The 57671-nt window shown below is 61.1% G+C and carries 44 protein-coding genes, 2 pseudogenes and 1 riboswitch (1 of these 47 running past the window's edge); of the genes and pseudogenes, 20 read left to right on the top strand and 26 right to left on the bottom strand.

Annotated elements, in window-relative coordinates; all coding sequences use genetic code 11:
- A protein-coding gene (locus B5F98_RS12940) for a right-handed parallel beta-helix repeat-containing protein (protein WP_087370161.1) crosses the window boundary here: on the bottom strand, window positions 1-591 show its start. Its footprint begins 4287 nt before the window's first position; 591 of the gene's 4878 nt are visible here — the first part of the coding sequence; its start codon is at window positions 589-591; its stop codon lies off the left edge, out of view.
- Window positions 592-950: 359 nt separating this feature from the next.
- On the opposite strand from B5F98_RS12940, the gene B5F98_RS05370 reads away from it, so the two are divergent.
- From B5F98_RS05370 to B5F98_RS05355, 4 genes are all read left to right on the top strand, one after another.
- Complete coding sequence (locus B5F98_RS05370; protein ID WP_087370159.1) at window positions 951-2108, top strand: YibE/F family protein; 1158 nt, start codon at window positions 951-953, stop codon at window positions 2106-2108.
- A 31-nt stretch (window positions 2109-2139) separates the two neighbouring features.
- Window positions 2140-4338 carry an FN3 domain-containing metallophosphoesterase family protein gene (locus tag B5F98_RS05365; protein ID WP_158099790.1) on the top strand — a complete coding sequence of 733 codons (2199 nt, stop codon included), beginning with the start codon at window positions 2140-2142 and terminating at the stop codon, window positions 4336-4338.
- A gap of 803 nt (window positions 4339-5141) precedes the next feature.
- The gene (locus B5F98_RS05360) at window positions 5142-5615 is read left to right on the top strand and encodes an LPXTG cell wall anchor domain-containing protein (protein WP_143482740.1); all 474 of its coding nucleotides are present in this window, start codon (window positions 5142-5144) and stop codon (window positions 5613-5615) included.
- A 472-nt stretch (window positions 5616-6087) separates the two neighbouring features.
- Window positions 6088-10986, top strand: coding sequence for a discoidin domain-containing protein (locus B5F98_RS05355; protein ID WP_087370153.1), 4899 nt, complete (start codon window positions 6088-6090; stop codon window positions 10984-10986).
- 891 nt (window positions 10987-11877) lie between these two features.
- Here B5F98_RS05355 and B5F98_RS05350 read toward each other — a convergent pair.
- From B5F98_RS05350 to B5F98_RS05315, 8 genes are all read right to left on the bottom strand, one after another.
- Window positions 11878-15411 carry a choice-of-anchor I family protein gene (locus B5F98_RS05350; RefSeq protein WP_087370151.1) on the bottom strand — a complete coding sequence of 1178 codons (3534 nt, stop codon included), beginning with the start codon at window positions 15409-15411 and terminating at the stop codon, window positions 11878-11880.
- Window positions 15412-15560: 149 nt separating this feature from the next.
- Entirely contained in the window at window positions 15561-18185 is a 2625-nt protein-coding gene (gene mutS / locus B5F98_RS05345; RefSeq protein ID WP_087370149.1) for a DNA mismatch repair protein MutS, read from the bottom strand.
- Between the two features lie 818 nt (window positions 18186-19003).
- Window positions 19004-19834, bottom strand: a complete 831-nt coding sequence (gene mreC / locus B5F98_RS05340) for a rod shape-determining protein MreC (RefSeq protein ID WP_087370147.1) — start codon at window positions 19832-19834, stop codon at window positions 19004-19006.
- 14 nt (window positions 19835-19848) lie between these two features.
- Entirely contained in the window at window positions 19849-20436 is a 588-nt protein-coding gene (locus tag B5F98_RS05335) for a Maf family protein (protein ID WP_087370145.1), read from the bottom strand.
- A 79-nt stretch (window positions 20437-20515) separates the two neighbouring features.
- Window positions 20516-21031, bottom strand: coding sequence for a hypothetical protein (locus tag B5F98_RS05330; protein ID WP_087370143.1), 516 nt, complete (start codon window positions 21029-21031; stop codon window positions 20516-20518).
- 2 nt (window positions 21032-21033) lie between these two features.
- Window positions 21034-22062 carry an AAA family ATPase gene (locus B5F98_RS05325; protein ID WP_087370141.1) on the bottom strand — a complete coding sequence of 343 codons (1029 nt, stop codon included), beginning with the start codon at window positions 22060-22062 and terminating at the stop codon, window positions 21034-21036.
- 43 nt (window positions 22063-22105) lie between these two features.
- Entirely contained in the window at window positions 22106-24184 is a 2079-nt protein-coding gene (locus B5F98_RS05320) for a U32 family peptidase (protein WP_087370139.1), read from the bottom strand.
- 28 nt (window positions 24185-24212) lie between these two features.
- Entirely contained in the window at window positions 24213-24527 is a 315-nt protein-coding gene (locus B5F98_RS05315; protein WP_087370138.1) for a cell division protein ZapA, read from the bottom strand.
- Between the two features lie 426 nt (window positions 24528-24953).
- On the opposite strand from B5F98_RS05315, the gene B5F98_RS05310 reads away from it, so the two are divergent.
- From B5F98_RS05310 to B5F98_RS05270, 9 genes are all read left to right on the top strand, one after another.
- On the top strand, window positions 24954-25436 hold the full coding sequence (locus tag B5F98_RS05310; RefSeq protein ID WP_158099789.1) for a sigma-70 family RNA polymerase sigma factor: 483 nt from the start codon (window positions 24954-24956) through the stop codon (window positions 25434-25436).
- 54 nt (window positions 25437-25490) lie between these two features.
- Window positions 25491-26219, top strand: a complete 729-nt coding sequence (locus B5F98_RS05305; protein WP_087370135.1) for a DUF4367 domain-containing protein — start codon at window positions 25491-25493, stop codon at window positions 26217-26219.
- Window positions 26220-26228: 9 nt separating this feature from the next.
- Window positions 26229-26699 carry a hypothetical protein gene (locus B5F98_RS05300; RefSeq protein ID WP_087370133.1) on the top strand — a complete coding sequence of 157 codons (471 nt, stop codon included), beginning with the start codon at window positions 26229-26231 and terminating at the stop codon, window positions 26697-26699.
- 38 nt (window positions 26700-26737) lie between these two features.
- Window positions 26738-27295 carry a hypothetical protein gene (locus B5F98_RS05295; RefSeq protein ID WP_087370131.1) on the top strand — a complete coding sequence of 186 codons (558 nt, stop codon included), beginning with the start codon at window positions 26738-26740 and terminating at the stop codon, window positions 27293-27295.
- Between the two features lie 145 nt (window positions 27296-27440).
- On the top strand, window positions 27441-27875 hold the full coding sequence (dtd, locus tag B5F98_RS05290; RefSeq protein ID WP_087370129.1) for a D-aminoacyl-tRNA deacylase: 435 nt from the start codon (window positions 27441-27443) through the stop codon (window positions 27873-27875).
- 12 nt (window positions 27876-27887) lie between these two features.
- Window positions 27888-29936 carry a DNA mismatch repair endonuclease MutL gene (gene mutL / locus B5F98_RS05285; RefSeq protein WP_087370127.1) on the top strand — a complete coding sequence of 683 codons (2049 nt, stop codon included), beginning with the start codon at window positions 27888-27890 and terminating at the stop codon, window positions 29934-29936.
- Between the two features lie 17 nt (window positions 29937-29953).
- Window positions 29954-30871, top strand: coding sequence for a nucleoside kinase (locus tag B5F98_RS05280; protein ID WP_087370125.1), 918 nt, complete (start codon window positions 29954-29956; stop codon window positions 30869-30871).
- Between the two features lie 282 nt (window positions 30872-31153).
- Complete coding sequence (locus B5F98_RS05275) at window positions 31154-31978, top strand: Mrp/NBP35 family ATP-binding protein (RefSeq protein ID WP_087370123.1); 825 nt, start codon at window positions 31154-31156, stop codon at window positions 31976-31978.
- Window positions 31979-32159: 181 nt separating this feature from the next.
- Complete coding sequence (locus B5F98_RS05270; protein ID WP_143482738.1) at window positions 32160-32933, top strand: HAMP domain-containing sensor histidine kinase; 774 nt, start codon at window positions 32160-32162, stop codon at window positions 32931-32933.
- A gap of 653 nt (window positions 32934-33586) precedes the next feature.
- Here the strand turns inward: B5F98_RS05270 and B5F98_RS05260 are convergent.
- The 4 genes from B5F98_RS05260 to B5F98_RS05245 form a co-directional block, all read right to left on the bottom strand.
- Entirely contained in the window at window positions 33587-33997 is a 411-nt protein-coding gene (locus B5F98_RS05260; RefSeq protein WP_087370119.1) for a hypothetical protein, read from the bottom strand.
- Between the two features lie 12 nt (window positions 33998-34009).
- Window positions 34010-35143, bottom strand: coding sequence for a hypothetical protein (locus B5F98_RS05255; protein ID WP_087370117.1), 1134 nt, complete (start codon window positions 35141-35143; stop codon window positions 34010-34012).
- A 103-nt stretch (window positions 35144-35246) separates the two neighbouring features.
- Window positions 35247-36689, bottom strand: coding sequence for a proline--tRNA ligase (gene proS, locus B5F98_RS05250; protein ID WP_087370115.1), 1443 nt, complete (start codon window positions 36687-36689; stop codon window positions 35247-35249).
- 134 nt (window positions 36690-36823) lie between these two features.
- On the bottom strand, window positions 36824-37465 hold the full coding sequence (locus B5F98_RS05245) for a GntR family transcriptional regulator (RefSeq protein WP_087233144.1): 642 nt from the start codon (window positions 37463-37465) through the stop codon (window positions 36824-36826).
- 216 nt (window positions 37466-37681) lie between these two features.
- On the opposite strand from B5F98_RS05245, the gene B5F98_RS05240 reads away from it, so the two are divergent.
- Window positions 37682-38608, top strand: coding sequence for a carbohydrate kinase (locus B5F98_RS05240; protein ID WP_087370113.1), 927 nt, complete (start codon window positions 37682-37684; stop codon window positions 38606-38608).
- A 105-nt stretch (window positions 38609-38713) separates the two neighbouring features.
- On the opposite strand, the gene B5F98_RS05235 is transcribed toward B5F98_RS05240, so the two are convergent.
- Window positions 38714-39667 (bottom strand): AraC family transcriptional regulator, encoded by a 954-nt coding sequence (locus B5F98_RS05235; protein ID WP_143482737.1) that lies wholly within the window; start codon window positions 39665-39667, stop codon window positions 38714-38716.
- 299 nt (window positions 39668-39966) lie between these two features.
- On the opposite strand from B5F98_RS05235, the gene xylB reads away from it, so the two are divergent.
- Together xylB and B5F98_RS05225 are read left to right on the top strand one after the other, a co-directional pair.
- Window positions 39967-41448: a xylulokinase gene (gene xylB / locus B5F98_RS05230; protein WP_087370109.1), complete on the top strand. Its 1482-nt coding sequence runs from the start codon at window positions 39967-39969 to the stop codon at window positions 41446-41448.
- Window positions 41449-41483: 35 nt separating this feature from the next.
- Window positions 41484-42959, top strand: coding sequence for a fucose isomerase (locus B5F98_RS05225; RefSeq protein ID WP_087370107.1), 1476 nt, complete (start codon window positions 41484-41486; stop codon window positions 42957-42959).
- A 52-nt stretch (window positions 42960-43011) separates the two neighbouring features.
- Here the strand turns inward: B5F98_RS05225 and B5F98_RS05220 are convergent, their stop codons facing one another.
- The 4 genes from B5F98_RS05220 to B5F98_RS05205 all read right to left on the bottom strand — a co-directional run bounded on the left by B5F98_RS05220 (window position 43012) and on the right by B5F98_RS05205 (window position 46418).
- A complete protein-coding gene (locus B5F98_RS05220; protein ID WP_087370105.1) occupies window positions 43012-43797 on the bottom strand; it encodes an amino acid ABC transporter ATP-binding protein in 786 nt (261 codons plus the stop codon).
- Between the two features lie 17 nt (window positions 43798-43814).
- Window positions 43815-44486, bottom strand: a complete 672-nt coding sequence (locus tag B5F98_RS05215; RefSeq protein WP_087370103.1) for an amino acid ABC transporter permease — start codon at window positions 44484-44486, stop codon at window positions 43815-43817.
- Window positions 44487-44787: 301 nt separating this feature from the next.
- The gene (locus tag B5F98_RS05210) at window positions 44788-45588 is read right to left on the bottom strand and encodes a transporter substrate-binding domain-containing protein (protein WP_087370101.1); all 801 of its coding nucleotides are present in this window, start codon (window positions 45586-45588) and stop codon (window positions 44788-44790) included.
- Window positions 45589-45740: 152 nt separating this feature from the next.
- Entirely contained in the window at window positions 45741-46418 is a 678-nt protein-coding gene (locus tag B5F98_RS05205) for a TIGR00266 family protein (RefSeq protein ID WP_087370099.1), read from the bottom strand.
- A 106-nt stretch (window positions 46419-46524) separates the two neighbouring features.
- Window positions 46525-46597, top strand: a riboswitch (Fluoride riboswitch).
- A 53-nt stretch (window positions 46598-46650) separates the two neighbouring features.
- Between B5F98_RS05205 and B5F98_RS05200 the strand changes: the two genes are divergently transcribed.
- The 3 genes and pseudogenes from B5F98_RS05200 to B5F98_RS05185 form a co-directional block, all read left to right on the top strand.
- Window positions 46651-47859 (top strand): cation:proton antiporter, encoded by a 1209-nt coding sequence (locus B5F98_RS05200; RefSeq protein ID WP_087370097.1) that lies wholly within the window; start codon window positions 46651-46653, stop codon window positions 47857-47859.
- A 21-nt stretch (window positions 47860-47880) separates the two neighbouring features.
- The gene (tsaA, locus tag B5F98_RS05195; RefSeq protein ID WP_087370095.1) at window positions 47881-48549 is read left to right on the top strand and encodes a tRNA (N6-threonylcarbamoyladenosine(37)-N6)-methyltransferase TrmO; all 669 of its coding nucleotides are present in this window, start codon (window positions 47881-47883) and stop codon (window positions 48547-48549) included.
- Window positions 48550-48824: 275 nt separating this feature from the next.
- Window positions 48825-49064, top strand: a pseudogene (locus tag B5F98_RS05185) (ABC transporter permease); the annotation flags it as partial.
- A gap of 268 nt (window positions 49065-49332) precedes the next feature.
- On the opposite strand, the gene B5F98_RS05180 reads toward B5F98_RS05185, so the two are convergent.
- The 3 genes from B5F98_RS05180 to B5F98_RS05170 all read right to left on the bottom strand — a co-directional run bounded on the left by B5F98_RS05180 (window position 49333) and on the right by B5F98_RS05170 (window position 50486).
- Complete coding sequence (locus tag B5F98_RS05180) at window positions 49333-49641, bottom strand: helix-turn-helix transcriptional regulator (RefSeq protein ID WP_087233111.1); 309 nt, start codon at window positions 49639-49641, stop codon at window positions 49333-49335.
- A 38-nt stretch (window positions 49642-49679) separates the two neighbouring features.
- Complete coding sequence (locus B5F98_RS05175; protein ID WP_087233108.1) at window positions 49680-50018, bottom strand: helix-turn-helix transcriptional regulator; 339 nt, start codon at window positions 50016-50018, stop codon at window positions 49680-49682.
- 159 nt (window positions 50019-50177) lie between these two features.
- Window positions 50178-50486, bottom strand: a complete 309-nt coding sequence (locus tag B5F98_RS05170) for a helix-turn-helix transcriptional regulator (protein ID WP_087370091.1) — start codon at window positions 50484-50486, stop codon at window positions 50178-50180.
- A 137-nt stretch (window positions 50487-50623) separates the two neighbouring features.
- Between B5F98_RS05170 and B5F98_RS05165 the strand changes: the two genes are divergently transcribed.
- Entirely contained in the window at window positions 50624-51103 is a 480-nt protein-coding gene (locus tag B5F98_RS05165) for an SLOG family protein (RefSeq protein WP_087370089.1), read from the top strand.
- Window positions 51104-51138: 35 nt separating this feature from the next.
- Here B5F98_RS05165 and B5F98_RS05160 read toward each other — a convergent pair whose 3' ends face one another.
- The 5 genes and pseudogenes from B5F98_RS05160 to B5F98_RS13095 all read right to left on the bottom strand — a co-directional run.
- Window positions 51139-52533, bottom strand: coding sequence for a YfcC family protein (locus B5F98_RS05160; protein WP_087370087.1), 1395 nt, complete (start codon window positions 52531-52533; stop codon window positions 51139-51141).
- Window positions 52534-53343: 810 nt separating this feature from the next.
- Window positions 53344-54291 carry a carbamate kinase gene (gene arcC, locus B5F98_RS05155; RefSeq protein WP_087370085.1) on the bottom strand — a complete coding sequence of 316 codons (948 nt, stop codon included), beginning with the start codon at window positions 54289-54291 and terminating at the stop codon, window positions 53344-53346.
- Entirely contained in the window at window positions 54288-55280 is a 993-nt protein-coding gene (gene argF / locus B5F98_RS05150; protein WP_087370083.1) for an ornithine carbamoyltransferase, read from the bottom strand. Before argF ends, arcC begins: the two co-directional genes overlap by 4 nt.
- 26 nt (window positions 55281-55306) lie before the next feature.
- Entirely contained in the window at window positions 55307-56527 is a 1221-nt protein-coding gene (gene arcA, locus B5F98_RS05145; protein ID WP_087370082.1) for an arginine deiminase, read from the bottom strand.
- A gap of 132 nt (window positions 56528-56659) precedes the next feature.
- Window positions 56660-57671 (bottom strand): annotated as a pseudogene (locus B5F98_RS13095) (hypothetical protein); the annotation flags it as partial.

Genomic DNA, 57671 nt, shown 5'->3' with positions numbered 1-57671 from the left:
CACGTCGTGGACGTAGCAGTTGCGGATGTAGATGTGGTCAATGACCCCGTAGTCATAGCCCTCCACCCGGATGCCGCTGCGGTCCCGGTTGACGTTGTCCCCCTGGTTTTTTACTTCCAGGTTGTTGATCTCGATGTACTCCTGGTTGTACAGGTACACCGCAGCGCCGATCTGGTCCCCGGTCTCTCCGGTGAAGGGACCCTGCCAGTCCTTGACCTGGGGCATGAAGTAGGCGCCGTTGCCGTCGATGAGGGGCTTGTCCCCCTCGCCGTACATGTCGATGACAATGGGGTAGCCCTCGCAGCCGGAGCCCTTGGGCCACAGGGTGCCGGTGTACTGGGTACCGGCCTTGATGAGAATCTGGTCTCCGGGCTGGAAGGTCTTGGCGTTGATGTCCTCCAGGCTGTCAAAGGCATTGGCCGGGGTCAGGCCGTCCCCGTCGGTCTTGCCAATGGAGGCGTCCAGATAGTAGGTGGTGCCGTAGGAGGTGTCCTGTTTGGGTTGGGCCTGGGAGTTGCCCGCCACAGCGGGAACGGCCAGGGATACCGTCAGGGCGCCTGCCAGCAGCAGACTCAAGGATTTTTTCAGCATGGTATCATCCTTTCTCTTCTCTCCGCGAGGCCGTACCCCGGCCTCTGGGTGCTTATCTCTCATGATACCACGCCTGTGGGCGGGATGTATATACACTTTATATATAGAACTCGTTTTTTGTATAAATTGTCAGAATCCCCAACTCTGGCTTGGCGGTTCTGCCCAGTTCCATTCCCGAATTTTTGGATTTTGGTGGTGAAAACTGTCATTCCTGGATTTTTCAATTTATATCAATGAATTTAGGAACTATTTTTCTGAATTTGCAAGATCTTTACATTGGTTTTACCGACGCAAGATAGCGTTTGCCGCCTCCAGGCGAGTAGGATGATGTACAGCGAAGACAAGGAAGGAGTTTCTCCATGCAAATCATCCACAACCCCCGGTTTGGGCAGCGTATTCTGGCAATTTTCGTTTGTTTGGTCACCGCCGTGCTGGCGGTTATGCCCTCGGTGTCGGTGTCCTTTCAAAGCTTGGTGTCTGACACCGTCTCCTATATCTCCGGCACCGTGCTGGAGGTGGTGGAGGAGGACCTCACCCCCAGCGATTTGAAGGGCGGCCCCCAGCTGGGGGAGCAGACCCTCACCATTGAGCTCAAGGACGGCTCCCAGATCACCCTCACCAACTACCTCACCAATACCCACAACATCCTGGCCCGTGAGGGGATGCGGGTGGTGGTGTGTGTGGACGCCCCGGAAAACGTGGAGCCTTACTACACCCTCTACCAGTACGACCGCAGCGTGGGCCTGGGGGTGGCGGTGGCCATCTTCCTGCTGTTGATGTTGCTGGTGGGCGGGGAAAAGGGCTTTTACGCCACTCTGGCTCTGGCCTTCTCTCTGGTGTTCCTGCTGAAGATCACCGTGCCGGTCATCTACTCCGGCGGCTCCCCCATTCTGGCGGGGCTGGCCATGGTGCTGGTGTCCACGGCCGTCACCGTCTTTCTCATCTACGGCCTGTCCCCCCGAGGGGTGCTGGGCATCGGGGTGGTGCTGGCAGGCGAGTTTGTGTCCTGCGGGCTGTTTCTCCTCTTTTCCCTGCTGCTCCACCTGTCCGGATTTAAGAGCAGCGATGCAGAAAACCTGTTGGTGGCCGCCCAGAACACGGGCCTGAACATCTCCACGGTGCTCTTTGCCGCCACCATGATCGCCTCCCTGGGCGCTGTGATGGACGTGGCGGTGTCCCTGTTGTCCGCTCTGTGGGAGGTGCGCCTGGCCGACCCGGACATCACCGGGCGTGGACTGTGGCGGGCCGGGCTGCGCATGGGCCGGGACATGATCGGCACCATGAGCAACACCCTGATTTTTGCCTTTGCCGGCGGCTCCCTCACCACCCTGCTGGTGCTGATGACCTACGGCACCGACCCCGTGCAGCTGCTCCACTCCGACTACATCGCCCTGGAGATGGCCCACGGCCTGTGCGGCACCTGTGCCGTCATCCTCACCGTCCCCCTGGCCTCCCTGGTCTCTGCGGCGGTGTATCCCAAGTGGAGAACCCCTGAGTTGTCTCAGGTTTCTCAATAAAGTTGTAAGAATGTCAGTAAGGAGAGAAAGTATGTTACACAAAAACGCAAAGAAAGTGATCTCCGGCGTCCTCGGCACCTGCCTGGTGTTCCAGCTGGCCGCCCTGCCCTCTCTGGCTCAGACCTCCAACGTCCCCGACCAGACCCAGACCGCTGTCACCGCTCAGGAGAACAGCGGGGTCCAGACTCTGGCCAGCACCAGCTTCACCGACGTGCTGCTGAGCGTGGGCGCCAATAACACCCAGATGAATGCCACCTGGTATGCCGCCCAGGAGGGAGCCGGCTACGTGCTGGTGGCCAAGCAGAGCCAGCTGGTGAACGGCGCTATGCCCGAGAATGCCGCCAAGTTTGATGCCACCTCCACCCCCGCCAACGAGAGCGGCAAGTGGTCCAACCAGGCCACCATCACCGGCCTGGAGCCCGGCACCGTCTACGCCTATCAGCTGGTGAATGGGGAGGAGAAGTCCGACGTGGCCACCTTCACCACCGCCACCAACGGCGCGTTCTCCTTTGCCTTGGCCGGTGACCCCCAGATTGGCGCCAGCGGCAACGCCGACAGCGACACCCAGGGCTGGGACAAGACCCTGGGCATCATCGCCGACAGCACCCAGTTTGACGGGGTGGACTTCCTCCTCTCCGCCGGTGACCAGGTGAACACCGCCTCCAACGAGGACCAGTACAACGGCTACCTGGACCACGACGAGCTGCTGAGCCTGCCCGTGGCCACCGTCGTGGGCAACCACGACTCCTCCAGCAACGCCTATGACCAGCACTTCAACGTGCCCAACGAGTCCGAGCTGGGCGTCACCAACGCCGGCGGCGACTACTGGTTTGTGTACAACAATACCCTGTTTTTGGCTCTGAACAGCAACAGCATGTCCACCGCCGAGCACAAGGCCTTCATGGAGCAGGCCATCGCCGAGGCCGGTGACGTGGACTGGAAGGTGGTCACCTTCCACCACTCCGTCTACTCCGTGGCCAGCCACGCCGTGGATGGCGACATCCTCCAGCGCCGTGAGGCTCTGGTGCCCGTGTTCGAGGACCTGGACATCGACGTGGTGCTCATGGGCCACGACCACGTGTATGTGCGTACTTACATGATGGACGGCCTGACCCCCATCACCGAGTCTGACAAGTACACCGACCAGGACGGCGACGGCATCCCTGAGTCCGTCACCAACCCCGACGGCATCCTGTATGTCACCGCCAACTCCGCCTCTGGCTCCAAGTTCTACACCATCCAGAGCACCAAGTATGAGTACTCCGCCGTCCAGAACCAGGAGCGGGTGCCCAACGTGTCCCGTGTGGACGTGTCTGAGGACGCCTTCACCATCACCACCTACCGCACCAGCGACATGAGCGTGGTGGACACCTTCACCATCAACCGTGAGACCGCCAACACCAGCCTGCTGCAAAAGACCTATGACTACGCTGTGACCCTGTCCACCGAGGGCGTCACCGACTCCGCCAAGGCAGCCTTTGAGAAGGCTCTCACCGAGGCCAAGAACGTGCTGGACAACCCCAACGCCACCCAGGCTGAGGTGAACACCGCTTGGGACAACCTGCTGGAAGGCATCTGGGGCCTGGGCCTGACTCAGGGCAACAAGGACGTGCTGAATCTGGTCATCCAGCGTGCCGAGGCCATGATGGATGAGGCCGACAAGTACGTGGAGGCCAACTGGAAGACGCTGGTGGACGCTCTGGATGCCGCCAAGAAGGTGGCTGAGGACGGCGACGCCATGCAGGAGGACGTGGACAAGGCCGCTGGTGACCTGCTCAACGCCATTCTGGCCCAGCGCTACAAGGCCGACAAGTCCATCCTGGAGGACCTCATCGGTGAGGCTAAGGGCATCGACCTCACCGGCTACACCGCTGAGTCCGTGGCCACCTTCCGCACGGCTCTCCAGAACGCTCAGGCTGTCATGGCCGACGAGGCCCTCACCGAGGACGACCAGGCTACCGTGAACGCCGCTGTGGCTGCTTTGAGCGACGCCATGAACGGCCTCACCGCCGGTGGCGCTCCCGAGACCACCGACAAGCCCGAGGCCTCCCAGGCTCCTGAGGCCACCGACAAGCCTCAGAGCACCGACAAGCCCCAGACCACCCAGAAGCCTGAGAGCAACGTGCCTCAGACTGGTGACAACGCCCAGCTGGGCCTGATGTTCAGCATTCTGGTGCTGTCCGCCGCTGGCATGGGTGCTGTGGTGACCCTGCGCCGTCGCCGCGGCTAATTTCAAAACAAGTGAGAAAGTACGGTCAGAGAAATCTGGCCGTACTTTTTTGCATCAAAAGCCTCCCTTGTGTAAAGGGAGGTGGCCCGGCGTAAGCCGGGTCGGAGGGATTGACTTTCTCCGAGGACTCGGGTCTGGCTTGCCAGCCTGGCAGGGACGCTCCGCTGGGGTGACTTTCTGCCGCCAGAAAGTCACCAAAGACCGCCAAAGGCGGGGTCTTCCCCCGCCTTGTGGAATCCACCCCGCGGTACGGGGAGCCCCTGCGTCCTCCTCTTTTCGGCCCTTGGTCCGTCGGGGTCACATAGATAGCATGGCAATTCTTTTGTAAGTGTCAGCTTCTACGGCAAGTAAAACTTCTACCACCAGGGCCTTACCCTGGTGAGCCGCTGTTCCCAGCTATCGGCGGTATGGCTCCCGGCGGCGGAAACGCCGCTTTTCCTTAAGTAGGCCCGGACATGGAAACCGCCCAGCTGTAGGGCCAGTTGCCCAGGGGGCCTGGTGTGGTGGCAGGAACAGGAGCCACAGCAAGGGTGACGGGCCGAATCCAGGCTTGACGCAGTTCCAGCCTCGTACCCCAGGGAGGTCCTTAGGGGGGAACGCCCTAAGTGGCTTTTCGTCCATTTTGGCCAGTCAAAATGGACCCCAGCGGAGCGCGTCTCCCCTCGCCAGGGGAACAAGGCGATGCCTGAGAAATTAGAGAAGAACAGACTATAGATTGGATGAATATAACAGCGCGAGGAATTTGTGACCAAGAAAATATGTGCTCTTTGTACAAAATTGGGTGACTGAAATTTGGTGCGGATGTGGATAGACGTGCCCAGGCCAGCGGCGTGGCCTCCGTGGCCGGGGTGGACGTGCCCGCCGATCAGCTGACCCTGTCCAAGCTCACCGGCATCACCGTCCAGCAGAATGCCCCCTACACCGATGGCGGCAAGCTGGACCTCACCGTCACCGCCACCTATGACTCCGGCTACTCCCGGGATGTCACCACGCTGGCCACCGTCTCCGACTTTGAGGCCGCCGGCGACACCGTCACCGTCACCTACCAGGAGAACGGCGTCACCTGCACCGCCACCCTCACCGTCCAGGGCGAGCAGCCCCAGGTGACTCCCACACCCGCCCCCGAGGTCACCGACAAGCCTCAGGTCACCCAAAAGCCTGAGAACGTGCCTCAGACCGGCGACGACGCCACCGTCACCCTCTACGTGGTGACTCTGGCCGCCTCTCTGGCCCTGTTGGGGGGCGCCGTTGTGGTGCATCGCCGCCGTCAGCGCTAATTGGCCGCAGGTTAGTAATTTGCTCCAAAAACTGCTGAGAAGCGGGCTTTCGCTTCTCAGCAGTTCCTATTTTTAATAAAAATTGCCTATTTTGCCCCTGGGGATTGTGTGAAACACCGCAACGAGGCAGACCGCACAGGTGGAAAACTTGTGAAAAATGCATAGAATTTTCCCGATGGGTTTGGCTGTTCCGTCTGTGGACAGGTGAAAATTGGTCTGTTATCATTACTATAAAGGCAATAGATTCGGCACACAGCCGACGGTTTCCCCACTGGGGGTGGAACTGTCGGCCATTGGGATGTTACTGTTCAATCAGGCATAACCACATGTGTCACTGCTTCGGACGAGAGGAATGGGTGATGGGACCTTCAGATTGAGGCAGTGGGCGTGTGGTTATTCTTTTTTGGGCGGAACACATCCGGCGAAGCTTGCCCTAAGTACAAGAGAAGACAAGAAGGAAGAGGTGTAACGTATGAAGAAGTCCCTGAAGCGCGGACTGGCCGCACTGTTGGCAGCTGTGATGCTCACCAGCGGTCTGGCCGCATCGGCGGCAGCTCAGCCCAAGGCGGACAATGTGAATCTGGCCCGCCTGGACGGCGTGGTAGCCACTGCCTCCGACACCGAGACCGACAAGTTCCCCCCCTCTGCCACCATTGACGGCAACTATGAGGATACCTCCCGCTGGGGAACCAACAACGATGGCAAGGGCACCACCGAGCGCTGGCTCCAGCTGGACCTGGGCGCCCGGTACTCCATCGACAGCTTTAAGGTATTCTGGGAGAAGACCAACATCCAGGACTACACCATTGAGACCTCCACCGATGGCTCTGAGTGGACCCAGCAGGTGGTGGTCACCGGCGCTGCTGCCGCCCGTGAGGTGGAGCACCAGCTGGAGAACGCTGTGGTGGCCCGCTATGTGCGTCTGAGCGTCACCAAGTACGGCCAGTCCGTGTCCAACTGGTGGAACGTGGGCGTGCGTGAGTTCGAGGTGTACGGCAACGATGAGGTGGTCCCCGTCATCGGCAACCTGGCCCGCCTGAGCGGCGTCACCGCCACTGCCTCCGACACCGAGACCGACCAGTTCCCCCCCTCCGCCACCATCGATGGCAACTATGATGAGGCCTCCCGCTGGGGTACCAACAACGATGGAAAGGGTACCACCGAGCGCTGGCTCCAGCTGAACCTGGGCGAGGAGCGCACCATCACCGGCTTCAAGGTGTTCTGGGAAAAGACCAACATCCAGACCTACTACATCGAGACCTCCACCAACGGCACCGACTGGACCCAGCAGGTGTTTGTGGAGTCTGCCGATGGTACTCTGGAGCCCGAGCACCAACTGGCTGAGGCTGTCACCGCTCAGTATGTGCGTCTGCGTGTGACCCAGTACGGCGAGGCTGTGTCCAAATGGTACAACGTGGGTGTGCGGGAGTTTGAGGTGTACGGCCACATGCCCGAGGATGCTGGCAGCGATGTGGTGAAGCTCCCCGAGGGCACCAACATCGCTCGTCAGAACGGCGTGATCGCCTCCGCCACCAACGTGGAGAGCGGCACCTCCTTCACCGCTGACAAGGCTCGTGACGGCGACAAGACCTCCAAGAGCTCCCGTTGGGCCACCGACATCGGCGTGAAGAACCCCACCATCACCTACAACCTGGGCAACACCTACATGGTGGGCAGCGTCATTCTCTACTGGGAGAGCAACAACCCCGACAAGTGGTATGTGCAGACCTCCATGGACGGTGAGCAGTGGACCACCCAGAAGACCTTTGAGGGCAAGCTGACCAGCGGCGCTCCCATCCAGACCGTGAACTTCGATGCCCCCGTAGAGGCCCGCTATGTCCGGGTTTGGGTGGAGAAGTACAGCAGCACCTACTGGAACAACGTGGCTATGTATGAGTTTGAGGTGTACCAGGAGGAGTCTGAGATCGTGGTCACCCCCGCCAACACCGCTGAGACTCTGGCCCAGAGCATCCAGATTCAGGACGGCAAGGTGGTCATGACCGGCGAGGTGCCCGAGAAGTACACCGCCACCTGGGGCTGCAACTATGAGCAGGTGGTGGATGCCTCCGGCGCCATCCACACCCCCCTGGTGGATACCACCGTGGAGATCTCCGTCACTGTGCGTGACAAGAACGACACCACCACCTGTGGCTCTGCCACTGTGGAGCTGGACATCCCCGGCGTCAACTCCGCCAACGAGGGCAACGCCAAGCCCGCCGTGGTGCCTGAGCTGGCCCAGTGGTACTCCGCTGCCGACCAGAAGGGTCTGACCTATGCCATCACCGCCGACAGCCGCATCGTGGCCGACGACACCTTCGCCTCCGTGGCCAAGGAGCTCCAGGCCGACCTGAAGGACCTGTTCGGCCTGACCCTCCCCATCGTCAACGACACCCCCAAGGCCGGCGACATCAGCCTGGTGTACCACGATCAGGCTGGCTTCGACAAGGAGACCTACAACATGGTGGTCACCGACCAGGTGGTCATCCAGGCCAACGACGCCACCGGCGCCTACTGGGGCACCCGCTCTGTGCTCCAGGCCCTGCAGCTGTCCGGTAACCTGACCATCGCCCAGGGTACCGCCTGTGACTACCCCGAGTTTGAGAACCGTGGCTTCATGCTGGACGTGGGCCGTAAGCCCACCTCCATGGAGACTCTGAAGACCATCTCCAAGACCATGGCCTGGTACAAGATGAACAGCTTCCATGTGCACCTGAGCGACAACCTCATCTTCATGGAGGACTACTACAAGGCCGGCGAGGATGAGGATGGCATCCGTCAGGCTTACCAGGGCTACCGCCTGGAGTACTCCGATGATGGCCTGACCTCCAAGGACTACTACTACACCAAGGCCGAGTTCAAGGAGTTCATGAACTACTCCCGTGCCCTGGGCGTGGATATTATCCCCGAGCTGGACGTGCCCGCCCACGCTCTGTCCATCACCAACTACATTATGTACTCCCTGAATCGCCCCGACCTGGTGCTCCACCAGATCGACACTGCCCACCCCTGGGTGGATCATGTGGATATCAAGCAGCAGGAGGGCATTGACATCATCAAGGAGATCTACGACGAGTACATCGACGAGGACCTCTTCGATGAGAACACCATCGTGCACATCGGTGCCGACGAGTTCTATGAGAGCCACCCCGCCTACCGCAACTTCCTCATCCAGATGATCGACTACATCGAGAACGTGAAGCATCGTCAGGTCCGGGTCTGGGGCAGCCTGTCCTCCATGAACGGCGGCGAGGGCTATAAGTTCGGCCCCGAGCACGTCCAGGGCGCTCAGATGAACATCTGGAACACCGGCTGGGCCAAACCCCAGGATATGTTCAACCTGGGCTTCGACCTCATCAACACCATCGACGGCCAGCTGTACATGGTGCCCAGCGGCAACGGCAGCGTGGGCGGCTACGGCGACTGGCTGAATTCCCAGAGCCTGTACAACTCTTGGGAGCCCGAGAACATGGGCGGTACCATGATCCCCACCGGCTCCACCCAGATGCTGGGCGCCTGCTACGCCATCTGGAACGACAACATTGACACCCGTGCCGCCGGCATCAACGAGACCGACCTGTACACCCGCTTTGTGGACGCCCTGCCCTACCTGGGCACCAAGATGTGGGGCACCGGCGGCAACGGCCTGGACCGTGACTACGCCACCCTGAAGGCCGACGTGGCCACCCTGGGCGCTGCCCCCAACACCAACCCCTATCACACCATCGACCTGGCCGAGGGCACTCAGGAGTACGCTCAGTATTCCTTCACCGACACCCAGGACCGCTCCGGCAACGACCGTGACCTGACCCTCAACGGTGCCTCCCTCACCGACGGCACCCTGACCCTCACCGGGGACAGCTCCTACGCCTCCACCGGTCTGGACGTCATGGGCCCCAAGAACACCGTGTCCCTGCGTCTGTTTAAGGCCAGCACCTCCAACTCCGGCGAGCAGATCATTCTGGAAGCCGACGCCGCCTACGGCGAGACCACCGTGAAGGCCATTGCCAACGAGGACGGCACCTGGAAGCTGGGCTTTGCCCGTGAGCTGTACGAGTACGAGTTCGACTACAACCTGCCCTGCGATGAGTGGGTGGAGCTGACCATCACCAACGAGGGCAACAAGACCTACCTGCTGGTGGACGGTGAGAAGATCGCCGCTGTGGGTTACTTCCTCCCCGACGAGAACGCCACCACCCAGTTCATGGGCAAGACCGGCATCACCTACTCCTCCTTCAACATTCCCGTGGCCCGCATCGGCTCTGAGACCAATTCCTTCGTGGGTCAGGTGGACGACGTGATGTTCTACGCCAACGGCGTGACTCCCACCGCCAAGCACCAGGTGACCTTCAACTCCATGGGCGGCTCCGCTGTGGAGGCCGTGGTGGTGGCCGATGGCCAGACCGTGGCTCAGCCCGAGGCTCCCGTGATGGAGGGCTACACCTTCGGCGGCTGGTACACCGACGAGAACTGCACCACCGCCTACGACTTTGACACCGCTGTCACTGCCGACATCACCCTGTACGCCAAGTGGACCGCCAACGAGCCCGCCGACACCACCATGATGAAGGCTGTCTATGACAAGGCCGTCAAGGAGGACTACTCCAACCTCATCGACAGCGCCAAGGCCTACTATGAGCAGGCTCTGGCCGACGCCGAGGCCATTCTGGCTGATCCTGCCGCCTACACCCAGGCTCAGGTGGACGAGGTCACCGACCGTCTGCTCAACGCCGTGTGGATGCTGGACTGGGTCAAGGGCAACCCCGAAGCTCTCCAGCTCCTGGTGGACCGCGCCAACCAGATGATGGACAACGCAGACAAGTATGTCTCCGACAACTGGCAGCTGCTGGTGGACGCTCTGGCCGACGCCGAGAAGATCCTGGCCGAGGCTGGCGACACCATGCAGGGCGAGATGGACGATGCCGCTGACGCTCTGCTGAACGCCATCCTGGCCCAGCGCTATAAGGCGGACAAGTCCATCCTGGAAGACCTGATCGGCAAGGCCGAGGGCATCAACCTGGAGGGCTACACCGCTGAGTCCGTGGCCGCCTTCCGCACCGCTCTCCAGAACGCTCAGGCTGTCATGGCCGACGAGACCCTCACCGAGGACGACCAGGCTACCGTGAACGCTGCTGTGGCTGCCCTCAGCGACGCCATGAACGGCCTCACCGCCGGTGGCGCTCCCGAGACCACCGACAAGCCCGAGGCCTCCCAGAAGCCTGAGACCACCGACAAGCCTCAGGCCACCGAGAAGCCCGAGAAGGTGCCTCAGACTGGCGACCAGTCTATGCTGCTGGTGTATGTGGCCATCCTGGCCTCCACCGTGCTGCTGCTGAGCACTGCCGTGGTGGTGCGCAAGCAGACCCGTCGCTAAGCTCTAGAACTACAAAAAGTACGGTCAGCTTCGGCTGACCGTACTTTTTTACTTCAAAAGCCTCCCTTGTGTAAAGGGAGGTGGCACGGCGCAAGCCGGGTCGGAGGGATTGTCCTGCTCCAATTTCCTGGGTAGAACCCAGCGCCCTTCCGGGGACGCTCCGCTGGGCCCGATTTCTCCTCGATGAGAAATCGGGGAAAGAATCGCCAAAGGCGGGGCCTTCCCCCGCCTTGTGGAATCCACCCCGCGGTACTGGGAGCCCCTGCGTTCTTCTCTTCTCGGCCCTTGGCTTGGTGGGGTCACATAGATAGCACGGCAATGCTACAGAATGTACCTGCTTCTCTGCAAAACTATGCTTCTCTCACCAGGGCCTTACCCTGGTGAGCTGCTGTTTCCAGCGCTCGGCGGCCTGGTTCCCGGCGGCGGGAACGCCGCTTCTCCAGGGTAGGCCCGGATATAGAAACCGCCCAGTTATAGGGCCAGCTGCCATGGTATCCTGGTGTGCTGGCAGGAACAGGAGCCACAGCAAGGGTCACGGGCCGAACCTAGACTCGACGCATTCCCAGCCTCGTACCCCAGGGAGGTCCTTAGGGGGGAACGCCCTAAGCGGGTTTTGGTTTCTTTTGCCCGCTCAAAAGAAACCCCCAGCGGGGAGCGTCCCCACCAGGCTGGCAAGCCTGAACCACGGGCGGTTAGACGACAACCCCTCAGTCTGCTTCGCAGACAGCTCCCCTTACACAGGGGAGCCATTGGGCACAGCAGAAGCTTTGACCCAGCGGAGCGTCCCCGGCTGGGGCGCTGGGTTTGGCCTGAGAAATTGGAGAAAGCTCCCTATAAAGAAAAAAGTACGGCCAGATTTCTCTGACCGTACTTTCTTGTTTTATCAGGGGCTTAGCTGCGCCGACGACGCACCGTCACCACAGCCGCCAGCCCGGCGGCGGACAGAACCAGAACACCCAGCACCAGGCTCAGCTGGGCGGTGTCCCCGGTCTGGGGCACGTCGGTCTCCGGCTTCTGGGTGGCCTCAGGATTGGTGGAGGTCTCCGGGGCGGGGGTGGCGGTCACCTCGGGGGAAGGTGTGACCTCCGGGGAGGGAGTAGGCTGCTCCGTCTCCTGCCCGGTCAGCTCGTACACCGCCACGGTGCCGGACACCTCACAGGCGGCCAGCAGCATGGGCTGCCCCGTGGGGCTCTGCTGGGCGGTGAGGAAGGCCAGGCCCTCGGGGGCCACGTCGCCGCCGGTGACCCACTTGTCCAGCTCTCCGTCCTCGTACACCTCAGAGCCGGGGACGATGGAGCCGAAGTCCCGGGAGTTGACATAGTTGACGTAGGTCACGGCGCTGGGGGCGGTGACGTCGTACACCATCACGCCGCCGGTGCGCTCCAGAGCCACAAAGGCGTAGGTCTTGCCGTCCACCACGCCCACGGTGACGCTCTCCGCCTCAGGGCCCTTCTTGCCGGAGCGGTCGTCCAGGGCGGCGTTGTCGTTGGAGGTGTTGAAGTAGTCGGGGAAGTAGCGGGCGGTGAGGGACTCAAAGTCATCCCCGCTGGTGAACACCTCTTGAATGCCGTTCTCGGTCACGGCGTAGAGGGTGAAGGAGCGGCCGCCGAACAGGTAGTCTTTGGAGGAATCCAGGCCGTCATAGCCCTTGGCGCTCTCGGTTTTGCTCTCCTCGCCGAAGTACACCACTTTGCCGCTGATCTTACCCTCGGCGATGTTGCCAGCGGGGGAGGCGGCGCCCTTCTTGGCCTCGTTTTCGTTGAGGTAGTCCCCCCACTCCCGGCTGTCGCCCTCGTTGGCGCATACCAGGTAGGTGACCCCGTCCACCTCATAGGCGGCGATGCCGTCGGGCATGCGGATGCCCAGCACGTTCTCATAGGTCTGGGGGTTGTAGGCCTCGTCCCCCTTGTCCAGGTCCACGGGGGTGACGGAGTAGTCCTCAAAGCCGCAGGAGTAGATGCCGGTGAAGGTGCGGGTGGTGAGGTCCAGCACGGCGATGGCGTTGGCCTCCTGCAAGGTCACGTAGGCCTTGCCGCCGGACACGGCGATGTACTCCGGCTCCAGGTCGGTGGAGGGGTTGGAGCCCTGCTTCAAGATGATGTGGTTGGCGGTGAGCTGATCCCGCTGGGCATCGAAGGTGTCGAAGGTCACCACCTGGGCGGTGCCGGTGGCCACATCCACCACAGACACCGAGCCCTTGGGGTCGATGGCGTCGGCGGAGTAGCCCATGCGGGGCTCGCCCTCGTCGGCGGAGAGGACGGTGTGGTCATCGGCAAAGGTGACCATGTCCGGCTGCACCCCCACTTCCACCAGCTTGTCCAGGGTCAGAGAGCCGTCGGCGTTGCAGGTAAACAGGGCCACCCGGCCAGCGTCGGCATATCCGGCGGCCTGGAGGGCGGCAGCCAGGGTGGAGCCGTCGGGGGAGACGGCCACCGAGGTCATGTCCCCATAGGCAAAGGTGGGGTCAGTCTCCTCCACCATGGCCTTGATGTCCATGTCGTTGCCGTCCAGCAGGTCCACGGTGTCCTTCTCTTCCAGGGTCTTGAGGGGGATGGCGGTGAGCAGGCCGGACTGGCCGTTGACGGCGTAGGCCCAGCCGGTGGCGGCGTTGTAGGAGATGATCTCCATGACGCCCCCGTCCACGTTGAACTCCCCGGAGGTATACCCTGCAATCTTGGTCATGTCCAGCTGGGCGTCGCCGTTTTCCTCGCCCTGGGTCTGTGCGCCGCCGTCGGTGTTCTTGGTGACGGTGAAGTGGTCGATGGGGGTGGAGTCGGGGGCCTCGCTGTCCCCGCTGAGGTTGTACACGTTCACGGTGATGGTGTTCCCTTCCACGTCAAACAGGGCGTAGCTGGGGCTGTAGTCCTGGTTCCACTCCTGGTTGCCCAGGGGCAGGTTGCCCTCCAGGTAGGCCTGAGAGCCGGTCTCGCCGTTGGCCAGCACCGGGTAGTCCACATTGTTGGCCTTGTCCACGGACTGGAAGGGGGTATAGTACTGCATGTCAGAGGCACAGTTTCCGGTGAGGTAGATGGTGCCGTCGGGGTCATAGAAGGTGTCCAGGGCCTCGGCGTTGCGCTGGCCATCCTTGAGCACATAGCTGCGGGAGTACACGTGGTCGTGGCCGCCCAGGACGAAGTCCACGTCGAAGTCGTCCATCAGGGTCTCGAACCCGGCGTCCACGTAGTTCTCAATGTCCGAGTCGGCGGCGTGCTTGGCCACGGTCTGGGTGGACTTGTGGTGGGTGACGATGAGCCAGTTATACTGGCCGGCGTACTCCTGGGTGGCGCTGGTGAGGGTGCGGCGGAAGTTCTCCACCATGGCCTCGGCCTCGGAGTTGTCACGGGTGGCGCTGGGCACGCTGGCGTTGTCTCCGTTTTCCCCCTCCAGGTCGTCGTTGCCGCCGGGGTAGGCCCCGGTGTTCAGGGTGACAAAGAGCACGTTGTTGTAGAGATAGTAGTAGTTGCCTTTTGTCTCCATCTCCCGGCGCTCGGTGAAGTCGTACTGACCGTCGGCGTTGGGGGTGACACCGTTGCTGTTGCTCTGGTTAGCAATCTCCTCGGCGGTGGCCTGGATGTAGTTGCCGTGGCTCTGGCTGGTGCCGCTGTTCTGGCCCCGGAAGGTGGTCTTCACCTGCTCCAGCAGGGTGTCGGAGCCCAGCAGGCCGTCCTGGGCCACCTCCATCTGGTTGGGCAGGTTGAAGTGGTCGGCGAACATGTAGTGGCGGTCGTGGTTGCCCACGGCGGGGGCGTAGGCGATGGAGGTCATCTCCTCAGGGGCAAAGAAGGCCTCGTACTCGCTGGACTTGCCCCAGCTCTGGTCCTCCACCTGGTCACCGGCGGACACCATCAGGGTGGCCCCGGCCTGGCCCACCACCTCCATCATCTTGGCCCATCCGGTCTGGTTGGAGCCGTCGGCGGAGTTCCAGCCGTCGTCGTTGTGGGACTGGTCCTCTTTGATCTGGGGGTCACTGGTGAAGGCGAAGGTGAAGTTGTCCGCCTGGGGGGTGGTGTAGGTATAGACTTGGGACCAGGTCTGGCCCCCGTCGTTGGAAATGCGGTATTCATAGCTGGTGCCGGGCTCCAGGCCGGACACGGTGGCCTTGCACACCATCTTGCCTGTGTCGGTGTACTTGCTCTCGTCCACCTTGGTGGGGGTGGTGAGCTCGGACACCGTGGCCTCCACCACCCGGCCATCCCCCAGGGCGATCTGGGCCGCGCTGGTGCCGTCGGGAGCGTACCAGTTGAGGTTGATGGATGCAGTGGTTTCGCCGGGCTGAATGGTCAGGCTGTCCACGTCAAAGCCTGCGGTGGAGCCCCACAGGGCGGTGTTGGGGGTCTCCTGGGCGGCCAGGGCCAGGGGGTACATCCCCGTGAGCAGCGCGGCGCTGAGTGCCACGCTGGCCAGCTTTGTGTACCGCTTTTTCATATGTATTGTTTCCTCCTTAATGATTCCAATTCTCGCAGATGGAATTATAAGGGAAGCCTGCAAATGGTGCTATCGGACAAAGGTATGAATCATGTAAAGAGATGGTCAAAAAAGAGGCCATGCAGACGACTCTGCATGGCCTCTCAGCGTTAAGATAACTTTTGTTTCAGTTGATAGAGCAGGTTCAGAGCCTCAATGGGGGTGAGGGTGTCCACAGCGGTGTTCCGCAGGGTGTCCAGCACCTCGCCTCCCGTCAGATCCCCCAGGGTCATCTGTTCCTGGGCGGGGGCGGAGACGGCACCCACCGGGGCCACCGCCCCCTGGCTCTCCAGCTGGGCCAGAATTTCCCGGGCCCGGGCAATGACGGGATTGGGCACCCCCGCCAGCTTGGCCACCTCGATGCCATAGCTCTGGTCGGCCCCGCCGGGGATAATTTTGCGCAGGAAGACAATGTCGTCCTTCCGCTTTTTCACCGCAATGTGGAAGTTGTGGACCCCCTCCAGCTCCTGCTCCACGGCGGTGAGCTCGTGGTAGTGGGTGGCAAACAGGGTCTTGGCTCCCAGCTTTTTGGCCTCGGCACAGTATTCCAGCACCGAGCGGGCAATGGACATGCCGTCATAGGTGGAGGTGCCCCGGCCGATCTCGTCCAGAATCAGCAGGGAGTGGCGGGTGGCGTTTTGGAGCAGCTGGGCCACCTCGCTCATCTCCACCATGAAGGTGGACTGTCCGGCGGCCAGGTCATCGGAGGCCCCGATGCGGGTGAACACCCGGTCCACCACCCCGATGTGGGCGGAGCGGGCGGGGACATAGCAGCCCATCTGGGCCATGAGCACAATGAGGGCCACCTGGCGCATGTAGGTGGATTTACCTGCCATGTTGGGGCCGGTGATGATGGACAGACGGTGCTCGTTTTCGTCCATGTGGGTGTCGTTGGGCACGAAAAGGGTGTCTTTCAGGGTGTGCTCCACCACCGGGTGGCGGCCCTCCTGAATGTCGATGACCCCGCTCTCGTCCACCACCGGGCGGCAGTAGTTGCGCTCCACCGCCACCGTGGCAAAGGAGAGGAGCACGTCCAGCTGGGCCACGCTGCCTGCGGCCCGCTGCACCTCCCGCACCCGGGCGGACACCGTGTCCCGCAGCTGGCAGAACAGCTGGTACTCCAGGGCGGTGATGCGGGTCTGGGCGGAGAGAATTTCGTGCTCCAGGTCCTTGAGCTCGGGGGTGATGAACCGCTCACAGTTGACCAGGGTCTGCTTGCGGATGTAGTCCTCGGGCACCAGGTCGTAGTTGGACTTGGACACCTCGATGTAGTAGCCGAACACCTTATTATACCGGACCTTCAGGCTCTTGATGCCGGTGCGCTCCTTCTCCCGGCTCTCCAGAGCAATCACCATATCCGCCCCGTTGGTGAGGATGTCCCGCAGGTGGTCCACCTGCTCGTCGTAGCCGGGGCGGATGAAGTCGCCCTCTCGGATGGTGAAGGGGAGGCGGTGGTCGTCGTCCTCGTCCCGGATGGCCCCATCAATGGCCTGTTGCAGGTCCTCCAGGCCCAGCATGCCGTCCTTGATGCCCTCCATGGCCCGGCCGGTGAGGGCTTCCAGCTGGGCGGCCAGGGCGGGGAGCATCCCAAGGCCCTGGGCCAGGGCCTTCATATCCCGGGCGTTGGCAGAGCCGTAGCCCACCTTGCCGATGAGTCGTTCCAGGTCGGGCACCTGGCGCAGGGCGTGGCTCAGCTCTTCCCGGGCCACCAGATTGTCCACCAGGGCGGCCACCCCGTCCTGACGGCGGGTGATGGCCAGGGGGGAGCGCAAGGGGCGCTCCAGCCAGGCGCGAATCATCCGGTGGCCCATGGGGGTGCGGGTGCGGTCCAGCACCCAGAGGAGGGAGCCCTTCTTGTCCTTGCTGCGCATGGTCTCGGTGAGCTCCAGGTTGCGCCGGGCGGTGAGGTCCAGCTCCATGTACAGCCGCTGGTCGGGCTGCTCCACCACCAGGGGGCCCAGGTGGGTGAGGTCGGTCTTCTGGGTCTGGGTCAGGTACCCGGCCAGAGCCCCCGCCGCCTGGTAACAGGCCAGGTCGTGCTCCGGCAGCGGAGCCCCCGTCTCCCACAGCCCGCACACCTCCAGGGCGGACCCGGCAGCCTGGGGGTCAAACTGCTCTTCGGTTCCCGTCTGGCACAGGCAGTCCAGCCGCTGGCGCAAGAATTCCACCAGTTCCCGCTGGGCGGCGGCCTGGGGGGAGAGAATGGCCTCGCTGGGGGGACAGGCGGAGAGCTGGTTGCACAGGTGGGGCAGCCAGTCGGTGCCGGAGAAGGGGGTGGTGTGGAACTGTCCGGTGGACACGTCGCACACCGCCATACCTGCCCGGTCCCCGTCCAGGTACACGCAGCAGATGTAGTTGTTGTTGTTCTCGTCCAGCATCACGTCGTCCATGGCGGTGCCGGGGGTGACGATGCGCACGATGTCCCGCTCCACCAGGCCCTTGGCGGTGGCGGGGTCCTCCATCTGCTCGCAGATGGCCACCTTATAGCCCCGCTTGATGAGTCGGGCGATGTAGTTCTGGGCGGAGTGGTAGGGTACCCCGCACATGGGGGTGCGCTCCTCCTCCGGCTTGTTGCGGTCCCGGGTGGTGAGGGTGAGGCCCAGCTCCTGGGCGCCGATCTTGGCGTCGTCCTGGAACATCTCGTAAAAGTCCCCCAACCGGAAGAAAAGCAGGCAATCGGGATTGTCCTGCTTCATTTTGATATATTGTTTCATCATGGGGGTGAGTTCCGCCATGGAGTGCACGACCTTTCTATTTGTTGTTGCTGGGCAATCGGCCAGGTATCTTGATACGTTCCCAGTCTCAGGCTTGCCAGCCTGGTGGGGACGCTCCCCGCTGGGGGTTCCTTTCTGCTGCCAGAAAGGAACCAAAGACCACCAAAGGCGGGGCCTTCCCCCGCCTTGTGGAATCCACCCCGCGGTACTGGGTGGCGTGTGCGTCCTTCTCGGTTCGGCCCTTGGCTGGGTGGGGTCACATAGATGGCATGGAAATTCTATTGTAAGTCTCAGCTTCTACGACAAATAAAACTTCTACCTCCAGGGCCTTACCCTGGTGTGCAACGGTTCCTAGTTGCCGGAAGCCTGGCTCCCGGCGGCGGGAACGCTGCTTTTCCAGGGTAGGCCCGGGTATGGAAACCGCCCAGCTGTAGGGCCAGCTACCCAGGGTGGCCTGGTGTGGTGGCAGGAACAGGAGCCACAGCAAGGGGGACGGGCCGAATCTAGACTTGACGCAGGTCCAGCCTCGTACCCAAAGGGAGGTCCTTAGGGGGGAACGCCCTAAGCGGGTTTTGGTAGGAACGTCCGATTCCCTAAGCGAGAGAGAATTGTGAGACATTTTGCGTCAGAAAGAGACGCAGCTTCGCAGAAATACTTGGTGTATTTCCAGAAGATGCAACGAATTTATGGCGTAAAAGGGCCACAAGACTCCGATGCTGTAGGGAATCGGAGGTTCCTTATTTTGGCCACTCAAAATGGACCCCAGCGGAGCGTCCCTGCCGGGGGCGCAAATTTGCGTCTGAGAAATATGAGAAGAGGAAAGCCCCTAGAGGGGAGACTTACCCCTCGAAATTGGTGATTACATATACATATCGAATGTTTTCCACATCCGCACTGGGGTTAAGCAGCGCCGAACGGCTGATGCCGTCGGCCTCCGTCTCGATGCTCTCCACCTGGCCCACCAGCAGGCCGCCGGGGTACTTGCCCCCCAGCCCCGAGGTGGTCACCTGGTCGCCAGAGATCAGCTGGGCGTCCTGGGGGATATAGGTCATGCGCAGCTTGCCTTCGCCCATGAGAGTAAAATCCCCCTGGGCCATGGCGCTGTCGTCGGTGCGGGCCACCCGCACCCCCAGCTCCATGCCGGGGTCCAGCAGGGTGTCCACCAGGGCCCAGTTGGTGCCCACTTCCTTCACCACGCCCACCAGATTGCCGTATTGGTCGATGACGCAGTCACCCGCCTCCACCTCCTGGCCGCTGCCCACGCTGATGGTGATCTGGTTGGCCCAGTTGGTGGTGGAACGCTGGATGACGGTGGCGGAGGCGTAGGTCCAATCCGGGTGCTCCTGGGCCACTCCCAGCAGGGATTGCAGCCGCTCATTTTCCCGCAGGGCGTCCTGCCCCTCTCGCACCTGCTCCTCCAGCTCGGCCAGCTGCTCCTTCAGCGTCTCATTTTCCTCCAGCAGCTGGTCATACCCGGTGAGGCGGTCGTGCTGCCCCTGGAACCAGTTGGAGATGCCGGAGGTCAGCGACCCCACCGGGCGAGTGATGACCTGGAGGGCGTTGGTGATGGGGTTGGCCCCGGTGATGGCGGAGAGAATGGCCAGCAGGGCGGCCAGCAGCACCGCCGCCACCACCAAAAGCCCTCCGTTGTTCCGGAAAAATCCCTTCATAGTATCTCCTGTCCTCAGTGGTCGGCCATCTGGAACAGGTCCAGACCGAAGCCCGCCAGAATCCGGCTCAGCCGGAAGATGGGCAGGCCCACCACGTTGAAATAGTCTCCTTCAATGCCGGACACCAGCATGGCGCCCAGGCCCTGGATGCCGTAGGCCCCAGCCTTGTCCATGGGCTCGCCGGTGGCGATGTAGTGGGAAATCTCCTCCGGCTCCAGTTCCCGGAAGGTGACGGTGGTGCACTCGTGCTGGGTCACCACCTGGTCCCCCTGGATGACGGTGAGTCCGGTGTAGACGTAGTGGCGGTTGCCGCTGAGGGCGGTGAGCATGGCAAAGGCATCCCGCTGGTCGGCGGGCTTGCCCAGCACCGCCCCCTCCAGAGCCACCACCGTGTCGGCGGCAATGATGAGGTCGTCGGGGTCAGCGTGCCCGGCCACCGCCAGGGCTTTGCGCCGGGACAGCTCCTCCACCACCTGGGCGGGGGGCATGTGCTCCTCCACCGTCTCGTCCACCTCCGGGGAGGTGATTTTAAAGCCCCGTAGCCCCATCTGGCCCAGCAGCTCTTTCCGCCGGGGGGACTGGGATGCCAAGATGATATCCATGTTGAATGGTTCCTCCTTGTTGTGCGTGAATTCCTATGTAGCTGCGTAATAGAACGTCAGTTTATCTTGTACGATGATATTAAACCACCAGATGAATGTCCCGGGCCGTGGCTTCATTGATAACAAAAATTCTGGAGCACTTCCAGATTCCTGTTTCTGGCTTTAATACACGATTCAACTTCTCCGACAATGGTATCAGCCATTGAGGCTGGGCATTTTTTACCACAAGAACCAGTTTTAGCTCTTTTCCCGACAAATCTGTCTCAAGAAGAGACGGTGGTACGCCGGTACAATCGTGACGTTTCAACAAAATATTGGCATAAAGAGCTAGGGAATGCCGCATCTTATTTGTGATATCTGCAATGTATTCATGGTACTTTTCAACTTTTTCTATGGAGGTATCTGCAGAAATTTGGTTGGGACAAGACTTTTTCGCCTCTATAAAATACAATGCATTCTCTTTGAATAAGATAAATTCGCAACTCTTTACACCATTGGAGCGGAGCTTGTCTTGGTATTGGGGGCTCTTTTCCAAATGAAATACTGCGTCGTCTGGATAATTGCCAAATTGCATCTCCGATTCTTCGATCATCATAGTCAAAGCCCCTCCCGAATTTCCTGCTCATAGAGGCGGATGGCGGCGTCTATGATGGAGTTATTGGGCATTCCATCATACAAATCGTGCACCTCAGGCGGGGCCGCCTTATGCAGGGAAATACAGGTGACCAGACCGGGTGTGTTCATGGCGATGAGTGCAAGCTTCTTGATGACAAAATAAGAGTGGCTAGAGATAAAAAACTGCATGTCCATGTTGGTTGCGATGTTATTTATCATGTCTAGAAACTGACAAACCGCAGAGGGATGAAGGGCAGATTCGATTTCATCGATAAATATAATGGACTGTTTGTCCACATATCCGTTGGCCAACAGGCGGTCCATGATGGAAATCTTTTTTACGCCTTCCGAAGTTGCTCCAATCGAAAATTTCTGGTTCCGATTGTTTTTAAAGAACCATTTCCCACTGGTTTCATCAAATTCAATTCGCCCATCGATGACATCTTTCACCAATTTGCGAGAATCTGCAAACGTAGTGTAATTTCTCCCTCGTTTTGGAGATAGACGGACTGCCTTGACCAAATCATAGTAGGTGTCATCAAATCCAAAGGATTTGTCCACCTCTCGGGACTTTAGAATGACTGAATACAGGGATAGGACTTCCTTTGCCGGGATAAAAATGGAGTTGGTGTCTCGTCTCTGAGTGGGAGTAATCACTTTTCCGATTTTGCTGGTGGCACTTTGTGAAAACTGGTAGCCAATTTTATCGGTTCCAATGGAGGCACGGAACGTCAAATTCTCGGGGGAAGATCTAGTGACCATATCCCCCAACTTTTCCACTTGAAAGGTCCATCTCAGTTTTTCGGCCAACACATCACTGATGGTTCGGATGTCATCACCTCTCCGGTACTCTTCCATGGCCCGAGTTGCGGAGTACAGAGCCTTCAAGAAAAAGGTTTTCCCTGTCCCGTTTTCACCAATGACCAGGTTGATATTTGAAAAATTGTCACAGGAAAAGGATGGAATCATACCGAAGTTTTCCAAAATGACTTGATTGATTTTGCTGTTCATAGTATCTTCACCCCGTTTCAATCATTCCCCTTATTGCTTCCTATCACTCCACGTCCCGATAGTAAAGCCCCCGGGTATAGCCAGTAGGGGCAGCGTCCCCCACGCCCTGATAACGCCGCACCATGTCCACCACGGTGTGGGCGTCCTCGGTGGTAAACAGCAGTTGCAGCCCGGACACCCCGGCCCGGAGATAGTCCCCGGACTTGTCCGCCAAAAAGAGGGTGTCGGCGTTGAAAATCTCGTTGCGGCAGCCCCAGGCCTTGAGGACCGGGAAGCCCACCCCTCGGCGGTCGGTGAGGGTGTTGCCGTTGCCGCAGCAGCACTGGCCCGCCCCTGCCTTCATGGCGCAGTTCTCGGTAATCATCAGGGGCAGGCGGCCATAGGCCAGCAGTTCCACGGGCAGAGTCTTGGACAGGTCCCGAATCTGGGCCAGCTTCAACTCAAAGGATGCGGTGAGAGAGGCAAGGCCCAGACAGCGGTATTCCTCCACCCCGTGGCTGTTGAACACCTGGAGGCCGTAGTCTCCGTGTAGGGTAAAGCCCAAATCCCGGGCCACGTCCAGCAGTCCCAGGTTGCCCACCAGGGCATGGGAAATACCCAGCTCTTTGCACACGGTGAGCTGCTGGTTTAGGGTGTCCAGCTCTCCGTCCCAGCAGATGCGGGGGAGCACCACCGCGGCCTGGATGCCGTGGGCGAGGATGTCCGCCACCACCTGGGGATGGCGGGCGGCCTCGTCTACAGGCAGGGCAATGCGGGCGGGCTGGGCCTCCAGCAATTCCTGTGAGCACTGCTGGGCGCTGTGGAGGGTGACATAGAGGGCGGGAACCTGGGTGGAATTTGCCACCTTGGGCAATGGCTCATAGGGGAAGTGCCGCCGCTGGGGCAGCGCCGTCCGCTGGGTGGAGAGCTGCTCCACCGCGTCCCGGCGCAGGGCGTTGAGGGCGGAGCGAGGCAGGGACAGACCTGCTTCCACCTCCACCTGGTACCCCTCAACCCGGTAGGGGGTACCTCCGGTCTTGGACAGCTGGGCCGCCACATCCTCTGCCTCCAGGGCACGGGTGCGGGCGGCCTCCGGGGCGGGCCCGGTGACGGTGACGGTGTGGCCGTCTTGGTCGGTGAGAGTGAGGGAGGCGGGGGCGTCCGCCTGGATGGAGGCATTCAGGGTCACGGGGACCAGCTGGGTGGGCTTATCATACCCCGCCCGGGCGGCGGCAAACAACTCCTTGGGTTCCGGCTGCTGCTCCCGCACGCCGAACATGTGGGCGCCCTTGTCCCCCATAAAGTACCCGTCGGTGAAGCCCTGGCGGGAGAAGGCGGCGGTGAGCTGGGCCACCTCTTCCGCAGTGGGCTCCCGGCCCTCCCGCAGGGCGTCGGCGTACACCTTGGTGACCACCCACACGTACTCTGGCCGCTTCATCCGGCCCTCGATTTTGGCGCAGGCCACCCCCATGTCCTGGAGCTGGTTTAGGTGTCCGGCCAGGGACATGTCCTTGAGGGACAGGGGGTAGTGGTCGGCTTTACCCTTCCAGCCGTAGCTCAGGCGGCAGGGCTGGGCGCACAGGCCACGGTTGCCGCTGCGGCCACCCAGCACCGAGGAGAAGAAGCACTGTCCCGAATAGCACATGCACAGCGCGCCGTGGACAAAGGTCTCAATCTCAATGGGGGAGTGGGCGCAGATGTAGGAGATCTCCTTGGCGGACAGCTCCCGGGACAGCACCGCCCGGGTGAGCCCCAAATCCGCACAGCGTTTCACGCCATCCAGGTTGTGAATGGTCATCTGGGTGGAGGCGTGGAGGTGCACGTCGGGGGCCACCTGACCCACCACCTGCAAAAGGCCCATGTCCTGGACCAGAATGGCGTCCACGCCCAGACTCGAGGCCTCCACCGCCACCTGGGCGGCCTGGGCCACTTCCCGGTCCGAGGCCAGGGTGTTGAGGGTGAGGTACACCTTCACCCCGTAGAGGTGGCACAGATGGATGGCCTCCTCCAGCTCCTCCCGGTTGAAGTTCCGGGCGTTGCGGCGGGCGTTGAAGGGGCCGTAGCCCAGATACACGGCATCCGCCCCGGCGTAGACCGCCGCACGGACGGCCTCGGGACTGCCGGCAGGGGATAATATCTCCATAGTATTCCTCCGTATTAGGGGCTTTCCCTTACTTCTTGACGTTCTTATCCTGGCGGGGATGCTTGGCCTGGTGCAGCTCCAGCTTCAGCTGGGCGTTCTCCTCCAGCAGGTCCTTGATCTGCTGGCGCAGGTTGGCGCTGGACACCTTGTCCTTGGCATACTGGTCGGCGATGTTCAGGCAGGTGAGCAGGGCGCAGTCCAGCTGGCTGATTTCCGTGCCCTCCTGGGTCTGGCGCATCTGCTCATTGACGAAGTCCGCCACGCGGCGTACGTAGTCCTCTCCCTCTTCCGCCAAAAGCGTATAGTTGTGTCCGGCTACGGTGACAGTGACACGATTTTGCATGGAAATTCCTCCTCGATTTTATCATTTCCAAGTACACAGCAGAATGCCTGCTGACATTTTTACAGCATAGCTACGATACCATGACAGCGAAGCTGGAATGGTATCATGCCATGTCTTTTCGGTTGCCCCGTTAGGGGCGAGAAAAACGGCAATAGGAATCTTGGTATAATAACCGTTTTGCGGTTATTATACCACAACGGTGGAAAAAAAGGAATGAAAAAACTCCCAGATGTCCAGAGTTTTTCCCCCGGATTCCGGTGAAATAGAAAAGCACACCGTCTGATGATGCCCTGGCATTGCCCAGGCAGCCACGGGCCGGGCAAGCCACGGCCCCTACCACCCCAGCCGCAACCGGTGCACTCCCTCTTGCGGCGGGGGGCGGTTTGGGGTATGGTAGCATCAAGAAGAGAAAAAAGGGGGGAGACCATGGGCCGAGAGGAACTTCTGGAGCAGCTGTACCGGAGCATGTATGCCCCCCTGCTGCGCTACGCCCAATATGCCCTGGAGGGGGACGCCCTGCTGGCGGAGGAGGCGGTGCAGGAGGCCTTTGCCACCGCCTGGCGCAGAATCGATGTGCTCATGGCCAGCCCCAACCCCCAGGGCTGGATGATGGAGACCTTGAAACACGTCATCCAGGCCACCCGCAGGAGCCGGGATAGGGCAAGGTGGGCGGCCCAGGCGGCGGAGGACGCCGGAGAGGTGGCGGCCACTGACGAGGAGAATTTGGACACCATCTACGGGGATTTGGTGGGCCAGGCGGCCTATGAGCTGATGAAAGAGTACGCCTTGGAGCACCAGAGTGTGGACGAGCTGGCCCGGGCCAGAGGGCTTTCCCGGGAAGCCTGCAAAAAGCAGTTGCAGCGGGCCAGAAAAAAGCTGAAAAAATATTTTGAACAACAGCAGGAATAGATGTCCCCCAAACAAGGAAATTTGACATATACCAAGTGAAAGGAGGAGCCAGGTATGCGAAAGTCCCGGGACGAGCTGGCCCGGATGGGCAGCGAAGAACTCAAAGAAATTCTGCGCCTGGATTCCCAAGGGGTGGAGGAATACCCCACCGAGGATATTTTGTACATGCTGGACCTGTTGGGCCAGAGAGAAGAGGAGAAGGGTGAGGTCCATGTGGATGTAGATGCAGCCTGGAGCCGTTTCCAGCGGGACTATCTCCACACCGAGAAGGAGACCCAAGCCCCGGGACACACCCCAAAGGTGCGGCGGTGGCAGCGGCTGCCCCGAGGCCTGGGGGCCACCGCTGCGGCGCTGGTTTTGGCGTTTGTGGGGATGCTCACCGCCCGGGCCGCCGGATGGGTGGGGGACGATCCCTTACAGGGCGTTCTGGACACCTACGGCGTCACCCAGGTGAAAGCCCCCACCTGGCTGCCCCGGGGGTGCCAGAGCCAGACCACGGAGCGGATTTATACCCTGGATCAGGTGTACTATCAGCTGAATACCACCTATGAATACCAGGGAAACACCATGGTTTTGGAGATTTCCAATGCAGATATCTCCCAAGCGGCCCTGGAAACCGTGGAAGGAACCGTGGAGCGCACCGAGATGTACGGACAGACCGTGTACATCCTGGAACATTCGGATGGTGTGACCGTGACGTGGCACAGCGGGCAGGTGGCCTGCTGCCTGGAAGGCCCCGAACAGGAGGTTTTAGTGCGAGTGGCGGAATCCATGTTGGCGTAAGGTGGCCACATGGAAGAGAAGGGACGTGAGACCATGAAAAAGAGAATGGCTGCCATCAAACAGGTACTGATGAAGGAGGTCCCCGTCTGTCGCCTGGCCTTTTGGGGACTTGTGGTGGCGTTTTGTGTCTCCTGCTGCATCAATCTGGTCCAGCTGGACCGGTGGAATGCCAGCCGGGAGCTGAGCTTGGCGGGCTCTTATTCCACCAATGCCTATTGGCGTTCGTATATTGTGTTTGACAAAAATGGGAATTACTGCAAATACAACCAGAAGGAGGGCCTGCTGGAGGAGGGCACCTATGAGGCGTCCGGGGGGAATCAGTACCATTTGGAGGGAAATGCAGGGGAAAGCGGAGACATTCTCCTGGTGAAAGATGGGGTATATTACACCGACCAGGACGGTTCTCTCACCTATGCCTCCAAATTTTCCGATATTCCTACCTTTGTGGGCAATTGGACCCTGGAGTGGGAAGGCTGGTAAGAACGGACTAGGACACATGATTGTGGAGGTGAAGGAGTATGAAGAGCGAGAACAAGCCTATGCGTGGATATGTGGCAGTCCTTGTGGTCTTTGTAGTGGTGGTGGTGGGCATCTTCGGCTACCGTGGCTACATCCACTACCGGGAGACCCACCCCGTTTGGCCCAGTGGTGAGCTGGGCGACCTCTGGGAGGAACTGGGGGAGACCCTGCCCCGGGACGCCACCATGGAGCAGCTGGAGGAGCGGGGGTATCGGGACGTCACCCAAATTCAGCCGGAGGAGCTCCAGGAGGTTTCGGAGTTTCTGGACTCCACAAAAGAGACGGGAAAACGGCTTCTCATTCTGTCCAAGGACACCGAGGAGGAGGGTCCGGTGCTTCTGGTGTTGCAGCGCAGCCTCAGAGAGAACCTGGTGGCCCTAGACACCTATGTGGTGCAGGACCAAGGTGTACTCAACCCGGGCACGAAATACGAGATGAAGAGTGAGACGGTGGAGGAGGACGGCGTGACCCAGGTGTGGCTGCGCTGGCATCGTGTCTGGTCTGACGAGCCGGAACAAGAGGACTACCTGCTCTACAGCTACCGCTCTGCCCAATGAGATCGTGAATTCCAAACGGGGTTGCTGCATCTTCGGGATGCGGCAGCCCCGTTTGCCTGCATCTCCCACCCGGTCAGAGCATAGCATTTCTCTGGAACCTGTGGTATACTGGGGAAAATCATAGACCCACAAGGAGGAAACCCACATGAAAGCAGTGGTGACCAGAGTGAAAAACGCCCGGGTGGAAATCGACGGGGCGGTAAACGGAGCCATTGACCAGGGGCTGTTGGTGCTGTTGGGCGTCGGCCCCGACGACACCCCGGCCACGGCGGACAAAATGGCGGATAAAGTGTGCGGCCTGCGGATTTTCGAGGACGAGGCCGGGAAAATGAACCGGAATTTGGAGACGGTGGGGGGCTCGCTGCTGGTGGTCAGCCAGTTCACCCTCTACGCCGACACCTCCTCCCGCCGCCCCGGCTTCTCCGGGGCCGCCAAGCCGGACCTGGCCATCCCCCTCTATGAGCGGTTTATGGACCAGTGCCGGGAGCGGGGCTTCACCGTGGAGCACGGGGAATTTGGGGCGGACATGCAGGTGTTCTCCCAAAATGACGGCCCGGTCACCATCCTGCTGGAGCTGTAAGGAGGGGAGCGTATGCCCACCATTCGACAACTAGACCCCCATGTGGCGGACCTCATCGCCGCCGGTGAGGTGGTGGAGCGGCCCGCCTCGGTGGTGAAAGAGCTGATGGAAAACGCCATCGACGCCGGGGCCAACGCCATCACCGTGGAGATCGCCCACGGGGGCATGGCCCTCATCCGCGTCACCGACGACGGCTGCGGCATCGCCCCCGACCAGTGTCAAACCGCCTTTCTCCGCCACGCCACCTCCAAGATCTCCTCGGAGTACGACCTGGAGGCCATCGGCACCCTGGGCTTCCGGGGGGAAGCTCTGGCCGCCATTGCGGCGGTGTCCCGGGTGGAATTGCTCACCAACCAGGGCCAGGGGCTGGGCACCGCCTTGTCTCTGGAAGGGGGACAGTTGGTGGAACAGGAGGAGGCGGGATGCCCCAAGGGTACCACCATGCTGGTGCGGGATTTGTTTTTTAACACCCCCGCCCGGCTGAAATTCATGAAGAAAGACTCCGCCGAGGGTGCGGCGGTGTTCGCTGTGGTGCAGCGGCTGGCCCTGTCCCACCCGGAGCTGTCGGTGAAGTTTATTCGGGACGGCAAGCAGGAACTGCTCACCCCCGGAGACGGACAGCTGAAAAGTGCCATTTACGCCGTGCTGGGCCGGGATTTGGCCCTGGGCTTTTTGCCGGCGAAGGGGTCCGGGGAGCACATGGAGATCTCCGGCTTTGTCTCCCTGCCCACCTGTTGCCGGGGTAGCCGCAGCTATCAGCACTTTTTCGTCAACGGACGGTACATCAAAAGCCGGGTGATGATGGCGGCCTTGGAGGAGGCCTACCGCAACCAGAAGATGGTGGGCAAGTTCCCGGGCTGTGTGCTCCACCTCACCGTGCGGCCCAACACCGTGGACGTGAACGTCCACCCCACAAAGACCGAGGTGAAGTTCCAAAACGAGCAGCAGGTGTTTTCCACCGTGTACCACGGGGTGCTGGCTGCTTTGAACGGGGACCAGAGCCGCCCCCAGGCGGTGGTGAAGTCGGTGCTGCCCCGCCAGGACACCGTAACCCCCAACCAGACCAGTCTCCACGACATGCTTACCTCCACGGTGGCCCAGCCCAAGACCACCACCACCCCGCCCCCGGCGGCGGTGGTTTCCAAGCCCCAGACCACGCCCAGCCCCTTCCGCCGGGTGACTCCGTTGGACACCCCCACGGTACAGGAGAAGAAGGCGGCCCCTGCGGCTTCCTCCTTTATCTCCCGGCCTGTGGTGCAGCGGACGGTGGTGGAGGAGAAGTCCGTCCAAGCCAGTGTTGCGGTGGAGTCGAAACAGATTCCGCCCACCGTGGTAGAGGAGAAACCCAAGGTGGCGGCCCCTGTGGCAGCTGTTCCCGCCCCGGTGGGGGTGAAGAAGCCCACCCCGGCTCCCCAGGTGGAGAAGCCAGTGGAGGCGGAGATTCCCATCCCCGTGGTGGAGCCAGAGCCGGAACCCGTCCCTGTGGAGGAGCCCCAGGAGCCCTGGGTGGTGCGGGGCGAGCTGTTCCACACCTATATCATGGTGGAGCAGGGGGACAAGGTGGTGCTCATCGACAAGCACGCCGCCCACGAGCGGGTGAATTTTGACCGCCTCAAGGCTCAGGACTACCGGCCCATGGTCCAGGAGCTGCTCATTCCCATCACCATCACCCCCGGACCCCAGGAGCGGCAGGTGCTGCTGGACGGCCAGGAGGTGCTGGAGGGCTTCGGCTTCCAGCTGGAGGAGTTCGGGGCGGGGAGCATCGCCGTGCGGGCGGTGCCCGACTACCTGGAGACCGGGGACGTGGAGCCCACCCTGCTGGAGCTGGCCAAAAAGCTGCGCCTCACCGGTTGGGCGGACCCCAGCGCCGCCCGGGATGAGGTGATGCACACCATGGCCTGCAAGGCTGCCATCAAGGGGGGCCAGCGCAACGACTCCCAGGAGCTGGAGCGGGTGGCCCAGAAGGTGATGGCGGGAGAGGTGAAGTACTGTCCCCATGGGCGGCCCGTGGCCATCGAGCTGACCCGAGGAGAGTTGGAGAAGCAATTCAAACGGGCATAGCATAGGAGGAACACACCATGGCCTATCAACTGGAGGAAATCAACCGGGCAGTCCGGCAGGATAAGCTGGGATTTATGGAGGAATGTGACCACCAATACCAGAAGAAAGTGGAGCAGGCCGCCGATTTGATCTGCAAGAATATGAAGCTGAGCCCGGTGGTGCTCCTCTCCGGTCCCTCCGGGTCGGGGAAGACCACCACCGCCCATAAAATCACCGCCGAGCTGCAGCGGCGGGGGGTGGGCACCCACACCATTTCCATGGACGACTACTTTGTGCGCCGGGACCCCAGCACCGCCCCCCGCACCCCCGAGGGGGAGATCGACTACGAGTCCCCGGAGATGATGGACTTGCAGCTGCTCAGCCAGCACTTTGCCCAGCTCACCCGGGGAGAGGAGATTCTGGTGCCCCACTTCGAGTTTGCCCGCCAGATGCGCAACGACAGCAAGGCCAAGCCGTTGAAGCTGGGCAAGGATGAGGTGGCGATTTTTGAGGGCATCCATGCCTTGAATACCAAACTCACCGCCGGACACCCCAACGCCACCCGGCTGTACATCTCCGCCCGCAGCAATGTGATGGACGGGGAGGTGCTGCGCTTCAAGGGCACCTGGATGCGGCTGACCCGCCGGGCGGTGCGGGACTTCAACTTCCGGGGCACCGACATTGTGGGCACCCTGGATATGTGGGCCAACGTGCGCCGGGGAGAAAAGCTGTACATCTCTCCCTACAAGCACACCGCCCACATGCTCTTTGACTCGTCCCTGCCCTATGAGGTGTCGGTGATGGCCTGCTATGCCCGCCCCCTCATGGCGGCGGTGCCCCAGGAGAACCAGCGCCGTCACGAGCTTTTAGAGCTGGTGCGGGCCTTTGACTGGTTCGAGACCATCGAGCCGGGACTGGTGCCCAAGGAGTCGCTGCTCCACGAGTTTATTGGGTGAGTATGAAATGAATAACGAATAATGAATAATGAATAACTGTGGTGTGCCTGCGGCACGGATTTCCATAGATCGGGCGTAGGGGAGGGGCTTGCCCCTCCCGAATGTCCCAGGACAATGCCAGGGGAGTGGCGGGCCGGGCAAGCCACGGCCCCTACCACCGTAGAGTAGCTTTTCCCGCCTCACCCGTTGTAACGGGGCACAAACTGTGGTAAAATAACCAAGCTACTTTGAATATGAGGAAAAAGTCTGCCCTCTGGGCAGACTGTATAAGGAGATGTTTCCATGAGTGAATGTACCCACGACTGCTCCAGCTGCAGCTCCAACTGCGGGGAGCGTCAACAGCCCCACGACTTCCGTAAGCCCTGCAACGCCCACTCCCACATCAAAAAGGTGATTGCCGTGGTCAGCGGCAAGGGCGGCGTGGGCAAGTCCACCGTCACCTGCTCTCTGGCCGCCGCCATGGCCGCCCGGGGCAAGAAGGTGGGCATTCTGGACGCCGATATCACCGGCCCCTCCATCCCCCGTGCCTTTGGCATCCACCAGCACGCCATGGGCACCGATGACGGCATCCTGCCGGTGGAGACCGCCGGCGGCATCAAGATGATGAGCCTGAACCTGCTCACCGACAACGAGACCGACCCGGTGATCTGGCGGGGCCCGGTCATCGCCGGAGCGGTGGAGCAGTTCTGGACCGACGTGGTGTGGGGCGAGCTGGACTACCTGTTCGTGGACATGCCTCCCGGAACCGGCGACGTGCCCCTGACCGTGTTCCAGTCCCTGCCCGTGGACGGCGTGGTGGTGGTCACCGCGCCCCAGACCCTGGTGGGCATGATCGTCACCAAGGCCGTGCGCATGGCGGAGATGATGAAGGTGCCCGTGCTGGGCCTGGTGGAGAACTACAGCTTCTTCCGCTGCCCCGACTGCGGCGGCGAGCACCCCATCTTCGGTGCGAGCACCATCGACGCCCTGGGCGCTGAGCTGAACCTGCCTGTGTTGGCCAAGCTGCCTCTGGATTCCGCTCTGGCCCGCGCCATGGACGAGGGCACCGTGGAGGGCTACACCCCCAATCCTCTGGCCCAGGTGGCTGCCCAGCTGGACGCTGAATGACAAATGTTCCAATCCGTGACGGTCCGCCGTCACGGATTTGGCATTTTCAGGAAAATTTTTCTGGGGTGCTTGTTGCCCACGTCGAAATCTGGTATAATGGGTCATACTGAACAGGCCCTGATTTTTCCAGAGAGAAATGGGGCTTCTTTGCATAGGATAATGGGCAAGGGAGGCGTGAGGATTGGAACGATGGATGTTGGAGAGCTCCACCGGGGCGCACATGGCGCAGCTGCGGATGCAGCTGGCCCAGATGACCGCCGCCAGTCAGCTGCTGGAGCGGTACGCCACGGATGAAAAGAGCTGCGCGTATCTGAGCACCATCAACCAAAGCGTGTGCCGCATGCTGCGCCTGGTGGGGCGGCTGGAGCTGGCACGGCGGCTCACCGACGAGGACGAGGTGCGCCTGCAAGTGGCTCCCTTGGATATTACCCGCTGGGGCACGGATTTGGCCCGGCGGCTGGAGGGGGCCTTGGCTGGGGCCAACGTCTCCTTTACCTGGGAGGTGGCGCCGGGGCTGTCCGGAGTGGCAGACGGCGGGATGCTGGAGCAGCTGGTGCTGGAGCTGGTGTCCAACGCTGCCAAGACGGGAAGCCCCGTGAAGCTGACGGTGCAGCCGGGCACCGGGTCGGTGCGCATCACCGTGTCCGATCAGGGGCCGGGGCTGGACGCCCAGCAGCTGTCCACCCTCTTTCAGCAGCCCCCTCAGGAGGAGCAGGGCATGGGGGTGGCCCTGGCCCAACAGATTGCCCAGCTCCACGGCGGTCTGCTCATGGCGGACAGCAAGCTGGGCCATGGGGTGAATATGGTGGCGGTGATCCCTCTGCGGGATGGGATGCCGCCCCGCCGCCTGGAGACGCCTCCGCCTCAGTGGGGGGACAACGGGCTGGACCCGGTGCTGGTGGGCTTGAGCGATGTGCTGCCCGCACAGTCTTTTGCCCCGGATACACTGGGATGAGCGGTGCGGAGCTGCCTCGCCGGAAGCGGATGCGGCTACCCAACTACGATTATGGTACCGCTGGCTACTATTTTGTCACCGTATGCACCCAAGATAACCGCTGTGTGTTGGGCACGGTGGTAGGGGCCGGGCTTGCCCGGCCCGAACTGTCTCCAGTGGGGCAGATGGTACGGGAAGAAGCAGCACGGCTGCCAGAACGCTTTCCCCATGTGGCAGTAGACAAATATGTGATCATGCCCAACCACGTACATGCCATTCTGCGCTTGTCGGCGAGTTCGGCCCCTACGGCATCGTTGCCTGAGATTCTGGGTGCGTTTAAGTCATTGACCACCCGTAGATGGAACCAAGTAAGAGGTGTTATGGGGGAGCGGCTGTGGCAACGCAGCTAGTATGACCATGTCATTGGCAACCAAGAAGATTATTTGCGGATTTGGCAGTATATCGAAGAGAATCCCGCCAAGTGGAGGGAGGACAGATACTACCAGCCGTGGTAGGGGCCGGGCTTGCCCGGCCCGTTGCTTTTCCGGCATTGTCCTGGGGGATTCGGGAGGGGCAAGCCCCTCCCCTACGCCAGCAACGCAAGGAGTCGGCGGAAAAACGCAACACCAGCAAACGACCAGGAGCCTTCCATCGTGGAAGGCCCCTGGTCGTTTTTACCGGTATTTCCCTGTCCAGCGGTAGTGCAGGGGGTCAAAGAGCGCCAGACCCAGGACGAAGAGGGCCATATAGAGCACGAACATGGTGTTGATGAGGTACCGGGCGTACACCTCCCAGGCGGGCACAAAGAGGAGGGTGACCCCAAAAACCATGCCCAAGAGGGGCAGAGAGGTGAGGCCCCGGAACAGGTAGTGAAACAGGGCGGTGAGCCGGGGCCGGGGGGAGATGTCCATGAGCCAGGGAAAGAGTTTCTCTCCGGGGGCCTGGCTGAGGTGGGCCTCCACATCCCGGAGGGTCTGCCCGGCGGAGGCCTCCGATAGCCGCCCAATCCAGACGCAGCACAGCCGGCTCAACAGCCAGAATATGGCGCAGATGACGGTGTTGATGACAAACAGGGTGATATCCATAACAGAACCCCCTTAATAGTCGCTCAGATACCCCAAATCATTGAGAAACCACTTCATCCAGGTGGTGTCGTACTGGGGGCAGTAGACATAAAGGATGTTGGTGCCGTCCCGCACCACGACGCCATAGTCTCCCTCGGTCTCCTGGGTGTAGAGGGTGTAGCCCTCCCCGGATTCCTCGGTAATGTCCGGGTCCCGGGCGGCCACCAGCTCATAGAGCTGGTGTTGCAGTCCTTGGGCCAGATCCTTGGCCTGGCTCTCCTGGGTCAGCACCAGATACTCCAGGTGCAGCCCCTCCTCCTCCACCAGAATGCCGTCGGAGAGGATGATGCCGGGGTAGGTGTCAGACAGCTGGCCCACGGCGTTGAGCGGGTGGAAGCCCTCCTGATCCAGGCGGTCGTACATGGCCTGAGCCTCAGGGGTGCCTGCGGAAGTGGGCTGGGCCGAGGGAAATTCGGAGGGCTGAGTGGTGGTCTCCGGGGTGGAGGAGGACGGGAGAAACTTGGAGGACAGCATGGGGAGGACCAGGAACACCAGCACCACAGCCACCACAAAGAGCTTCTGGGTGTAGCCCCGGCGGAAGCGGCGGCGCTGGGCCACCTCCGGCTCGGCGGCCTCAAAGGGCCCGGCGTAGGGAATCTCCTCGTATGGCTCCTCCGGGGTGTCCGCTTCCTCCTCTTCGCTTTCCCGCTTGGGGCGGTAGGGCTTGTAGCGGGAGCTGTCGAAGAAGTCGGCGGTCTCCGCCTGGATGTACTTGCCGTACCGGAACCCCAACAGGGTGAAGATGGCCCACAGGACCAGCATAGCTGCGCCCAAGGCCCAGGTATATTGGTAGAGGCGAGTGGCGAAAATCACCATCACGCCCACAAAATAGAGCTTGATGGGCAGGTTGGTGAGGGAGCAGTAGCGGGACATGGTGTAAAACTCTTTGGCGTAGCCCGAACGGCGTTCCATCCAGGCCCAGAGCTGGTCATGACGGTCACGGTTGCGGTGCATGTGATTGTCCTCTGTCCGGGTCCACAGGTACATCTGAGCATCCACAGGCTTGAGTCCGGCGGACATGTACAGGTAGCGGGAGAGAAGCTTGTCGGAGAGAATGGACAGGGCGAACAGGACAAACAGAGAGATTAGAACGGGTTCACCAGGCATGGCACTCAAAAACCTCCTTTACGATGCTTGCATTTTTTCGACATGCTAACAGGCGTACCATGCCGGGGGACATGATACGCCTGTGCAGATCAATATTGTGGGATTAGTAAGCCACGCCCCAGTACACCATGTGCTTGGCGGGCTTGCCGCACACGGGGCACACGTCGCCCAGGTGCTCCTGCTCCAGGGGGATGCAGCGGGAGGACACGCCCGCCACTTCCTTCATCTTCAGCTCGCAGGCTTCGTCACCGCACCACATGGTCTTGGCAAAGCCGCCCTGGGTGGCCATCTTCTCCTTGACCTCCTCCAGCGTGGAGCAGGGATAGGTGTTCTCGTCCAGGTTGCGCTTGGCCCGGTCGAAGAGGCTCTGCTGAATCTCCTCCAGCAGGTTTTTCACGGTCTCCTCGATGTTGTCCAGGGAGACGAAGGTCTTCTCGCCGCTGTCACGGCGCACCAGCACGCACTGGTTCTTCTCCATGTCCTTGGGACCCAGCTCCAGGCGCAGGGGCACGCCCTTCATCTCATACTCGGCAAACTTCCAGCCGGGAGACTGCTCGGAGGCGTCCATCTTCACCCGGATGCCGGCGGCCTTCAGGCGGTCGCACACGGCCTGGTTGGCCTCGATGACGCCGTCCTTGTGCTGGGCCACGGGGATGACGATGACCTGGGTGGGGGCGATGCGGGGGGGCAGCACCAGGCCGTTGTTGTCGCCGTGGGTCATGATGACACCGCCGATGAGGCGGGTGGACACGCCCCAGGAGGTCTCAAAGGGGGTGTGCAGTTGGTTGTCCTTGCCGGCAAAGCTCACGCCGAAGGCACGGGCGAAGCCGTCGCCGAAGTAGTGGGAGGTGCCGGCCTGGAGGGCCTTCTTGTCGTGCATCATGCACTCCACGGTGTAGGTGGCCTCGGCGCCGGAGAACTTCTCCTTATCGGTCTTGCGGCCCTTCACCACGGGCATGGCCAGGTAGTTCTCGCAGAAGTCGGCGTAGATGTTGAACATCCGCTCGGTCTCTTCCATGGCCTCCTGGGCGGTGGCGTGCATGGTGTGGCCCTCCTGCCACAAAAACTCCCGGTGGCGCAGGAAGGGACGGCTGGTCTTCTCCCAGCGCAGCACGGAGCACCACTGGTTGTACAGCTTGGGCAGGTCCCGGTGGGAGTGGATGATGTGGGAGTAGTGCTCACAGAACAGGGTCTCAGAGGTGGGGCGGATGCAGTAGCGCTCCTCCAGCTCCTCGCTGCCGCCGAAGGTGACCCAGGCGCACTCAGGGGCGAAGCCCTCCACGTGGTCCTTCTCCTTCTGGAGCAGGGACTCGGGGATGAGCATGGGCAGATATACATTCTCGTGGCCGGTCTCCTTGAACTTCTCGTCCAGAATCTTCTGGAAGTTCTCCCAGATGGCGTAGCCATAGGGGCGCAGGATAAACATGCCTTTGATGGAAGAATAGTCAATCAGTTCCGCTTTGGTGCACACGTCGGTGAACCACTGGGCAAAGTCGGCCTCCATATCGGTGATCTGGCTGACCTGTTTGCTTTTGTCTTGTGCCATAAAACTCTCATTCCTTTTTCAAATAATAAAGGTATCGTAACTATGTATTTTATGGGCCAGAGGGCAAAAAGTCAAGAGCAGAGCGCAAAAAGAAGGGGCTTTGACCCAACGAATCAAAGCCCTTTTGCGTGTATTTACAGTAGAGTTTCGCTAACTGCCCGTTCCACCCGCTGTGCGTTGGCCTTCAGGGCCTTGCAGATCTCCTCCGGCTGGTTGTGCTCTACCCCGGCCAGCATGGCCCGGAAGTCCGAGAGATTGGCCGAAAGGTCCATGCCGTGGGCGGTGTACAGGTTGCGCAGCAGCAGCTGTTGGCCCTGAATGGCCAGCATACTCTTGTCCAGACGGCGGTTGCCGCAGTGGACGTAAAATACCTCCATAAACCGGTGCACCCCCACCGCCAGTTGCTGGGGCGTCCGGGCGGCCTCAAATTCCGCCAGACGTTCCGCCAGGTGCTGGGCCAGGACCTGGTGGTCCTCCCGCTCCATGGACAGCCGGGCGGCGGCACAGTGGAGGGTGGTGGCCAGCTGGGTGATCTCCTCCACGTCCTTGGCGTCCAGGGTCAGCACCCGGGCGCCCACGTTGTTCTCGTAGGCAATGAGCCCTTCCTGTTGCAGGCGGTTGATGGCCTCCCGGATGGGGGTGCAGCTGACACCCAGGGAGTCCTGAAGTTCGTTGACGTTGACCCGGCTGCCCAGGGGCAGACGCAGGGAAATGATATCGCTGCGCAGACGATCGTAGACCTGATCCACCAGCGACCGTTTTTTGATGGAAGCCATGCGGATACCTCCCAATCCGTGGAACCCCCGCAGCAGGGGGCCACAATTGTTTCTTGCAGTATCTTGCAGTATACAGGATAGCAGATTGGGCGGAGAAAGGCAAGAAAAAGGACGGGGGGTCCGGGGAAAAGTTCCCAGCGCCCCCCTTGTCACCGGAGGGAAAACGTGATACAATTTTCTATATGAAAACGATTTCACTCGGAAGGAGAGAGCGTCATGCGCATTGTCACCATCGGCGAAATTCTCATTGATTTGACCCAGACCGGATATAACCAGCAGAACATCCCCATGTATGCCGCCAATCCCGGCGGCGCTCCCGCCAACGTGGCGGTGGCGGCGTCCCGCCTGGGGGCGGACACCGCTTTCGTGGGCATGGTGGGCTCCGACGGCTTCGGCACCTACCTGGCCCAGGTCCTGGAGGAAAACAACGTCAGCACCCAGGGCCTGCGGGTGGGCCAGGGTGCCACCACCCTGGCGGTGGTGTCGGTGAGCGCCCAGGGGGAGCGCTCCTTCCAGTTCATGCGGGGCGCGGACGCCAACCTGACCGCAGACCAGGTGGATGGGGACCTCATTGCCGGGGCGGGTATTGTCCACTTCGGCTCGGTGAGCCTCACCGCCGACCCCGCCCGCACCGCCACCCTCCACGCCGTGGAGCTGGCCAAACAGCAGGGGGTGACGGTGAGCTACGACCCCAACTACCGGGCCGCTCTGTGGGAGAGCCAGGACCAGGCGGTGGAGTGGATGCGCCGTCCCCTGTCCAGCGTGGACATTTTGAAGCTGTCCGACGAGGAGATGGAGCTGCTCTCCGGCTCCAATGATCCCGAGACCTGCAGTCAGGTGATGGCAGACAAGGGCATCTCCCTGGTGCTCATCACCCTGGGTTCTGAGGGTGTGTTTTACCGCCTGGGCGACGCCACGGGCGTCGTCCCCGGCGTACCCACAAAGGTGGCGGACACCAACGGGGCCGGAGACACCTTCTTCGGGGCCGTGCTCAGCCGCCTGAGCCGCCGCACCCAGGGAGCCCTGGAGGGCTTGACCAAAGAGGAGCTGGAGGAGATTCTCACCTTTGCCAACCGGGCGGCCTCGGTGACCTGCTCCCGCAGCGGCGCCATTCCCGCCATGCCCACCCTGGAGGAGCTGTGAGAAAAAAGACGCAGATACGCCAAACCGGCGTGTCTGCGTCTTTTTTAATGAATAATGAAGAGTGAATAATGAAGAATTGTGGTGTGCCGCTTTGCGGCACAGATTTTAATCGGGGCAGAGACGGGAGGCTTTTTTGTCCCCATACTGCTTTTCCAACTTGTCCAGCAACTGCAAGCTTCCCTCCGGGGAGTAAAACCGCTCCGCCGAGTCCAGGGTGGGGTGGGGCTGGGTGGTCTGGGAATGTTTTGGCCGACGGCGGTAGGCCTCGGGGGTCATGCCGAAGTGGGTCTGAAACATCCGGGAGAAGTAGCGGTAGTCGGAGAATCCCGACTCCATGCACACCGCCAGCATTCCCTTGTTGGTGGTGGCCATGAGGTGACAGGCGTGGTGGAAGCGCACCGTGGCCACATACTCCTGGAAGCTGTGGCCCAGCATCTCCCGGGCGAAGTGGGATAGATAGCTCAGGGAGCGGCGCTCCTGCCGGGCAAAGTCGGACAGGCGGATTTTGTGGGCGAAATTCTCCTGCACAAAGGCCACCAGCCGCATGAGCCGGGCGCTGCGCCGCTCCCGTTCTGCCGCCTCCTGTTCCGTGACCTGACGCACCGGCAGGCGGGTGAGGAGGAGATAGAGAATCTGGTTGACTCGCCCCAGGCAGTCCAGCTGGTAGAAGGGCGGGCGCTGGAGATAGCGGCGAAACAGGGCGACGAGGGAGGTTTTCAGCCAGGCCGTTTCCGCCTCAGACAGATGAGCGGCGGGAAAGATGGTCTCAGCGTACACCCGCTGGGCGGCGGGAAAGGCGGCGGGGTCCAACTGGAGGCACAAAAAGGTGCAGCTGCCCTCCACCTTGTGAAACTCATGGGGCTGGCCGGGGCTAAACAGCACCAGCTCCCCCGGCTCCACCCGGTGCTCCTGTCCGCCGCAGGACACCAGCAGCGGCTGGTCCAGCACCCACACCAGCTCCCAGTCCAGATGGATGTGGAGGGAGCGGTGGTCCAGGGTGTTGAAAAACAGATGGACGCCCCCCAGGTGGGGATGTTGGACAATTTCCAGGGTCGCCACAGGCCACACCTCCCAAATCGTAAATTTGTATAAGAAATTGTACTCGCCTTGGGGAGAAAATGCAATGGGGTTGTCCGGTTCAAATGGAGAGAAAACAGTGAGTATACGCTAAAAAAGTTTGTAAAACTTCAAAACTGACGAAACGGACAAAAGAGGAATGCCCAAAATGTGCACAACGGCTAATATACAAAAACAGCAAACTTGTCTAATCACCACAGCAAACTAGTCAAGGACGGCAGGGGGCGGGGGTGGTATGGTAACAGCAGAATCACAACCCAAAGACTGAGAGGCGAGAGACCTTGTACTATATTGGCATTGATTTGGGCACGTCCGCCTGCAAATTCCTGTTGGTGGATGGGGCGGGAACGGTGAGCCGCACGGTGAGCCGGGACTACCCCCTGTATTTTCCCCAGCCTGGCTGGAGTGAGCAGAACCCCCAGGACTGGTGGACGGCCTGTATGTCCGGCATTCCCCAATTGCTGGAGGGGGTGGACCCTGCCCAGGTGGCGGGCATCGGGGTGGGGGGTCAGATGCACGGCCTGGTGGCTCTGGACGACCAGGGGCAGGTGCTGCGCCCCGCCATTTTGTGGAACGATGGCCGCACTGCCCCCCAGGTGGACTGGCTCAACCATCAGGTGGGCCGGGAGGTGCTCAGCCGCCACACCGCCAACATCGCCTTTGCGGGCTTCACCGCCCCCAAGCTGCTGTGGGTGGCCCAGAATGAGCCGGATTTGTTCGCCCGCATCTACAAAATCCTCCTGCCCAAGGACTACCTGGTGTACTGCCTCACCGGGGCGTACGCCACCGACTACTCCGACGCCTCGGGGACGCTGCTGCTGGACGTGGAGCACAAGACCTGGAGCCGGGAGATGCTCCAGCTGTGCCACCTGAGGGAGGACCAGATGCCCACCCTCCACGAGAGCTGGGAGCGGGTGGGGGCTCTGCGGGAGGACGTGGCCCAGGCCCTGGGGCTGTCTCCCAACACTCTGGTGTGCGCCGGGGCGGGGGACAACGCCGCCGCCGCGGTGGGCACCCAAACCGTGGGGGACGGCAAGTGCAACATCAGCTTGGGCACTTCCGGCACCATTTTCATCTCCTCCACCCAGTTCCGGGTGGACCCCAACAACGCCCTTCACGCCTTCGCCCACGCCGATGGGGGCTGGCACCTCATGGGGTGTATGCTGTCGGCGGCCTCCTGCAACGCCTGGTGGTGTGACAACATCCTGGGCACCTCGGACTACGCCGCCCAACAGGCCCCCATTTCCCAGGACAAGCTGGGGCGGGGCCATGTGTATTTCCTCCCCTATCTCATGGGGGAGCGCAGCCCCATCAACGACACCGACGCCCGGGGCGCCTTTCTGGGGATGACCATGGACACCACCCGGGCGGACATGACCCAGGCGGTGCTGGAGGGGGTGGCCTTTGCCATCCGGGACTCCCTGGAGGTGGCCCGTAGCCTGGGGCTGAACATCCCCCGGTCCGGCCTGTGCGGCGGGGGCAGCAAGTCGCCGTTGTGGCGTACCATTCTCTCCAACGTCCTGGGCATTCCCCTGGACACCATGGCCACCGAGCAGGGGCCGGGGTATGGAGCCGCCATACTGGCCATGGTGTGCTGCGGGGCCTTTGCCAGTGTCCAGCAGGCCGCCCAGGCCCTGGTGCAGGTGAAGGACACCGTGGAGCCCCAGCCGGAGCTGGTGGCCCGGTATGAGGCCAAATATCAGAAATTCCGCCAGATCTATCCCGCCTGCCGGGGGCTGTTTGCCACCCTGGCCCAAGACTAAGAGTATATTTTGAACCTGTAAGGAGGGTTTTTATCATGTTTGACAATATTCCTGAGGTAAAGCTGGGCTTAATCGCCGTGTCCCGCTCCTGTTTCCCCGCCGCGCTGTCCCAGCGCCGCCGGGCCGCCCTGGTGGCCGCCTATGGGGAGGGCGTGTATGAGTGCCCCGTCACCGTGGAGACCGAGCTGGACGCCCGGGCCGCCGTGGACGACGTGAAGGGGGCCGGGGTCAACGCTCTGGTGGTGTTTTTGGGCAACTTCGGCCCCGAGACCCCGGAGACCCTCATCGGCGAGTGGTTTGACGGCCCTGTGATGTACGTGGCCGCCGCCGAGGGAGACGGCGACCTCCACGATGGCCGTGGCGACGCCTACTGCGGCATGCTCAACTGCTCCTATAACCTGGGGCTGCGGGGCCTGCGGGCCTACATCCCCGAGTACCCCGTGGGGACCGCCCAGGACCTGGCCCACGCCATGGCGGAGTTTGTCCCCATCGCCCGGGCCATTCTGGGCCTCAAGGGTCTGAAAGTCATCACCTTTGGCCCCCGTCCCGACGATTTTCTGGCCTGCAACGCCCCCATCAAGGCCCTGTACGACCTGGGCGTGGCGGTGGAGGAGAACTCCGAGCTGGACCTGTTGGTGGCCTACAACAAGCACGCTGACGACCCCCGCATTCCCGCCAAGATGGCGGAGATGGAGGCGGAGCTGGGGGACCACAACCCCTACGCTGGCATTCTGCCCCGTCTGGCCCAGTATGAGCTGACCCTGGAGGACTGGGCCCGGGACCACAAGGGCACCCGGCAGTATGTGGCCTTTGCCAACAAGTGCTGGCCCGCCTTCCAGACCGAGTTCAAGTTCGTGCCCTGCTACGTCAACAGCCGTCTGGCCGCCCGGGGCATCCCCGTGGCCTGCGAGGTGGATATCTACGGGGCCCTGTCCGAGTACATCGGGGTGTGCGTCTCCGGCGGGCCCACCACCCTGCTGGACATCAACAACACCGTGCCCCAGTCCATGTATGACCAGTGCGTGCGGGGCAAGTACGACGTACGCCTGAACGAGACCTTCATGGGCTTTCACTGCGGCAACACCAGCTGTTCCCTGCTGAAAAATCCCCACATGGGCTATCAGCTCATCATGAAGCGGGACCTGGAGCCCGAGCTGGCCGAGCCGGACATCACTCGTGGCACCATGGAGGGCAACATCAAGGCCGGAGACATCACCTTCTTCCGCCTCCAGAGCACTGCCGACACCCAGCTGCGGGCCTACATCGCCCAGGGCCAGGTGATGGATGTGGACTGCCAGAGTTTCGGCTCCATCGGCGCCTTTGCCATCCCGGAGATGGACCGCTTCTACCGCCATGTGCTGCTGGCCAAGCGCTATCCCCACCACGGGGCTGTGGCCTTCGGTCACCACGGCAAGGCCCTGTACGAGGTGTTCAAGTACCTGGGCGTGGGGGATATCGCCTACAACCAGCCCAAGAGCCTGCCCTATCCCGACGAGAATCCCTTCGCCTGAGAGAACAGAAAAAACATCCACATGGACCTGGGTCCATGTGGATGTTTTTTGCTTATTCTTGGGTGTATCCGGCCAAAAACTGCCGGGTGCGCTCCTCTTGGGGGTTCTCGATGACCTGTCGGGCGGGGCCTCGCTCCACGATGAGGCCCCCATCCATGAACATCACCTCGTCGGCCACGTCCCGGGCGAAGGCCATCTCGTGGGTGACGATGATCATGGTGGTCTTCTGTTCCACCAGGCCCCGGATGACCCGCAGCACCTCTCCGGTGAGCTCCGGGTCCAGGGCAGAGGTGGGCTCGTCAAAGCACAGGATATCCGGCTTCAGGGCCAGGGCCCGGGCGATGGCCACCCGCTGCTGCTGGCCGCCGGAGAGCTGGCTGGGGTAGTGGCCTGCCCGCTGCTCCAGGCCCATTTTGGTGAGCAGCTCCAGGCCCTCCTGTTGAATCTCCTCCAAAATGGCCTTTTTGTTGGCCTTGAAGTCGGGCCGTTCCCGGGCCAGCAGTTCCTTGGCCAGGGTCACATTTTTCAGGGCTGTATACTGGGGAAACAGGTTGAAGGACTGAAACACCATGCCGAAGTGGAGGCGTTTTTTGCGGATTTCGGCATCGGTCTGGCTGCGGCGGTTGGCGGCGTCAAAGATGACGTTGCCCCCCACCGAGATGGTGCCCTGATCCGGGGTCTCCAGGAAGTTCAGGCACCGCAGCAGGGTGGTCTTGCCGCTGCCCGAGGAGCCAATGATGGCCAGGGCCTTGCCCTTCTCCAAATCAAAGCTGATATCCTCCAGCACCCGGGTGGACCCAAAGTGTTTTTCCAGGTTATTTACCTCTAAGATTGCCATATGTCACACCCGCCTTTTCAGGAGAAATAGTCCAGCTTCTTCTCCAGCCGCCCCAGCAGCAGGGTGAGCAGGCCGTTGAAGACCAGGTAGTATACGCCGGTGAAGAACAGGGGCCACAGCAGGCCACGGTAGCCGTGGGAGCTTTTCAGGAAGGCCTCGCCTGCCCACAACAGCTCTTGCAGGGAGATGACGCCTGCCAGAGCGGTGTCCTTTAACAGGGTGATGACCTCGTTGGACATGGGGGGCACGATGCGCTTGATCATTTGCAGCAGGGTGACGTGGAAGAAAATCTGGCCCCTGGTCATGCCCAGCACCTGCCCCGCCTCCTGCTGCCCCTTGGGGACGCCCTGAATGCCGCCTCGGTAGATCTCCGAGAAGTAACAGGCGTAGTTGAGAATGAAGGTGACACTGGCGGCGATAAACCGTCCGGAATCGCCAGCGGGCCAGGGGTTTTCGAAACCAGGAATCATGCCCGGGACATAGAAGATGACGAACAGCTGGAGCATCAGCGGGGTGCCCCGGATGACCCACACCAGCGCCCGGGAGAGCCATCGCAGGAGGAAAAAGCGGTTCATGGACCCCCAGCAGATGACCAGACCCAGGGGAAGCGCCCCTAATAGGGTGACGAAAAAAAGTTTGAGCGTCTGGACAAAGCCCTCGTTCAGCGCTCCAATGACGGTTGCAAACATGTCAATACCACCTTAATGCGTCTCAAAAATGCTTGCATTTTTGAGAGAAAGTGCAGCCCGCTGCATGCACCCTTGGGTCAAAGGGCGACCCAAGGCCACACTGGCGGGCTCCAGAAGTGTTTTTTCCGATGCGCATGTCCCCGGAAAAAACAGATTTCAATTTATTTTCCCGCCCCTCGGCGGGAAAACTCTGCCGAGGGCTTATGATCCTGCAAAATAATCTGAATATCTTACATGGAATTTGCTTTTTCATGATCTGACCGAAGGCAGAGCATCCGCTCTGCCTTCGGTTGCGCCTGTGTTATGGCTGCTCCACCAATTTCTCGGCAATGCCGTACTTCTCCGCCACCTTCTGCATGGTGCCGTCGGCGTACTTCTCGGCGAAGAACTCGTTGAGTTTTTCCGCCAGGTCGGAGCCCTTGCGGAAGCCCACGCCGTACTGCTCGTCGGCCAGAGACACGGTGTAGGTGAGATTTTCATAGCTGGTGCCCTCGCCGGTGGACGCCACGGCCATGAGGTAGTCGATGATGGCCGCATCCGAGGTGCCGGAGGCCACCTCCAGCAGAGTGTTGGCCTGACTCTTAGCGGGGGTGTAGTTGAGGGAATAGGCATCGGCTTGCTCCATGCCTGCCGACCCGCTTTCCACGGAGAAGCTCAGGTCCTTGATGCTGTCCACGGTCTGATATTTGTCCGCCTGGTCGGCCTTGACCACCACCACCTGGGCGTTGTTGAAGTAGGGGTTGGAGCACTCCATGGCCTCCTTCACGTCCTCGGTGAGGGTCATGCCGTTCCAAGCCACGTCAATGGTCTTGCCGTCCAGTTCCATGATCTTGCTGTCCCAGTCGATGAGCTGGAACTCCACGTCCACCCCCAGGCTCTCGGCAAAGAGGGTGGCCATGTCGGCGTCGAAGCCCACCCAGTTGCCATTCTCGTCCTGGTAGTCCATGGGCTCAAACTCGGTGATGCCCACCACCAGGGTGCCCTTGTCCTGGACATAGGCCAGATCGCTGGTGGGTTCGGTGTTTTTCGCGTCTTTTCCGCTGCAAGCGGCCAGGCTCAGCCCCATGGCCAGGGCCAGCGCCAGAGAAATCATCTTTTTCATATCCTCATATCCTCCTCATTGGGTCCCTCCTGTGGGTGGAGGAGCCAGTGACGGTATTTTAGCACAGTAACGAGATAATGTAAAGAGGTAAAAAAGAAAAGTTGTCCCCGGCGGAAGGACAGTTCCGCCGGGGACGCACAGATGTACACAAATTAACCGTTGCCGGTGGGGATGAAGGGGCGGATGGCCATGGCCACATTGGAGATGGGCATGGTCTGGAGCCACACCTTGCCGGGGCCGGTGAGCAGGGTATTGAAGAGACCCTCACCGCCCAGGAACTTGTTTTTTAGCCCGGGCACCTGCTGGATGTCCATGGTGACGGTGGGGGAGAAGCCGGCCACGTTGCCGGTGTCCACCACGATCTGCTGCCCCGGTGCCAGGTCGTACTCGATGAGCTCGCCGTCAATTTCCGCAAAGGCCACGCCACGCCCGGACAGGCGCTGCATGATAAAGCCCTCGCCGCCGAAGAAGCCTGCCCCCAGCTTGCGGCTGAAGTGGATGGACAGGTCCACCGTGGACTCGGCAGCCAAAAAGGCGTTTTTCTGCAAGATCATCTCCTGGCCGGGCCCGATGTTCAGGGGCATGATCTTGCCGGGGAAGCTGGAGCCAAAGGCGATCATGCCCTGGCCCCGGGCGGTGTAGATGTTCTGGAACATGCTCTCTCCTGAGAAGGCCCGGGAAAACATCTTGCCCAGACCGCCCCCGGAGGTCTCCATGGCCATGTTGGGGCTCATCCACACCATGGAGCCCCGCTCGGTGATCATTTGCTCCCGGTCCTGCAAGTGGCAGATGACCACGGGAAATGCGCCGCCGGTAATTTCGTATCTCATAGAAACCCTCCCTTTTTGTATCTAGGATATTATTATCATACCTGTGGGACAAGGAGGCTGTCAAGGGCAGAAAAAGTCCTTTACAAACCCAGATAAGTGGGCTATAATCTCCTGTGGGAATGAAGTTCTCCCACGGGCAACCGAAACCGCTGTGTTCAGCTGATGACTTCTGTGATTTATTTTGGTCACAGGGGGCATTGGCTTTTTTTGTGGCCACAAGGAGGAAACCAACATGTTAACATCCCTGGCACTCATATTCCTGGTGGGCCTATCCATGGCGGCCATCGTCCAGCAGCTCAAGCTGCCCCGCATCATCGGTATGCTCATCACCGGCATTGTGGTGGGCCCCTATGTGCTCAATTGGCTGGACCCGTCCATTCTGTCCATCTCGGCGGAGCTTCGCCAGATGGCCCTCATCATCATCCTGCTGAAAGCGGGCCTGGCCCTCAACCTGTCCGACCTGAAAAAGGTGGGCCGTCCGGCGGTGATGATGTCCTTTGTCCCCGCCAGCTTTGAGATTTTGGGCTACGTGCTGGTGGCCCCCCACCTGCTGGGGGTCAACATCATGGAGGCCGCCGTCATGGGCGCCGTGCTGGGGGCGGTGTCCCCGGCGGTGGTGGTGCCCCGGATGGTGCAGCTGATGGAGACGGGGTACGGCACCCAAAAGGGCATCCCCCAGATGATTCTGGCCGGAGCCTCCTGTGATGATATCTTTGTCATCGTCCTCTTTACCACCTTTACCGGCATGGCCCAGGGCGGCAACCCCCAGCTCATGGACTTTGTCAACATCCCCGTGTCCATCGTCCTGGGTGTGGCCCTGGGCGCTGTGGTGGGGTGGCTTTTAAGCCGCTTTTTCGAGACCGCCTATGCCCACCAGCACTGTGTGCGCAACAGCACCAAGGTCATCATCGTCCTGGGCGTGTCCTTCACCCTGATGGCAGTGGAGACCTGGCTGGAGGGCATCGTGTCGGTCTCCGGTCTGCTGGCCGTGGTGAGCATGGCCTGCGTGCTGAAAATCAAGAGCCCTGCCTTTGTCTCCAAGCGCCTGTCTGAGAAGTTCGGCAAGCTGTGGATTGCCGCCGAGGTCATCCTCTTCGTGTTGGTGGGCGCCGCTGTGGATATCCGCTACACCATGAGCGCCGGAGGGGCCGCCGTGCTCATGATTCTGTGCGCCCTGGTGTTCCGGGCCGTGGGTGTGTGCCTGTGTGTGGCGGGCACCAAGCTCACCCGCAAGGAGCGCCTGTTCTGCGTCATCGCCTATCTGCCCAAGGCCACGGTGCAGGCCGCCATTGGCTCGGTGCCCCTGGCCATGGGCCTGCCCTGCGGACAGATTGTGCTGTCTGTGGCGGTGCTGGGCATCCTCATCACCGCACCCCTGGGGGCCATCGGTATGGACGCCACCTACCGGAAGCTGTTGACCCGGGAGAACTTGGAAGAATAAGAGTACAAACGAGGTGTTTTCATGGAACCCATCGCCCACATTCATACGGATTTCACCAGTAAATTCGGGGTCCCCCGCCAGGCGGGGCTGGTGCGTGAACTCCGGGCCACCATTGTCTTTGCCCCGGAGTATCGCAACCCGGAGGCGCTGCGGGGCTTAGACGGCTTCTCTCACCTGTGGCTCATCTGGGAGTTCTCCCAGTGTGTGGGCAAGCCCTGGTCTCCCACGGTGCGCCCGCCCCGGCTGGGGGGCAACGCCCGTATGGGGGTGTTTGCCACCCGGTCCCCCTTCCGGCCCAACCCCATCGGCCTGTCCTGCGTGGAGCTGGTGGGGGTGGAGGAGCACACGCCCCAGGGCCCGGTGATTTACGTGGCGGGGGCGGACCTCATGGACGGCACCCCCATCTATGACATCAAGCCCTATGTGCCCTATGCCGACTGCCACCCGGAGGCGGTGGGGGGCTTTGCTCAGGACGCCCCGGAGCAAAAGCTGAAGGTGGACATTCCACCCCATCTGCTCTGCCTCATCCCTGAGGGGAAGCGGGAGGCCCTGGCCGGAGTGCTGGCCCAGGACCCCCGGCCCCCCTACCAGCGGGACAGCCAGCGGGTATACGGCTTCGGCTTTGGCGGGCTGGAGGTGCACTTCACCGTGGACGACGGCGTAGCTCGCATCGTGGACATCCACGGGTGAGGGGGACGCTGGTATGGACATGATACGCACCACGGAAGCCCTAACATTCCAGGACTTCCTCCGCTACCCGGCCCTTCGGGTGGAGGAGGGGGAGTTTGCCTTTGTCACCGGGCGCAGCGGGGCGGGGAAGAGCACCTATCTGCGGCTGCTCAATGGGTCCATTCCCGCCGACCCGGGCTGTATGTTCTACCGGGGCATCCCCCTGGAGGAGTACCAGATCTTGCCCTATCGCCGCCAGGTGCTGCTGGTGCCCCAGGCGGTGTACCTTTGTCCGTCAGGCCCTGGAGACCGCCATACTGCCCACCCTCAACTCCATGGTGGGTATGGGCATTGTCTCCCTGCCCGGGATGATGACCGGACAGATTCTGGCGGGCACCCTGCCCATGACCTCCATCCTCTATCAGATCGCCATTATGATCGCCATCTGTACCGCTGTCACCTGTGCCTGTTTTGGCACGCTGTACTTCGGCAGCAAGACGCTGTACGACAAGAAGCGGCAAATCATTCAACTATAAAAGAGCTAAAACACCCAGAGTATACCGTTTCTTCGGTGTGCTCTGGGTGTTTTTGAACTAGCTAGCTAAGATTAGCAAAATATTTTTGCAAAATCAAGAGAATTAAGCAAAGTGATTTAGCTTAATTTTAAATTAAGCTAAATATTTTGTAGATTTATGAGAAATAAACAAACTAACTTTGCATTTATAATTTGTGGATCGGGGACAAGACACAAAGCGGGGATAAAAATAGACGATACAGAATGGAAGCTGTATCGTCTATTTTTGATTACTTTTGTAAGCCTTTCGCCAGGGCAATGAGGAGGTCAAGCTGTTCGCCTGATAGCCCTTTTGCGATGGCGTATAGCTCAGAGGCTTTGGTGGGATTTTGCGTCTCCGTATCGAATAGCTCCTTGGGGGTAATGCCCAAGTAGTCACAGATATTAAAAATTCCGGTGAGAGAAGGCATGGATTTTCCCGTTTCAATGTTATTGATGTAGCCGGGATTTTGCCCCATGGATAGGCTCATATCACGAGCGGAAACGCCTTTGTCTGTTCGGAGTTTGGCCAAACGCAGGGAAAATTCTTGTTCCGTCATGCAATCATCACCATGCCCACGAAAATGGGAGCAGCAACTCAGTTCGAATGAAAGAGAAGCAAGCACTCATCAATGATATTTTCGATGTGTTGAAGCTGAGATGGCGTAAGCTTTTCTAGTTTGCGGGAGAGCAACAGGAGGTCTTTGTCAATTACGTCCCCTGTGAGCAGGTAATCCGCACTGACACCCAGGGCAGAGGAGATTTTTAAAAGATTTTCCGGCCTCATGGCCCGTTTGCCTGCCTCTGCATAGGACACAAACTGAGTGGTCATATCGCCCTTTTCTGCCAGGGCTTCTTGTGTCAGACCCAGCTGCTTGCGGCGCTCTGTGATGCGATGACCGATTTCTTTCAAACACAAATCGTTGTCAGACACCATCTCACCTCCTTCTCATATTGTTAAATTATATCAACAAGATGAAAAATTATAAGCGCAAGTTGTTGACTTAAATCCACAATGCGATATAATAGAACAAGTAAAAACCCATTTGTGAGGCGGGGGTGTTTCCGCTCACAAATGGGGTGATACGAGAAGGAGTTATCTCTGTAAGCCTTTTGCCAGGGCAATGAGGTGGTCTAGTTGCTCAGGCTCCAAGGTTTTGGCCACTTCCAAGAGCTCCGAGGCTTTGGAGGGGGCGGTGGCCTGGGTGTCAAAGAAGTCCCTGGGGGAAATTCCAAGATAGTCGCAGATATAGAAAAATGCCGCCATAGATGGCAGATTCACACCGTTTTCGATGTTATTGATGTATCCGGCACTTTGTCCGATGGAAAGACTCATATCTCTGGCAGACACCCCTTTTTGTACCCGAAGTTGGGTCAGCCGTTTGATAAATTCCTCTTTCTCCACAGTCCCCACCACCTTTTGTATGATTGTACTATATGGTATAGGAAAAATTATATAGTTCAATCATTGATTTGCGCCCGTGTAACTACTATAACTAGATAAACAATAATTAATATATAATTAGAATAGATGTGAGAGATATGAGAGAACAGACCGCTTGTTTTACCGGACACCGTACCATCCCGCCCCAGCAGCTGGAGGACTTGGCCCAGCGGCTGCGGGCAGCGGTGGAGGATGCCATTGGCCGGGGATATCGCTACTTTGGGGCAGGGGGTGCCTTGGGCTTCGACACCCTGGCGGCCCAGACGGTGCTGGAATTGAAAAAAGACCACCCCCACATCCGCCTCATTTTGGTGCTGCCCTGTCGGTCTCAGGCAGAGCGGTGGAGCAGGGAGCAGCAGCAGACCTATGAGGCCATCAAGGCCCAGGCGGACAAGGTGGTGTACACGTCTCGAGGGTACCACCGGGGATGTATGCATGTGCGCAACCGCCATCTGGTGGACCACAGCAGTCTGTGCATCAGCTACCTTACCCAGCCCACGGGCGGGACCGCGTACACGGTGGACTATGCCATAGCCCAGAGGCTGGAGGTGGTGAATCTGGGGGACACACCACGATAAAAAGCACACGCTGATGGATTCAGCGTGTGCTTTTTCTATGCCAGAGCCCCCAGAGCCAAGAACATGAGGGACAGCACCAGCAGGATGGCCAACAGCTTCCAGATGAACTTTAAAAACGCCCCATAGGGCACATGGCCCAGGGCCAGGGCCCCCATCACCACCGCACTGGTGGGGGTGATGAGATTGATAAGCCCCGAGGCGGTCTGAAAGGCGGTGATAACCACCTCCCGCCCCACCCCCGCAAAGTCCGCCAGAGGGGCCATAATGGGCATGGACAGGGTGGCCAGCCCCGAGGAGGAGGGGATGAGGAAGGACAGAGGCAGGTACAAAAGGAAGGTGAGCAGGGTAAAGCTCACCGCCCCCGCCCCTCGCAGGGCCTGTTCCCCCCAGTAGAGCACTGTGGCGGTGATTTGGCCCCCATTCATGATGACGGTGATACCCCGGGAAATGCCGATGATAAAGGCCACTCCCAGCAGGTCCGCGGCTCCGTGAATGAAAGCTCCCACCGTCTCCTCCTCCCCCAGTCCGCAGCACACCCCCACCAGGATGGAGGCGGCCAGGAACAGGGCGGAGAGCTGGGGGAACCACCAGCCCAGGGTGGGAAGGGGCAGCCCCATGTCGTCAAAGGGAATGACGGCGTAGATCATCACCAGGAAGGTGAGGGCGAAGAGGGCCAGGGCCAGAGACTGCACCCAGGTCAGCTTGGCCCCGTCCGAACCCTGGGCGGCAAAGCGGGCGGTGTAATCCGCCCGACGGCTGGCCATGAGGGAGGTCTCCGGGTGGGCTTTGACCCGGGCGGCGTAGCGCATCACAAAATAGATGGACGCCGCCAGCATCACCACCAGCATGATGACCCGCAGCAACATCCCGGTGCCCAGGGACACCCCGGCAAAGCCTGCGGCGATGCCGGTGGCGAAGGGGTTGACGGTGGAGGCCAGAGTGCCCACCCCAGCCCCCACCAAAATTACCGCCACAGCGGTGATGGGGTCATACCCGGCGGAGACCAGAATGGGCAGCACCAGAGGGTAAAAGGCGATGGTCTCTTCCGCCATGCCGAAGGTGGTGCCCCCCAGGGCGAACACCAGCATCAAAATGGGGATGAGCAGGGTCTCTTTACCCCGGAGCTTGACCACCAGGGCGGAGATACCCCGGTCAATGGCCCCGGTTTTGCCCACCACCCCCAGAAACCCGCCCACCATGAGGATAAAGGCGGCGATGTCGATGGCCTCGTACAGCCCTTCCAGAGGGGCGGTGAACACCGAGGTGATGGGCTGGCCCTGTTGGGGAATCTGCTCATAGGTGCCCGACACCGGCTCCCCCTCCGCTCCCGTCTGGTAGCGTCCGGCGGGGATGACCCAGGTGAGAATGGTCATCACCAGCAGCAGGGAGAGGAGAATGGTGTAGGCGGTGGGCATGCGAAAGGATTTCATAGTGTACCTCCTTACGGAGAAATGAATACAGGCTTGCCAGCCTGGTGGGGACGCTCCCCGCTGGGGGTGACTTTTGTTCGGGCAAAAGTCACCAAAACCCGCCCAGGGCGTTCCCCCCTAGGTACCCCCCTGGGGTACTGGGCTGAAACTGCGTCAGGTCTAGGCTCGGCCCGTCACCCTTGCTGTGGTTCCTGGCACTGCCATGATACCAGGCTACTCTGGGCAACTGGCCCTATAGCTGGGTGCGTTCCATATCCGGGCCTACCCTGGCCAAGCGGCGTTCCCGCCGCCGGGGGTTTTGCTGCACCATCCTGTTGCGCTGCGGTAAGGGCCGTGGCTTGCCCGGCCCGTTGGTTCCCTTGTATTGCCCTGGGGGATTCGGGAGGGGCAAGCCCCTCCCCTACACCCAACAACGCAAGAAATTCGGCAATGTTCAGGGGCTTTTTGCGCCCGGCCCCCGGCAACTGGGAACAGTTGCATACCAGGGAAAGGCCCTGAGGGTAGAAGATTGTACCAGCAGAGGAGTAGATACAATCCATAGACTGAAAAGCTATCTATGTGACATGAACTGGGCCAAGGGCCGAACAGAGAAGAACGCAGGCGCACCCCCCGTACCGCGGGGTGGATTCCACAAGGCGGGGGAAGGCCCCGCCTTTGGCGATTCTTTCCCCGATTTCTCATCGGGGAGAAATCGGGCCCAGCGGAGCGTCCCCGGCGGGGACGGTGGTTTTCACCACAGAAATCGGAGAAGAACAGGCCCTCTCGGTCAGCTTTTGGGCAGATGACCCCTTCATGCAAGGGGGCCATTTGTCAGGCCGTCACCCGGGTGCCGCACTTGCCCGCCAGGGCCTCCAGCCCCCGGTCCAGGCTGGTGATGATGGCGGTCCGGCCCCGGGCGGAGCGGGCAAACTGAATGGCCGCCTTCACCTTGGGCAGCATGGAGCCCTCCCCAAAGTGTCCCTGGTGGGCGTACTGCTCCAGGGTCTCCGCCTTCACCTCGCCCAGGTCCTCCTGCTGAGGGGTGCCGAAGTGGAGGGCCACAGCGGGCACCTCGGTGAGAATCATCAGCACGTCCGCCTCCATCTCAATGCCCAGACGGCAGGCGGCCAAATCCTTGTCGATGACGGCGGCCACCCCTTCCAGGTGTCCGTCCGCCCCCTCCACCACCGGCACGCCCCCGCCGCCGCAGGCGATGGTGATGGTGGTGTTCCACAGAGTTTTCATGGTGCCGATCTCCACAATGCGCTGCGGGCTTGGAGAGGGCACCACCCGGCGGTACCCTCGCTGGCCGTCTTGGCGCATGTGATAGCCCCGCTCCCGGGTGAGGGTGTCCGCCTGGGCCTGGGTGTAAAAGGGCCCGATGGGCTTGGTGGGATGGGAAAAGGCGGGGTCCTGGGGGTCCACCACCACCTGAGTCACCACCGTCACCACAGGGATGTTCTTACCCTGGGCCCGCAGGGCGGCGGTGAGGGTCTGCTGGATGTGGTAGCCGATATACCCCTGGCTCATGGCCCCGCACACGTCAAAGGGCATGGGGGGCGTCACGTCACGGGCGGTCTCGCTGGCCAGGAGGATGCGCCCCACCTGGGGGCCGTTTCCGTGGACGATGGCCAACTCATACCCGGACACCGACAGCTGGGACAGCTGCTGGGCGGTGCGCTGGAGCACCTGGTGTTGAGACTGGGCGGTGGGGGGGAGCTGCTTGTCCTCCAGGGCGTTGCCCCCCAGGGCCACCACCACTTTGGTGGCCCCCCTCATAGGGTTGCCACCAGAATGGCACGGATGGCGTGCATCCGGTTCTCCGCCTCGTCAAACACCACCGAGTGACGGGAGCGGAACACCTCATCGGTGACCTCCCGGATGTCCACCCCCTTGTCCATCCACTCCTTGGCCAGCTTGGTGTCGAAGTTGTGGAAGGAGGGCAGGCAGTGCATGAAGATGACCTCGGGATTCCCCGTGGCGGCCAGCATGGTGTGGTCGATGCGGTAGGGGGTGAGCAGCTTGGCCCGCTGAGGAATCAGCTCCTCCTCGCCCATGGAGGCCCAGATGTCCGAGTAGAGTACGTCTGCCCCCTTCAAAGCGTTGGGGTCGCAGGTCAGGGTGATGTTGGCCCCGGAAATGGCCCCCTCCTGCTTGCAGGCCTCCAAAATGGTCTTGTCCGCCCCGTCAATGAGCTCCTGGGGCCCGTAGCCCACAAAGTCCACCCCCATCTTGCAGCAGCCAAACATCCAGGCATAGCACATGTTGTTGCGCACGTCCCCCACGAACACCACTTTGCAGTCCTTGAGGGGCTTGCTCAAGTGCTCCTCCATGGTCATCATGTCCGCGATGATCTGGGTGGGATGGTCCAGGTCGGTGAGGCCGTTGTATACCGGCACCCCGGAGTATTTGGCCAGGGTCTCCACGTTGGCCTGGTCGTAGCCCCGGTACTCGATGCCGTCAAAAAAGCGGCCCAGCACCTTGGCGGTGTCCTCCATGGACTCCTTTTTGCCCATCTGGGAGGAGCCGGGGTCCAGGTAGGTCACCCGGCCCCCCTCCTCGGCCATGGCCACCTCGAAGGAGCAGCGGGTGCGGGTGGAGGTCTTTTCAAAGAGCAGCACGATGTGCTTGCCTTTGAGGGCCTCCCCGTGGAGTCCCATCTGCCGCTTGGCCTTTAGGGAATGGCCCAGGTCCAACAGGTAGCGGATCTCCTGGGCGGAGAGGTCCATGAGGGTGAGGAAGGATTTGCCTTTTAGATTGACTGCCATGGTTGTGATCTCCTTTGCAACATAGATTAGATGGAACCCCGTACCAGGGGCATGGTCATACACCGGGGGCCGCCCCGGCCCCGGGACAGCTCGCTGCTGGGAATGGTGAGCACCTCAATGCCCGCCTCCTCCATGACCCGGTTTGTGACATGGTTGCGGGAGTAGGCCACCACCCGGCCGGGGGCCAGACAGAAGGTGTTGGAGCCGTCGTTCCACTGCTCCCGGGCGGCGTCGATCACCGAGCCGCCGCCGCACTTGAGGAGGGTGACGGAGTCCAGGTTCAAATGCTCTTTCAGGATGTTTTCCAGGCTGTCCTCCTCCTCGGTGATGGTCAGGTGGGCCCCCTCCTCCAGCTCCAGCACGAACAGGCGCAGGTGGGAGGAGATGCCCGGGTGCATGGTGAATTTGTCCCGGTCCACCATGGTAAACACGGTATCCAGGTGCATGAAGGCCCGGTTTTTGGGGATGTCAAAGGCCAGCACCTTGGTAAAGCCCACCTGGGGGGACAAAAGCCGTTTGGCCAGCTGCTCAATGGCCCAGGGCTGGGTGCGCTGGGAGATGCCGATGGCCACCACCTGGGGGGAGAGCACCAGAATGTCGCCCCCCTCCATGGAGGCGGGGGCGGCCCGGTCGTAGTACACCGGGGTGCCCTTGTACTGGGGGTGGTAGGCGAAGATATACTGGGCGAAGAGGGTCTCCCGCCGCCGGGTGACGGTGTGCATTCGGTGGATGGTTACCCCGTTGCCCATGGCGGCGAAGGGGTCCCGGGTAAAGTACAGGTTGGGGATGGGGTCCAGGACAAAGGGATAGTCGTCTTCCAGGTAGTCGGTGAGGTTTTTCCGCCCGTAGCCCCGCACCTGGGCCTTGCGCAGCCCCGCCATCATGGCCGAGACCATGTTGTGGGTGGACATGGACAGAAAGTGGTCGGCGATCATGGCGGTGCGCTTGGTGCCCCGCACCCCCGCCTCGGCGATATACGCCCGGACAAACTGCTCCTTCACCGCTCCGTCGGTGAGGGACTCGCTGACCAGGTCGGTGAGGTACACCACCTCCACGCCGTTGTCCCGCAGCAGCCCACAGAAGGCGTCGTGCTCCTCCTGGGCGATTTTCAGGTAGGGGATGTCGTCGAAGAGCAGGCGCTCCAGATACTCCGGCATCAGGTTTTCCAGCTCGCCCCCGGGGCGGTGGAGCAGCACCCGCTTCAAGGGGCCAATTTCGCTTTTGATGTCAATGGCCGGCTGACCCATGCAATCACTCCTTTGGGTTTCACTTGCATGGATAGGGTTTCCCATGGGAGAAAAAGTATGCAAAAAAATCCTGTGGCCCTCTTTTGAGGGCCACAGGAAATGATCAGGGGAATATGGGGAGATGCGGAACGATTAGCGGCGGCGGCGACGGACAGCCACTGCGCCGACTCCAGCCAGGGCCAGCACGCACACCGCCAGGATACCCACATACACAGTCAGGTGGCTGTGGTCGCCGGTGGACGGGACAGTGCTGCCGGCCTGGGGCTGGGTGCTGGGCTGGGTGCTGGGCTGGGTGCTGGGCTGGGTGCTAGGCTGGGTGCTAGGCTGGGTGCTGGGCTGGGTGCTGGGCTCAGTGCCAGGCTCAGTGCCAGTGGCGGGAATGGTCTCCGTGGCACCCAGGGCGCCGCACACGGTGCATTCCTGGTGACGGCTGCCTGCCTGGGTGGCAGTGGGCTCCTGGTCCACCACCCACTCATAGGAGTGGCCAGTGGCGGGGATGGTCTGGACATCGGTGACGGCATCGCACTGAGAGCAGTGGACGGACTTGCTGCCGTCCTGAGTGCAGGTGGGAGCCTGATCCACGGTGTAATCATCCTCCCAGGCGTGACCGGTGGCGGGAATCACCTCGTCCCGGGTCTCGCCGCAGACGGTGCAGGTGTAGCGCATGGTGCCGTTTTCCGTGCAAGTGGCGGGGGTGAGGACAGTGCCCTGGTCCCAGGCGTGACCGGTGGCGGGAATCACCTCGTCCCGGGTCTCGCCGCAGACGGTGCAGGTGTAGCGCATGGTGCCGTTTTCCGTGCAGGTGGCAGGGGTGAGGACAGTGCCCTGGTCCCAGGTGTGACCAGTGGCGGGAATCACCTCATCCCGGGTCTCGCCGCAGACGGTGCAGGTGTAGCGCATGGTGCCGTTTTCTGTGCAGGTGGCGGGGGTGAGGACAGTGCCCTGGTCCCAGGTGTGGCCAGTGGCGGGAATCACCTCATCCCGGGTCTCGCCGCAGACGGTGCAGGTGTAGCGCATGGTGCCGTTTTCCGTGCAGGTGGCGGGGGTGAAGACGGTGCCCTGGTCCCAGGTGTGGCCGGTGGCGGGGATGGTCTGGACATCGGTGACGGCATCGCACCGGGAGCAGTGGATGGACTTGCTGCCG

The organism is Pseudoflavonifractor sp. An44, assembly GCF_002161675.1.
In the GTDB taxonomy this organism is placed as follows: Bacteria; Bacillota; Clostridia; order Oscillospirales; family Oscillospiraceae; genus Enterenecus; species Enterenecus faecium.
The sequence above is the reverse complement of the archived record's forward strand: the minus strand, read 5'-3'. Positions and strand labels throughout refer to the sequence as shown.

Bases quoted from the DNA above. Each gene is read 5' to 3' on its own strand.
- arcC (WP_087370085.1), bottom strand. From the start codon at position 54,291: ATGAGGGGGGCCACCAAAGTGGTGGTGGCCCTGGGGGGCAACGCCCTG.
- B5F98_RS05255 (WP_087370117.1), bottom strand. From the start codon at position 35,143: ATGCCTGGTGAACCCGTTCTAATCTCTCTGTTTGTCCTGTTCGCCCTG.
- B5F98_RS05200 (WP_087370097.1), top strand. From the start codon at position 46,651: ATGTTAACATCCCTGGCACTCATATTCCTGGTGGGCCTATCCATGGCG.
- B5F98_RS05205 (WP_087370099.1), bottom strand. From the start codon at position 46,418: ATGAGATACGAAATTACCGGCGGCGCATTTCCCGTGGTCATCTGCCAC.
- proS (WP_087370115.1), bottom strand. From the start codon at position 36,689: ATGGCACAAGACAAAAGCAAACAGGTCAGCCAGATCACCGATATGGAG.
- argF (WP_087370083.1), bottom strand. From the start codon at position 55,280: ATGGCAGTCAATCTAAAAGGCAAATCCTTCCTCACCCTCATGGACCTC.
- B5F98_RS05355 (WP_087370153.1), top strand. From the start codon at position 6,088: ATGAAGAAGTCCCTGAAGCGCGGACTGGCCGCACTGTTGGCAGCTGTG.
- B5F98_RS05300 (WP_087370133.1), top strand. From the start codon at position 26,229: ATGGAAGAGAAGGGACGTGAGACCATGAAAAAGAGAATGGCTGCCATC.
- B5F98_RS05160 (WP_087370087.1), bottom strand. From the start codon at position 52,533: ATGAAATCCTTTCGCATGCCCACCGCCTACACCATTCTCCTCTCCCTG.
- mreC (WP_087370147.1), bottom strand. From the start codon at position 19,834: ATGAAGGGATTTTTCCGGAACAACGGAGGGCTTTTGGTGGTGGCGGCG.
- B5F98_RS05260 (WP_087370119.1), bottom strand. From the start codon at position 33,997: ATGGATATCACCCTGTTTGTCATCAACACCGTCATCTGCGCCATATTC.
- mutL (WP_087370127.1), top strand. From the start codon at position 27,888: ATGCCCACCATTCGACAACTAGACCCCCATGTGGCGGACCTCATCGCC.
- arcA (WP_087370082.1), bottom strand. From the start codon at position 56,527: ATGGGTCAGCCGGCCATTGACATCAAAAGCGAAATTGGCCCCTTGAAG.
- B5F98_RS05325 (WP_087370141.1), bottom strand. From the start codon at position 22,062: ATGAACAGCAAAATCAATCAAGTCATTTTGGAAAACTTCGGTATGATT.
- tsaA (WP_087370095.1), top strand. From the start codon at position 47,881: ATGGAACCCATCGCCCACATTCATACGGATTTCACCAGTAAATTCGGG.
- B5F98_RS05305 (WP_087370135.1), top strand. From the start codon at position 25,491: ATGCGAAAGTCCCGGGACGAGCTGGCCCGGATGGGCAGCGAAGAACTC.
- B5F98_RS05365 (WP_158099790.1), top strand. From the start codon at position 2,140: ATGTTACACAAAAACGCAAAGAAAGTGATCTCCGGCGTCCTCGGCACC.
- B5F98_RS05275 (WP_087370123.1), top strand. From the start codon at position 31,154: ATGAGTGAATGTACCCACGACTGCTCCAGCTGCAGCTCCAACTGCGGG.
- dtd (WP_087370129.1), top strand. From the start codon at position 27,441: ATGAAAGCAGTGGTGACCAGAGTGAAAAACGCCCGGGTGGAAATCGAC.
- B5F98_RS05180 (WP_087233111.1), bottom strand. From the start codon at position 49,641: ATGACGGAACAAGAATTTTCCCTGCGTTTGGCCAAACTCCGAACAGAC.
- B5F98_RS05295 (WP_087370131.1), top strand. From the start codon at position 26,738: ATGAAGAGCGAGAACAAGCCTATGCGTGGATATGTGGCAGTCCTTGTG.
- B5F98_RS05175 (WP_087233108.1), bottom strand. From the start codon at position 50,018: ATGGTGTCTGACAACGATTTGTGTTTGAAAGAAATCGGTCATCGCATC.
- B5F98_RS05335 (WP_087370145.1), bottom strand. From the start codon at position 20,436: ATGGATATCATCTTGGCATCCCAGTCCCCCCGGCGGAAAGAGCTGCTG.
- B5F98_RS05320 (WP_087370139.1), bottom strand. From the start codon at position 24,184: ATGGAGATATTATCCCCTGCCGGCAGTCCCGAGGCCGTCCGTGCGGCG.
- B5F98_RS05165 (WP_087370089.1), top strand. From the start codon at position 50,624: ATGAGAGAACAGACCGCTTGTTTTACCGGACACCGTACCATCCCGCCC.
- B5F98_RS05330 (WP_087370143.1), bottom strand. From the start codon at position 21,031: ATGATGATCGAAGAATCGGAGATGCAATTTGGCAATTATCCAGACGAC.
- B5F98_RS05210 (WP_087370101.1), bottom strand. From the start codon at position 45,588: ATGAAAAAGATGATTTCTCTGGCGCTGGCCCTGGCCATGGGGCTGAGC.
- B5F98_RS05215 (WP_087370103.1), bottom strand. From the start codon at position 44,486: ATGTTTGCAACCGTCATTGGAGCGCTGAACGAGGGCTTTGTCCAGACG.
- B5F98_RS05225 (WP_087370107.1), top strand. From the start codon at position 41,484: ATGTTTGACAATATTCCTGAGGTAAAGCTGGGCTTAATCGCCGTGTCC.
- B5F98_RS05350 (WP_087370151.1), bottom strand. From the start codon at position 15,411: ATGAAAAAGCGGTACACAAAGCTGGCCAGCGTGGCACTCAGCGCCGCG.
- B5F98_RS05370 (WP_087370159.1), top strand. From the start codon at position 951: ATGCAAATCATCCACAACCCCCGGTTTGGGCAGCGTATTCTGGCAATT.
- B5F98_RS05240 (WP_087370113.1), top strand. From the start codon at position 37,682: ATGCGCATTGTCACCATCGGCGAAATTCTCATTGATTTGACCCAGACC.
- B5F98_RS05310 (WP_158099789.1), top strand. From the start codon at position 24,954: ATGGGCCGAGAGGAACTTCTGGAGCAGCTGTACCGGAGCATGTATGCC.
- B5F98_RS05220 (WP_087370105.1), bottom strand. From the start codon at position 43,797: ATGGCAATCTTAGAGGTAAATAACCTGGAAAAACACTTTGGGTCCACC.
- B5F98_RS05245 (WP_087233144.1), bottom strand. From the start codon at position 37,465: ATGGCTTCCATCAAAAAACGGTCGCTGGTGGATCAGGTCTACGATCGT.
- mutS (WP_087370149.1), bottom strand. From the start codon at position 18,185: ATGGCGGAACTCACCCCCATGATGAAACAATATATCAAAATGAAGCAG.
- B5F98_RS05315 (WP_087370138.1), bottom strand. From the start codon at position 24,527: ATGCAAAATCGTGTCACTGTCACCGTAGCCGGACACAACTATACGCTT.
- B5F98_RS05280 (WP_087370125.1), top strand. From the start codon at position 29,954: ATGGCCTATCAACTGGAGGAAATCAACCGGGCAGTCCGGCAGGATAAG.